Source organism: Bacillus sp. Xin1, assembly GCF_013314535.1.
Classification (GTDB): domain Bacteria; phylum Bacillota; class Bacilli; order Bacillales; family Bacillaceae_G; genus Bacillus_A.
On sequence record NZ_JABUAE010000030.1, the window covers coordinates 1 to 57,671 of the forward strand.

The window sequence follows — 57,671 nt, forward strand, 5'->3', positions numbered from 1 at the left end:
CAAAAAGACTCCGCCTTTTCAACGTACAATGAACTTCAACAATTACTAGCTACTTTCTAAACATCGTTCCTCATTTACCAATCTGTTTATGCTTTTTTCAAACTTTGCAACAGGACCCATTATGTAAACCGTATATAAATACGTTATACGATTTTTTTTAGGAAGGTTTTTTACTAAGTAGTTACGAACTACTTATAGTAAAAAATTCAATGTAAGGAGGGGCATAACTAAAAAGTTAAATGACAAGCATTTATATCACTTTACATATAAGTAAAAATGAACGAGGAATATCTTGTATTTTCTTATATGGAGAACCTCATCATTAGAGCTACTCTTTTGAACAGACAGGCGTTCTCTTTTAGAAAATTTTATGAGAATCAACAATTCGAATTTTAATCTTCATTTACGCAGCACTAGTAATTTAAAACCTTTAAATTTTCGCTCTTTTCTTAATTTACACACTTCAATTTCTCGCCAACATAATTTAAAAATGTCCTACAAGAATCTCCCTTAGCTTAGTCATAGAGTGAAAAAATAAAAACAAAAGTTCTATTTTGGACTGGAAAATTTTAATTGCACTATAATTATAAAAGGGGGACGAAAATGCGCAAAATAAATAATGATCATTTAATAAAAATGCAAACAAATGAAAAAAATAATGAATATATCAAAAGTATTGAGCATGAACTTAAAAAAGCTAAAGAAGCAGCTGTTAAAAAACCACTAGGTTTTTTCGAGTATATAGAGTTGAAAAAAGAAAACTAGTAATCCTAGTTTTCTTTTTCTTTAGAGGAATACTAAAAAGGTTCTAATGCAAAGTTCTTTTTCAAGAAAGTTTTGCGGTTTTTTCATGTTTCAAAACCCCGTGTTATCACATTGGATAAGAACCCAGCCTATCCTATTGCGATTGAAGAGTTAAAGAAAAAGAAAAAGATGCCCGTAGGCATCCAAATAAGGCAGGTAAAATATCTTAATAACATTGTGGAACAAGATCATTGTTTTATTAAAAAGAGAGTTCGTTCGATGTTAGGATTGAAATTTGTTCGTACAGCTAAATCTATTCTTTCGGGGATAGAAGCGATGCATATTATTAAAAAAGGACAACTTGCTTTACGGGGCAAGTCTGTCCAAAATCAATTGAAGTTCATTCATCAACTATTTGGAATTTCTGCATAAGAACAGATTACATTAGGAATCTATACATCTTATTCAATAAATGCAATCCTTGCACCAAAACCACTAAAACTGACTATATACATTATTATATTTTTATTTTGATAGGTCTAATAACCCACTGCCTTCAGCACTAGCATCCAATCCCAAAGAAACCGTACGTTTAATTATTTGTGCATAGATTTCAGCCCCGGTCATAGTTCTTTTAAATTCTTTTTCTGTAATGTTAATTATTAAAGCTGCTGCTCCAGCAACGTGAGGGGCGGCCATAGATGTACCTGAAAGAGTTTTATATCCACTCCCTGGAATAGATGATAAAACATCTCGACCTGGAGCAACCAAGTCAATTTGATTATTGGTATTAGAAAAATATTCAATCTCTTTTTTAGAATTTACCGCTCCCACTTGAACAACTTCCTTGTATGCACCTGGATATATCTTTTCTGTAGTATCAAAATTTCCATCCCCATAATTCCCCGCGGCACACACTATTAAAATCTGTTGGCTTATAGCAAATTTAACCGCATTGTATAAATTTACATCATCCTTTTTCCCCCCTAAGGACATCATCATAACTCTTACTCTCTTACCATCTTCCCCACGCCAATTAATAGCATAATGAATTGCATCAATAATTGATTGGTATTTTGTTTGTCCATCACCGTTAACAATTTTTAAAATAAGTAAACTTGCTTTAGGAGCTACTCCAATTACTCCTTTTCCATTTTTCGCTGCAGCAATGATTCCAGCAACATGAGTGCCATGCGAATTATTGTCTGAAAAATTTTTAATATCCCCTCCATAATCGGATGTGAAATTTCTCCCACCTATAATGTTTTCAGCTAGGTCTGGATGATCAATTTGACATCCAGTATCTAAAATAGCAATGACTACTCCTTTTCCATAATTAGCTTTCTCCCACATCATTGGGGCTTTAATCATATTCACACCAGTAGGAACTATATCATTTGTATTAGTAGATAAAACTAACCCTTCATTAACCAACCGCATCAACCCCATTCTAAATCTTTTATTATAAAAAGAGGATATTGTTCTTAGTAATCATAATTACTCCTCAAAAAGATATAATCCCATTTAATTCTTTTCTTTCTACTTTCCTCTTAAAATTGACATCTGAATACTTCATGTCATATTTGTATCTTTTAGATATTTATTAAGCATAAGTTTCTTTTTCACCTTAACTAAATTGATGCTTCTAAAAAAAATGTCATAACAATATAATAAAACCCCAAATTATGGACTTTAAAAAAATCCATAATTCGGGGTACAGTTTAAAATAGTAAATAGATCATATATCAATGAGGTGAAGATACAATATTAAATTTTTCCTCCACGCTTTATCCAAGTAACATATTCATCAAATATTAGCAGTTTCTCACTTAACTTTAGTGGGGCAAATAATAAAATAACATATAAAAAACCATAAACTAATAAGAATATTGAAAATCTAACGAAGATACTGTAATTTAGACTGATGCTAATAAAAAGACTTATAAAAAAAACTATAAACAATATAAAAAAGTATCTTTTATAGGTAAACATATTCTCCCTCCCTTTATAATAATGATTGTAACACTAAAATGTAGGAGGGAGTATGTTATTTTAGCAGTACCCTAAACGTTTACATGTAGGACCGCAGATCAAGTAATTATCAGAGAAACATTTTACTCCCCAAATCGCTCCACAAATAAGTATACATGCTGGTCCTCCAATAGCGGCACAAGCAACACTACATGCCATCGTACCAGTTAAACCACAAGACATACCTTGAATAAAGTTACATACTCCTGAACATACTGAGCATTTAGAAATTTGGATAGAAGCACCTTCTGTTTCTTGTGCAGCATCGATAAATTTAATATTTTTCAATTCTTCTGAGTCGTATAATGGGTTTTCATGCCAATCTACTTCATAACCATTTTCTTGAGCTTTAAGAGATAAAATAGGATATACTTTTTCCGCTATAGCCTGTAAGGAATGAGACAAACCATCAACAAAAATATTTCCAGTAACTTTCAGTTCTGTCCCTTCAATTGAAAAAGAAACATTAGTGTTAATTTCTTCAAACATTAAACTTAATACTTCAATAGGAGTTTCACCTCTTGTGTATTTAGAGCCTTGAGCTTCAGTAATTAGTTCTTTTAATTGCTTACCTTTTTTTTGTGGAAAGTAATTATCTACAGAATATGAAACTAAAGCTTGTACACTTTGATGAGACAAAGCCTTCTCTGTTAATTTTTCAAGACTGCTCCCTTCTAATTCTTGGAAACTAATTGTGTTTTTTTCTTCCATCATCTTTTCCCCCTATAAATAATATTTGGAGGCGACACTCGGATTCGAACCGAGGGTAAAGGTTTTGCAGACCTTCGCCTTACCACTTGGCTATGTCGCCATATGTTATCTTTCGTTACATAAAAGAGAAATACTTAATACGAAAATCAAAATTTCATCTTTAATTTGTTCTTGAAAGTTTAACTTTTTCGGAAAATTAAGATAATTAAATAGAGGCGACACTCGGATTCGAACCGAGGGTAAAGGTTTTGCAGACCTTCGCCTTACCACTTGGCTATGTCGCCATATGTTATCTTTCGTTACATAAAAGAGAAATACTTAATACGAAAATCAAAATTTCATCTTTAATTTGTTCTTGAAAGTTTAACTTTTTCGGAAAATTAAGATAATTAAATAGAGGCGACACTCGGATTCGAACCGAGAGTAAAGGTTTTGCAGACCTTCGCCTTACCACTTGGCTATGTCGCCATATGTTCCCTTTCATTACATAAAAGAGAACTCCTTAATATGCAAATCAAAATTTCATCTTTAATTTTTCAATCAATCTTTTATAATCTTATTTCTTTTTTGCATACAAAAGATGTTAACTCCATACTGTTTTTCAATAAAGTCAATGAAGCGATGTAACTCACTTGTATATACCATCGCTAAATCCTGATAAAAACACACATCATCTTCCTTACAACAATCTATACATTTCACAACAGTCATTAAATCTCTTTTTAATTCGTTGTATCTCTTCAGTTCATTCTCAATTTCGTTCATGTATGTCCCTCCTACTTTAAAAGCTATACACTTACTATAAGAGAAGCGATTAATCATAAATTCAAAGACAAAGTGAAAATAAATTATTTCATTCGAATTACATCTTTTAATGTTTCAATGACATCCGTTAACCTTTCAAGTTTTTTTTCAAATCTAATTAACAAATAAACAGCTAATGCAACTGGAAAGCCAAAATTACCAATTGCAGAAAACCACGGTTCTAAGTGGGTAGGATCCATATTACTCGTGCCACCTTTCTAAATTAATTGTATTAGTCCGCTACCTTCCTCAAGATATGAAAATCCTAATTTTTTTGCATATATCTTTAAATATGAGTATGCTAGGTACGATGAAACTACGGCATTGTCTGTTTGAGAAGAAACCATATTTAAGACCAAAGCGAACGCACCAGAAACAAATGGGGCAGCCATAGATGTTCCAGTCATTTTTGCATAATTCCCGCCTAGAAACGTTGAGACAATGCCATTTCCAGGAGCAAGGAAATCTAAATTAATAATTGTATTAGAATATAGTAAAGCCTTTCGAGACTGATTAATCGCACCTACTTGAATCACTTCCTGATATAATCCAGGATAATAGTCAACGACAGTATTTGAACTGACATTCCCTTCATTACCTGTAGCTATTACAAATAATACCCCCTTTTCTCTAGCTTCTCTTATTACCTTATATAAATATTCACTATGTACAGCACCAACTATAGACATGTTTATAATGGATACCTTTTCTCCACTTGGCCCTACCCAATCCACTGCGTATTTTATGGCGCGTATCACATTTTCACAATTTCCGGTACCATGAATGTCAAATGTTTTTAAAACGAGTAATTTACTTTTAGGAGCAATTCCATTACTTTTAGAAGCAATAATGCCTGCGACATGAGTGCCATGCCCGCGATAATCTTCAAAAACATACGTATCCCCGTAATCATCGTTTGTAAAGTTATATCCGCCGATAATGTTATCTTTTAAATCAGGATGGTTCGTGCAACAACCAGTATCTATAACTGCAATTACAATTCCTTCGCCTTTTTTACTAGCATCCCAAACTTCTTTTGCTTTAAGTAAATTAATTCCGTATGGTTCATCCTTTAGCTCATAAAATACTTCCTCAACTATTGCCGGACTTTCTTTGATAATGACCATAATTTCCCCCTCAAAAAAAGTATTGTAATTTACAAAGAGAAATCACATCACCTACACTAAAAAACAATATGAAAAAAAAAACATTCTATATATCTTCACGGACATAAAAAAGATGATTGCTATTTAAAATCACAATCACCTTTTATCCTAATGATATTTTAAAAATCTATACCCGTAACATATATTCTTATTTATTGAATAACTCTTATTTGTTCAAGACTGCTGCAATTTTACTTTCCTTAAAACCAATTACTTTTTCTTCAGTCTGCTTACCATTATCTTTAATAATAAATAATGGAATCCCTCCCGCATTGTGCATTTCGAACTCTTTTCTTATTTCCTCATTTGTCACGTCCTTGTTAATGTATTCAAAATTATTTTCCTCCAACCACCTTTTAGCTCTAACACAAAAAATACAACCATCATGACCATATAAAATGATTTGTTTAGTCAATTTAATCCCTCCTTATCTCTATTCCGTAATTAAAGAGCTAATCTTTAGAGAAAAATCAAAAACCTCTTATTTTATTATTTTTATATGTTCCTTCTATTTTTTCTTCTAGGCTTTTATATATCTGTATTTCTCTGACCTTCCCAACTTCGACAAAATGATAATATGGAATTGCATATGGGGTAAGAGCCCCCTTTTCTACTACATAAAATAATGGGATAATACAACAAAAAGAACTTATGTTCTATTTGTTGGTATTTTTTGTTATTTTTTGATTTTTTAGTTGTTTATTTCTCTTTTTAAATAGCGAGGAGGGTATTTATGAGTAATAAAATAATTCAGAATTTTATTAGTAAACACAAAAAAAAGATGGAGCAACCGATTGTTCGTAGCTTTTTGCAAAACAAATATAATTACAATCTCTTTGAAGAAGCAATTACTAATCCAACACCTGAAAACAAACAGATTTTAGATCAAGCCTTTAAATCACATTTTAAAAAAATAAAAGTGATAGATTATGTTAGTAAATTAATACATTACTATTCAATAGACCTCCAGAAAAAAATAACTCTCAATAAACAAAGAAATGTCTTGAACTTAGACTCTGCGATTGAAACGAAGGACGGTAGCACGATGTCCCAATATGACATTTTAACTTTAGACAATGAAGATAATACATATTATAAATTCATACAAAACGAAGACAATTTAAAAGATCACTTAAGTGATGAATTGTTAATCGAGAGTTTTTGTAAGCTATCAAAAAAACAAATAAAAATTCTAAACCTGTTTTATTTAGAAGAATACACAAATAGGGAAATTGCAAAAATACTAGGAGAATCTGAACAAACCATTTCTTATAATCATAAAAGTGCAATTAAAAAATTGAAACAATCCATGAAAGTAAAAAAGGAGAGAATTAATAATGAAAGATTGTACAGCTGTTGAATTTGAAGAAATAATAGAGATGTTTTCCCCAAAGATAAATAAATGCATACGAAATACCCCTAAACAAGAAAGAGACAATGTTGCACAAGAAATAAAAATTAAAATTTTAGAAAAAATACCCATACTACAATCTATGGCTGCACCCTCTTTTTTTGATTTTATAGAACAAAATGGAACCACTAAGCCAAAATAGATAAATCGTACTAAATAAAAATTACTCGTGATAACGGATGGTTTTCTAGCTTCTTCAGAAAGGATGATATTGAGGGACTTGTATGGTTCCCTAATAACTTACTTCTCCTTTAATTATGTTTATCTATATTTTGAAATTTGATATTAAAAAATATCTTTTATATAAACCTACTATTTTTCATTTTGTATACAGTCATTTTAGAAAGGGGAATGGAATAATGGGGAAAATTGTTGATTTTTCACATCATAATGGTGAAATTAACTGGGAGGCAGCTTCAAGAGAATTAGATTTAGCAATTATACGTGTACAATATGGTTCAACTAAGGAGGATAGTCATTATAAAGAGTACATAAAGGGGTGTAAGATGTATGAAATCCCCTTTGCTCACTATGCTTATGCCCTATTTGTCAGTATAAATGATGCAATTGTAGAAGCAAGAGACTTTATGAATCGGGTAGATCCTGAAGCAAAATTCTTAGTTGTTGATGTGGAAGAAGAGACAACACGAAATCCTAATAATATGGCTTTAGCCACACAAGCATTTATAGATGAATGCCGTAAAGAGGGATGGAAAATCGGGTTATATACTGGACATCATTTTTATCACCCATATAACATGGGATCCGTAGATGCTGACTTTCTTTGGATTCCACGATACGGTGAAAAAAAACCTTCTATTCCCTGCGATATTTGGCAATACACTGATAAAGGAACATTAGCAGGAGTGTCTGGAAACGTCGATTTAAATTATCTTAATGGAAATAAGGGGTTAAATTGGTTTATTGGTGATTCATCACTATAGATAGGGGGGGAAATTATCCCCTTATCTATAAGGGGTCACCATATCAAAAAAAGAAAATTGTACGTTTAGACACATTTTAGACACAAATTAACCGGTTCCCTGTACGTTAAGAAAATAGTTCGTATTATTTTAGAAATCTGACCAGCTACTGAGAAGTACAAAAAAGAACCAACTTATAGCTGGTTTAGTGTACCTTCATATTCTTTTATTATTTTATAAAAAGTATTTTTCTTCAGTTGGAGTAACTCCATAAATTTGACACCTGTTATTTCTCTATTTTTCCACTTTGGATAAGTTTCTTCTATTATAAATAATTGTTTTTGGTTTAATATTGAAAGGTTAAGTTGTGGACGTCCTAAATGCTTTCCTTGAGATTTAGCTACAGCAATCCCTTCCGCTTGTCTCTGATGAATTTTTTTTCGTTCTTGATCTGCAACATAGGAAAGCAAAGATAAAAATTGATCTTCCATTAATTGTCCCATATCTCCCATCTCACGAAATTTCCGACTATCAAACAGTGTTTCATTTTCTAAAACAACAATATCGGCTTGTAATTCTCTCGTGATGTACTTCCATTTTGAAATTACCTCATCATAATTACGCCCCATACGATCTAAAGCATCTATGTATACAATATCACCTGTACTCAATATCTTTCGTAATAATTGGTACTGAGGACGATCAAAATGTCGCCCACTTGCTTTATCGACAAAAATACGTCGAGCTTCCACTCCACGTTCCATCATCTTATGTAATTGACGTTGTTCATTTTGATCTTTTGTACTTACACGTATATATCCATAAATATTTGCCACGTTTTGTATTCTCCTTGTATTTGTTACCGCAATTATACCATTTTTGTTTATAAAGGTATTCATTAAAAATAAACGTTTATAAAATAATTCAATCCACCTTTATAAACTTGATACTTCAATGTTTCATAGATGTTCCTTAACCGTTTGTAAAGGTACACCTTTTTTAAACGCTCGTTCACTTTTTAGGACGGGTCATATGTAAAAAGTAAAACTAAGTTTACATCTTTTTATACTTTGTAAAACACGCCGTTAAATATCCAAATAAAAGCCCAGCGATATCATGCACGCTTACTGATATCACTGGGCTTTTATGAGGTTAACATTTTGTATGTTTTGTAAAACTTATTTTCTATTGATAAGTTTTGATGGTATGTATCAATCTCCTAAAATCCTAGATTATTATGAAAAAAATCATATAATAATGTTGTTTACCTTTATCATCCTTACCTATTCTAATTTTTATGTTAAATTAGAATTAACATAAATTATCTTTTAATATATTTTAAAAGGAGGATTTAAATGACAGAGACTATAAAGGCACAAAAATTTGACAACGGTGGAGCGGAAGCAATCAAAGGATTCAATTTCCAAAAGGCAAACTTAATATTACTCTCAATCAATAATTATCAAAAAAAAGATTTTAAAATATATATTGAGGCAGAAGATGATATTGTTGTTAGTTACGAAAATTATAGGGCGTTCATACAAGTAAAAAAACAAAAACATACATTAAATTCAATTAATAAACCAGATAAGAAAGTAAGAAAAGATTCTGATGGTAAAAATATCATAGAATTTTCACCATCTATTTTAGAAAAAAATCTAAAGTCTGGTACTGAAAAAGATACATTTAAAATTATTGTTAAGGAAATTGGTCCAACTGATAAAAAGCAATTAAATATTAAAAAACCAGGATCAATTTGTCCTGAACTTTATAAATTAAGTGATAAAGCAAAAAAAGAACTTATTAAATCATTACCAGCTGAATTAGTAAATAAAATTGAAAATTTTTACTTTTTTATCTCTCCTATTCATGAGGATCTAATTGAAGCAGAGAAGTATTTAATAGGATGTTTAAATGGAATTGAAATATCCGTTGATAATAATAGAGGAAGAGCAATCATAGCTGAGCTGTCTCTGACGATTGATCAAAAAGCACAAGAAGTTATTGTTGACGAGGTTCATAAGGAACTTAAATTGCTGGATAAGAATTATTTGTCAAAAGTCTTAGTTACTTGTAAATCATTAAATGAATTTGATAACATCCTAGAATCACTTGGTTATAGTACACTGGTAAAAAAACAAATAAAAAGTGAAAGATTGAAGATTGAGTTAAATGAAACAAATTTAAAAGAAAGTATGAAAGAAGCTATAACTGAGTATATTGAGCAGATTGAGGATTTAGAGGATATTTCAGATAAAGAAATTATTAATTATCTAGTTAAAAGGTTTACATCTACTGATTCTAAAAGAAATATATTAATATCGGTTGCTATTGAAAGTTTATGTGAATATGAAATAGTAGGAGATGGCGCATAAGTGATTATTGACAGTATTATTATTTACGATTATATAAATCAACGAATTAAAAAAATTTCTTTTAAACCTCAAGCAAATATATTTGCCAGCGAATCAAACACAGTTGGAAAATCTAGTTTAATTAAATCAATTTATCATTGTTTAGGATATAGTATAAAAATTTGGCCAAGTAATTGGAATATTAATAATATGGTATTTCAACTAAAGGTTAAAAATAATGATAGAGAACACTTAATTACTCGCCATAAAAATTTATTTTACATAGATGACAAACAAGAATCTCTTACAGAAAAGGAATATTCTATATGGCTTCAAGATTTTTTAAATATATTTATAAAAATTAAAGATAAAAAAAGCAAGCTCTTATCTGATGTGTATGCTAGTGAAATCCTTCTACCGTTTTACGTAGATCAAGATAAGTCTTGGAATGGATTTGTCTACACTAAGTCCTCGGATTCATTTGCCAGGTATAATAATACTGTAAAAAATGTGTTTGATTTTTATTTTGAAATTGCAAATAAAAAATTAATAGATTTAGAAATAGAAAAAAGTAGTATTGAGATAGAATTAAATAATACTCACAAAAAAATAGAAGCACTCAATCTTTTAGAAAGTGAACATTCAACATCACCAAAACCTGCAAATGTCATTAACTTTATATTCAATAATAAGAGAGATGAACCCCAAATTAACAACTACTTAAAGATGATTAGCTCATTAAATAAATTTGTTGCTGATATTGATAATAATATCATTGAATTAGAAACAAAAATTAACCAAGTCAGTAGGGAAATTACAGAATTAACTAAGTTAAAAAAATCCTATAATAATAAATTTAATGAAATAAAATATGCATGTATTCATTGTAATTCCAAATTGACTCATGAACAATCGTTAACGAGACTTAAAATTAGAAATAACCAATATGAAATAGTTGAACAAATCAATAAAAATAAGCGATTAAAAGAAGAATATGAATATACAAAAAAAGAAAAAACGGCTGAAAAGAATGATTTACTAAACAAAATATTAGAAACCGAAAAGATATTACAGAATAGTAATGAATACTTTGATTTAGATTCTTATATAGCAGATCGAGTTAACCAGGAAATAACAAATAATTATATTCAAGTTGAACAAAATCTTTTTAATGAAAAAGATTTTAGTCTTGATAGCATTAAAAAGATTAACAAAAAAATTTCAAGTGAGAAAAGATTGGGTAATCAGAAAAGGGCTGAAATAAAGAAAAAATACGACGAATTAATAAATGAATATGAATTATATTTCAAGGGTGTCAAGTTAGATGATATCAAATTTTATAGTTTTAAAGAGGTTACAGGAAGTGGAATGGATGCTAATAAAAAAATGTTAGCATTATATACTCTTTATGCTAACTTAATAGATAAATACTCAGACATCAGAGTACCTTTTGCGATGGACTCTTTTATCAAAAATGAAACCGCTACCGAATTGAAAGAGCAAATGTTCGGTTTTTTATCTAAGTATTATTTGGCCATCAAAAGGCAAACTTTCTTTTCTATAATAAACGAAAACATTAAATATTTAGACGAAAAAAATAAATACAACTTTATTAATTTAGAAAGACCGATTTTAGAAGAAATAAACGAAAATAACAAATTTTTAGTTAAGACATTTGAAGTAATTGATATATAACAAATATTTATATAAATATACTAGATTCTATTCTTGTGCTGGAATAACAGAAAATATTAAAAAGAGGTGGATTTAATTGTCTGAAGATAAAAGAGAAATTCAAGTTTCAAAATCTCATGAAGTATTACCATTTACTAACTTCGAACTTTATTTGCAAGATTTAGGATTGCCACATGAGGGAATTATAGCACCAGACGGTGAAAGAACAATGATGAGGATGATTTTACCTCAAACTATACAACAACTTTCTCCTCAAACTAAAAAAGATGCGATATATCTATCTAAATTTGTAGCTAGTTCAGCTATTGGTTTACATGATGCAGCTTTAAATTACTTATGGAATGAAGTTGTAGTCTCATTACGAGAAAAAGTAAAAATTTATGGATTAGACTTATTTTTCGATGCAGCAGTTGGTGGAGACTTAAGAGAAACATACAGTACAATTGAAGATTTAAGCTTAATAAAAGATAATACTTTGGTCGATACATGCCGAAAATTAGAACTTATATCAGATATTCTCCATGAAAAATTAAAACATATTCTATTCATGAGAAATAATATTGGTGCATCACACCCAAATGGAGAAACAATTAGAACGCTAGAGCTTTTAGGGTGGCTAGAGACTTGCGTAAAAGATGTTATTGATGATAGACCATCGGAAGCTGCATTATTTGTACAGCAATTGATTGTCAATCTAAAAAAAGACAATATAGTTTTAGATCAATCACGTTTAGAACAGATACACGAAAATTTACAGCAGCAAAACTCAAGAATTTCGGGTAATTTGTTGATTACTTTATTTAGCATTTTTACTAAACAGAATACATTACCAAATGTGAGAGATAACATACTTAAGCTAGCACCAATTGTATGGGATGTTAGTCCGGAAAATAAAAAATATGAAATAGGATTTAAATTAGATCAGTTTGCTGTTAATCTCGACGAGCCTACGTTGGCACTTGGAAACAGCTTTTTAGAAAAGTGTGATGGAATTAGTTATAAATCTGAAGGAACGAAAAGTAGAGAACTGAATGAATTATTAAACAGATTATTAGAAACACATAATAATCATGATAATTTTCATCATGAGGTACCTATTGCTAGACATATAAAGAAGTATATCAATGAAGAGACAGATATATTATCAAATGTAGAAGATAAATTAATAAAGACTATTCTTATTTGTAGGATTGGTAATGGTACATGGTATTGCGAAGGTGTTTCTCCAGGAGCTAAGCCTATATATAATGAAATAATAAGGCTATTTAATTCAAAACAAATAAATAAACTCATCAATTTTTTGAAAGAACCTGAAATAAGGAATATGCTATCAAATGATAATTGTATTTTACAAACAAAGGGATTACTTGGACTTATTAATTTAGACTTGCAATATGGAAGAACTAGGGAAGCTATAGAATTTATTTTTAATCATATAGATAATGCAAAATCTAAAGTTTTCTCAATAAAAGAATTAAAAGATCTGATGAGACATATTTAAAGTTTAATAAACATCCTACACAATTTTGAGAAACGTGTAGGGTGTTTCAAGTATTAATGAATATATTATCGATAAATATAAATATACAAATATCATCATGCTCATTTTGTATGATTTCACGTTTAAGTACATCCATTGACCTTTTACTTTAATATAAGTTTCATCGACTCTCCACGAATCATTTGTTAATTTAAGATGATGTCGTACTTTCTCTTCTAATTGAGGTCCATATTGATGAACCCAACGCATAATGGTGGTGTGAGCCATTGATAATCCTCTTTCCTCCATCATTTCTACCAGGTTACGGAAGCTCAAATTGTACCGTAGGTACCACCTTACCGTTAATAAGATTAGTTTCAGGCTGATAATGTTTCCATTTAAACAAATTTTCCTTTTCCATACTGATCATACCTTTTTTAGATTCATACTATCAGTATGTCCAAGTTTAGGAGATTACTTGCAAGAGCCTTGAATTTTTTGCACCAGAACCAAAAATATAGATATATTAGCCTCAACAAACAAAGATAGGCTTATATAACTAATTTATATAAACCTATTTTTGTGTTAGGTATTCTGCACAACTTCCTTACGCACATCAACAACAACCGTTACATAGATATGTCTAAGTTTTAGCTTCTTTGCAGCTTCATAGGCTGCATATCCAGATAATACTTGATATCGTTTAGAATTATCTGCTCGTTTAACAATAATTTTCTCTGAAAAAGTCTTCTTAGTCTCATAGTATTGAATTTGTTTTATAATTTCTTCCTCTTTGATACTCGCTTTCTGTGTATCTAATAATGCACGGATTCTATCCATTCGCATTTCTGTGGATGGATGGTACACTTGAAATACATTTTCTTTAATAGTAATTTGAAGTGGGAATTTTGTAGGAATACATCTTCCTCCGTCATTTAGTCTTACTTTATATATAGTGCCCTCGTTTGAAATATGAACTTCTCTACATACTTGTTTCTTATCCCATGACCAATACATGCGATATGTTTCTTGATGAGTTACAAGTGCAAATTGAGAACAAAATTCTTGAAAATAAGATAGCATTTCCTGTTCTGTAGAAAATAAATTATTTTGAAGTAGCTCTTGTTGCAACTCACCTTTCACTTCTCTAATTAAAAATGTTGTTCCATTCTTGCAATCTGGACAAACAATCCCCATTTTGGATTGTATTTTTTTGATAGATACTACTCGCTTATCACAACGTTGACCACATCTTTGACAAACTCCATCGTATTTTGCATGCAGTTGTTCTATACGCTTGAATACAGTGGATTTAGTTTTTGAAGCTATTCTTGTCGTTTTTTCCTCACGTATTTCAGCTTCTTTTTCTTCCTGCTTCTGTTGTAAATGAGAGCGATATTTAATATGGACAGGAGCGAAAGTATACACCTCTTCGGGAGTGTGGCCCATCGTTCCTTCCATTATAATTTCATTTGCATCAGCTAACGAATCTCCTGCCTCTGCGATCATCTGTAATAATTGGTTCCATTGTTCTGAACGAATTAGTGCTGTTACTTTAACTGACTGTTCTTCCTTATTAATAGATGTCATTTGCTTTGTAACATCATGGAATTCTATTGCAAATAGATATTCCGGATCATGAGCTAAATGACGAATATGAGAAGGTTGACCTTTCACTGTAAGTTGAATCATCCTGTTCCCCTCCTGTTATGTTTTATTCTGGTGATAGTCTGAATACTCTTAGTAGATTTTTACATTATTTTTGTACTCATAAAAGAATCTGGATGATTCGAGTCACCGTTTCATTATGAACCTGATACAATTTTTTAGCTTCTTTCCGCCTACTGCTCACGATATCCAAATTCTTTAATGTTGTTAAGTGTTGCGAAATCGTAGATTGAGGAACCTCAAGTATGTGACATAATTCTGAAACGGTACACTGTCTATTTTGTATGAGTACATGCAACAACCTAAGTCGAATTGGATGAGCAAGTACCTTTAAAAGTGCCGCTTCTTTTTTCAATTCTTCCACCTTACGTACACCTCCTTCTTTTCCTGTTAACAGAATTAGATATGTTACATGTGAACATACAATATATGTAGTATTCATTATATGGTGTATACAGTTATTTTAACATATACATGTTAGAAAATTTCGAATGCTAATCTTAAGAAAGTGGTTTTTATATAATTAGGCAACATCTGAAAGTGCATATTAGACAATCCGAACTGAATATTCTTTACCAATGTAATTATCAAAGTAAATATCAAGTTTATAACCAAAGAATCTATCATGGTAGCACTATCAAAAGAAATCACTCATTTCTGTATGTTTATAGGCGTTTTTGAGTTGTGTTTATAAAGGGAGGCAAGGTAATGAACAGCAAGATGGCAACAGAAGAAACATGTGAGTATTGCAAATGTCTTTTATCGGCTTGGTTGTATTGGGATTATCGCGGAAAGAAATATTGCTCTGAATCTTGCGCGCACTTTGATAAAAATTAAAGGAGCTAAGACTATGTTCTCTAAAAAAGAGGTAATCCCATTTCGTTCCTTCATGGATCAGTCTTATAAAAAGAAAAAATGCGTACAACTGTACAGTATAGGCCCAATCAGTCCATTTACCTTTTTTCATATGTCACAACCCATTATGAATACGTATATTGCACTTGGTATCTTAGGAGGCGTGACAATTGGCGCTGTATTGGTAGAAAAATACCTGGTACGAAATAATCATGTTTTTTCAGCAAAGCTCGTTTCAGAAGGCCTATATTATGGGATGAGACTGGGTGGAATTGGATTGATTGGTTATGTGTTGATACGTGTATTAATCATGTTATAGGGGGAGAGACAATGAAAGAGTGGTTAAAAAAGCGTAAATATAGATACCAACTTGAGGAGGTATTCAAGAAAGCAAAACTATATGAGGAACATGTCACAAGAGGCGGGAAAATACCCATATATCCTAAAATTCATGATGTGCTTGAAGAAAAAGAAAGTGTACGATACACGTTTACCTTGCCTAATGGTGTAGATCCAGCTCAAATTCAAAAGAAATGGTTTTGTTTTCAACAGATACTAGGAAAAAACCTTATGATTGAAGGCGATATTAAGAAGTTTGTACTCCATGTGTTTCATTCTAATGCTGGTTTCAAGCAATATAATTATCGTTATAAACAATGGTTACCATTATTGAAGAGCTGTCGTCTTCCAGTGGTAGTAGGAAAAGATCAGTTTGGTAAGCTTATTGTGTATGATATGGTAGATGCGAATACACCACACTTGCTTATCGCTGGTGAGACAGGGAGCGGAAAAAGTAGCATGGTACGTGTTGTTTTGTCTACATTGATACAATACATGTCACCAGAGCGGCTTCATTTATACTTAGGGGATCTTAAAAATTCAGAGTTTCATTTTTTACGAAGGGTGCAACATGTAAAAGAAGTCTGCATGGAAGAAGTTGAAATGGAAGCCATGTTAAAAAAGTTATGGAAAGAAGTATTGCGTAGAAGAAAGCTGATGGAAGAATATGAATTGGGCCATATTGATGAATACAATCAAATGACAATGAATGAACAGATACCTTATATTTTAATCGCAATTGATGAAGTTGCGATGCTACAAGACGAGCAAGAGTGTACCTCAATTATAGAAAAGATATCCGCTGTAGGACGTTCCCTTGGTATCTTTCTGATGCTCAGTATGCAACGTCCAGATGCAAAAGTATTAGATGGTAAGTTAAAGCTCAATATGACCGTAAGAATGGGCTTTAAATGCGCAGATTCTATTAACAGTAATATCATGGGAACACCTGGATCGGAGAACCTAGAACAATCGGGCCAAATGATTTTGAAATTAGATGGTTTACGCAAAGTGCAGGCTCCTTATTTGGCATTAGAGCAAGCGAAAGAGATTGTAGAACCTTATCGCTTATCCAAAGAACAAAACGCCGTAAATGAAGAGTTAGGGGGTCAAATACAAAAAGTATTTGGAGTGTTAGATGATGACAACGAATAGAGATAAGCAAATTATAAGGCATTTAGAGCAATTTCGATGTATGTCGCGGGATGATATTATTGATCTTCATTTTAAACACTTAAAAAATGCAGTCACTTGCTGTAACACTGTGATGAAACGGTTATGTCGTGAGGGATATATTGATGTTGACACGTCTCAACGTCCCTATGTGTATTTCCCCTATCCCAGTCCCATTCGTAAAAATAGCCAAAAAATTAGGCATTTTCTAGCTATCGTAGATGTATATAAGCAGTTAATACGGTTCGAAAAAACAAGGCTATTTCAAGTGGAGCCGAAGTATAAGAAGGAGTACATGGAACCAGATATATTTACGATTTGGCGAAAAAGTCCATTCTTTATAGAAGTACAAAAATCCGCTTATAGTAAGAATGTCATGCAAACAAAGATAAAACGTTATGAAGCCTATTTTCGTAGCATGGAATGGCAAAAAGAATCCTGGCAGCCTAAACATACCACTGTATTTCCGTCCCTTCTCATTCTCACAGACTCTCAATACTCAATCTCAAGTTCTAATTTCCGTATTTTCCAAGCATCTTCTATTCAGCATTTTCTTGAACAGGTACAACCAAAGGCAAAAAACATTTCTGTGAAAGTTGGATCATCAAGAAAACAATTGTAATAGTGAAGAAAAGCACAAGACCTTGTTTCTTGTGCTTTTTACATATCCCAGAAGTCATTTATTTTTGCATGAGGATCAACTTTCCTTATAGAATTTAATATTTTTTTCATAATCTCTGGTTTTGGTATATAAGAGGTGTCTCTACATGCTTTACTTATAGTTTTAGCAGATACTTTAGATTTTTTAGCCAACTCTTGTTGTTCAATGCCTTGTCGATCTAACCATTTTTTTAGATTAGTTCTTTTATGGCAAAAAAACATTTTTCTCACTCCCATATCCATAATTTTTTTATTTACAATTATGGACAAGAAAATGAACCTATATACACTTCAATTTACCCTGGGGTTAGTTGAGATATGAAAAAATGAGATTCATAGATTATTCACACGAACGATTTATTGATATTTTCTCTTGGAATGAGGTATACATACAATGCAAAGATTTGACTTACGCATCATACAACAAATCTTTGCAAAGCAGTTTCCCAAAAAATTCCGACACAATCCATTCATTGTTAATAGCGGCATTAGAACTTTATATTTTACTTGTATAAAGATAAGTCAGCAGAAAGTGGATGGAAAAATAAATAATGGTCATTCTAATTTTCGAAAGAAATCATATATAAATTCCCACTAGAAATTAGTAAAATGATACTATAGTACAAGTGTAGCAACACTATAGTGGAGGTGATGATATGGAGAAAAATGATGATGTTGTAAGTGAAGTGCATCTAAAAACAATAGATGTCTCCCGTATCACCAATTTAGCGGAAAGCACAATTAGAAAATATAGCTTAGAATTAGAAAAACAAGGTTATCACTTCAATAAAGATGGCGATACAAGACTGTATAACGCGGATGATGTGACGGTTTTTAATACTTTGAAGGAGATTAGAGAAAAAACGAAGGTTTCTTTAAGTCATGCTGTCACTGTGTTGATGACACAACAGAATCGCGCGACGCAAGGTGTAGCGTCTATGGAGGTTTCTGCAACAGGGGTTCGTAGTGAAGAAGAGCGACACGCGCTACAAGTTGTATCGCAGGAAATGCGAAGTTTTTTCGAAGATATAAGGACTGAATTTATAAGTTTTCGAAAAGAACTTGAGATAGAACGCCAAAGCAATGATCTTGTTCGAAAAGAGCTCGAAACAGAGCGCAAACGAAACGAGGATTTAGAGAAAAAACTGGATGGTATTATGGCAGAATTAGAAAAGCTTAATGCTAAAACAGATAGTTCTAATTCCGAACCCAAAAGGAAGAAGTTATTTGGGTTATTTTAAACTAATACAGTAAAAAAAGAGTTGCTTATATAAAAGTAACTCTTTTTTTACTGTATTATGCATATGGATCATCACCCCAATCATCTAGCCAACCCAGGATTTCTCCTCTAGTTCTTCATGGGCTTCCTCAGGCTTCGTTAAGTCATGCTGTCACTGTGTTGATGACACAGCAAAATCATGCGATATAAGGTGTGTCGTCTGTTGAGGTTGTTGTAATAAGGGTTTGTAACGAAGGTGAGCGACACGCGCTACAAGTTGTATCGTAAGAAGTGGAACGACAATGTAACGAATTTTTCCGAAAAGAATTCGAAGCAGAACGTAAAAGAAACCAAGAATTAGAAAAACTTAATGCTAAAATGGATAGTTCTAATTTGGAGGTATGTGGGCTATTTTAAACTAATATAGAAAAAAAGAGTCGCTTATATAAAAGTAACTCTTTTTTTCTATATTATGCATATGGATCATCGTCTAAATCATCTAGTGAACCCCAGGATTTCTCTTCTAGTTTTTCATGGGCTTCCCCAGGCTTCGTTATATCTTGCTTTGTTTCGACATGTGTTTGACCTAAGGTAGATGAATGAATAGGCTGTGACTCTTCATCTTGCTTTGTTGGTACTGTCGTTAAAGGTTTTGTTTCAGCATCTAATGAAAAAGTATATTTGCGCGGTAGAATTTCCGCTACGTCTGTATCGCCAATTTGTTTGTGAAGTTGTTGCGCCGCATACAAAAAGAACATTGTTAAATCGCTTTGTTTGTTAATAAAATCGATCATTTCTGGTGAAATGTCTTTCTTAATATAGACATTTGCTCTGTCTCCAGCTTTATATACTTTACGAGCCATTATTTTTCACCAGTAGCAGCAATTAACGCTTTTTCTTTTAACGCATCAAAGCGTGGTGAACAAGTGTATACAAGTAACCCGCGAGAGTTTACGAAAAGCGGATCTTTTAAGAAAACAACATTCGTTAAGCGTCCTTTTTGTTCTAAAATTTGCTGTAAGCTTTCTTTTACGATTGCGGCACCACCACCATAAATAAATACATATGGATCATCTTTCATATCGTCGATTTTGTTAATAATATCAGTTGCAATTCGATTCGCTAAACCTAATAATGCACCGCGTGATGCTTCTTTTAATCGAGTATGGCGAGGATGTTCTGAATCTAAATAAATAGCATTAAATTCAGCAATACTATCAATTGTTTTTTGTTTGTTGTTTAAGTTCCAAACCTTGATAATATCTAGTAAGGTTTCTTTGACACCATATGGTAAACCTCTACTCATTTTATGCTTAAAGCTGACACCTTGGGAAACTACTTCTTCTGTAGTGCCGGCACCAATATCAAAAGATAATAATGTTTTGTCAACAAAGTCGGTTTCTACAATTTTATCTTCTCTAACTTCTACTTTGCGTTTGATTGTTTTCCCTTTTTCATCATATACAATTCCCCATGCTCCAGCAGCACCCTCTGGCAAGCATTTGCAATATTCCACTTGGATATTAACTGTTACGTCACGTCCGCTTGGATGATGGAATGTTACTGTATGGTGGTTCATATAACGCTGTGCATACGCTTCCGCTGTTTGAGGTGTAATTGTTGCAACAGGTAATGCAACAGAAAGATCAAAAGTTACATCTATTTTATTTTTATTTGGTTGCTTTTTCATTGCACTAACTGCTAGACCAGCTAATGTTACCAGGACCACAAGATCATCCTTTGATTTATCGGATTTCTTTTCCATTTCAATTCCCTTGATGTTTTCATCAATCACCTTTTGACCAATAATATAACGCATATTATTTACTGATAGGGCTGGTGATGAAATAGTCACATCAATATTATTTTCTAATTCCTCAACTGAAATATCTTCTTCACTTAAAATGTTTGTAGCTTCTCCAATGTGATGAGAGTAAATGCTTGATATAAATAAAGGATCGTGCCCTAAAACTGCTAATTTTAAACCACTGTTCCCCGCGTCTGCACCAGCTTTTAAAATTGTCATATATAAAACCTCCCAAAAGATTTTTTATTATTTACTAAGTTAATTCCATTATATGCTAAATGATTTCAAAAAGTCAATACAATTTCATATAATTTGATACAAATAAATACAAGTAAATACAAAAAATATCGGCAAAAACCCATAAAAATCATTAAAATACAAGTATTTTTCGTATTGATACATATTTACTTGCATTAACTTGTATTAACTTGTATTGACTTTTGTTGAGTTTTTATAATTCACTTAAAACTTTGAAACCTCAATTGCTTTTAGGGCGTGGGGATTGCTGTTTTTTTGAAATGATCCACCTGTTGCCAATCTTTTTGGCCTTTACTTCTCCCGCAGCGCATAAATTTTTAATTGTTCCAGGCGGCATATCCCACTTTTCAGCAGCTTCCTCAACGCCCATAACTTCATCCAAAGGATCACTATCATTGTGAATGTAATTAGTCACCAGCTGACGTAGTGTTTCAGCTGGTGCGCTTGTTTTTTGTAGAAATTGCTCCCAGACATCGTCTGGAAGCCTAAATTTTCTTTGCATCAAAATCCCTTCCTCTCAATCTCGCAATTGTATTGTTTTGCGAGATCTTTCGCATATTTTAAAGCGAGGTGACGTTCCTTGCCTGTAAACATTTTCTCGTGCTTATATGGGCCATAAACCTTCTCATTCTCTATCCATTCCCTAGCAACAATTGGCCGCATTGCTAGTTGTACATGATACTTAACACGATTTGTATAATAATCCCTTCTTCTAACAAGCGTTACAACGTTTTGAAATTCAGTATTTACAACGGTTTGAGCATGTTCATAGATTTCCATTTGATACTGTTTTAGCTTTTCAATAACTTCTTCTAGTCCTTTAATATCTCTGTCACACCAGTTGCTATACTGTTTTAATTTTTCAATATCATATATGTGTTTGAATTTATCAAAATTAGCATTAATGTACATTGGGCATCCTCCTTTTTTTAAAACCTAAGGGGGATCCCCCTTAGGCTTCAAGTTTTGGCTTGTTTTTCTTGATTCGTTTTACTTCATGCATTGAACGAATTTCATCGAGTGAGAAGTCCTTTTTATGAAACTTCTTATACTCTCCTTCGTACCAATACCAAGCCTTTTTCTTGGATGCCCATTTGAAGCCAAGTTGTTTTAATTCTGTTTTTAGTGAGTAAGTATTACCTGTAATCCAGATCCAGGTTCCAATGATTTCAATTTCAAGATCGTATTTGATAAGTTCGTCAATGATGTTTTGGTATGCTCCAGTGTTTTGCTTTCCAGAGTTACTATGTAGTTGTTCAAAAAGTCTGTCATACTCTTTCTTTAATGCAATAAAATCTTCATGTTTCCCGCCACAATCGGGATGGTGTTTCTTTGCTAGTTTCTTGTATTGTTTCTTAAGTTCTTCTAAGGTAGTGACACTTTGGAAAAATTCCATGGTCATCATCTCCTTTTTTATTTTTTTGAATGCGCTAGCGCATTTCTTAATTATATTTTATCGTGCGCTAGCGCATGGAACAAGTATTTTTTTACTTATTTCCCATTATTTTGCATTAGTTTTTTTGAAAGTTGATTTATATCACAATAAAAGCCCAAGTACTAGAAGGGGTACCGCCAGCATTTCGGAAAAAAACCACGCTAAGAGCATGCAAGATTTTATACAATTTTTCGGATAATCCAGTAACAAATAAGAACCCTAAAACCGCGCCAGGATAGGAATGTATAAAAAAATAAATAGAGTCATAGAAAGGGAAAAAGGTGGATTCCTTGTGAGAGTAAGGATCCGCCTTGTCTTCACTACCAATAATAGGACGTTATGTTAACCGATCATGAATATTCTATTCATCTCAAAATGTAAAAATGTTTTGACATCTTAATTTTCACTAGATATAATTCAAATGTAAAAATGTTTTTACATTTTTGAGTAGAAGGGAAACATACAAAATGAATAAAAAGAAATTCATATTTTTAATTAATTGCATTTGTTTAGTTGCTATTATTGCTTATACTTTATATGTTTTTGTAACAGAAAAACGTATTAAAATGGGAGTATTTTTCTTTGCATGCTTAATTATTAGCTCTATCGTAAATCTAGTCACATGGGGCGATGCTGATGCTGTTTCAGAAGAAAGCCAGGATGAATTAGGAAAACATATTTCTTATCTGAGTTACAAGATTGGATATTTTGTCCTTATCATCGTTATGTTCATTATATTAGTTATAGGAGAAGGTAAAACTATTTGGAGTCTTGATAACGTGCAAAACTCCGCTCTTTATTTAGCCTTATGTGCTTCCCTTGTTATAGTTCCAATCACTGAATTTTTTGTATCAAAGAAGTTTAAGTAATATGAAAAACTCTATTTCAATATTCCGTAAAAAAAAATCTATGACACAAGAAGAATTGGCTAAGTATTGCAATGTATCACGCCAAACCATTAATGCAATTGAAAATGCTAAGTATGACCCAACATTGACATTAGCTTTTAAATTAGCCGAGGTACTATGTACAACAGTTGATGAACTGTTTAATCCGAATTAACCAATTGACTTCCTGTATCGATAATTATGTAAATGAGCTGTCCATATGGGCAGCTTATTGTATTTTTTTGCTTAGCGTGGGTTTTTTCCGAAATGCTGGCGGTACCCCTAGAATACCAGGGCTTTCACAGATTAATTCCGTTATTTTTGCTTTGTAGCTCGTTCCAAAATTGAATGTATCGATACAGTGCCTCAACACTTTTTAAGCCTAAAAAAGCTTTGATTTCAAGAGGTTTCATCCCGTTTTGTAGTGCGTTTAAAATAAAGCGGTTCCGCAACATAGTAGGCGTCACATGAATTTCGGCGCGTTTTATTTCTTTCTGCAGCATCCGTTGGATCGCGATTCTAGTTAGTGCCGCGGGCTGATCCTTTTCATAATCCCATCGAAATGTTTGTGGTCCAAAATCAAAAGCAACAAAGAACGGATCTCCAGTTTGTTGGCGTGGCCGTACAAGGTTAGGAATCTTTTTGTAATAGGATAGGGCAAGTTTTACATCGTCTTTTGACAAGGTGATAGAGCGTTTATAGGCGTGTAAGCCTCCTGGCGTAATGGTATTGGTGCCGAAATGTATATCATGCATAGAAAGAGTAATAATGTCCTGGATTGATAGCCCGTAGTTGAGCATGAAACGAACTAATAACAAATTGCGTTCCAGGATAAATTTTCTGCCAGATGCCTGGTATTCCGTTAAGCCGTCATAGCTTCGCATAACGCGTAACAGCATTTTAATTTCTTCATCGGATGCAAAGTGTTTAGAAGTAAGTGCAGGGGGCGTCATGTCGCTTTTAAGGCTGTCTGCCGCGCCGTGAAATTGCAAAAAGTTAATCAAAATACCGCGGACACGCTTCACGTTAGAAATTGACGCGCCACGTTCCTTTCTAAGAGATTTTAAATAGTTATCTAATATGTTTACATCAAAAGACTGTAAAGCGTCTTCTGGGGGCGATTTGACGTGTTTCTGTATCCAGAACGTAAAAAGCGAGATGTCATAGCGATATTGTTTAACGGTTGAAGGTTTACGGCCATGTTTTAACAAATCGGAAAGGAAAACATCAACAGCGAAATCCCAAGTCATGTTTATATACTCCTTTGTCCTAAAAATTGTGTACCGCAATTATATACGAAAACAATAAAAACAGGCAATAGGGGATTCTGAAACGCGTTGTTTTTTTGATGGGGAGGAGGCTGTTGATCCAGGCCAAGAGGGAAGACATGAGCCAGGACAGAGCGAGGCGAGATGGGAAGACGAAGTGCCGGGCTAGACAGAAGAAGGAAGCGAGAGACAGCGATACGCAACGATACAGACGATAGGGGAAAGGCGAATGATGTGTGGAAATGTGAAGGATGTGGAAGAGGATTGAAGAGCGAGGCATGGCGGGGCCGCCGCGCCGTTTACGTAGTTTTCTAAAAATCTGCCTGTCAACGGTATTTGATTCTAGTGGAATCAAGATACCCTTAACAGGAGAGCTTCAAGGTAAATCTAATTTTTAAAATATTCCGCGAAACCTAGTTCTATCAACAAGTTTAACATTAGAATAAGTTCAGAATAACCTAAGTATGTTGTCGCAACTTATTCCGTAAATTTTTCTAACGTTTTTCTGAATGAATTCGTAAGTTAATCTGTACAACTTTGTTTTTTTAATTTGCAAAGGTAATAGATATATTTTAGATCTTTATATAAAACATCGGATGTACATAATGCGAACATAATTGTGTTTATAACTAGAAATGTTTGTGTTTATAAAATTAATATGAATTTCCAGTTGTTTAGATGATGACTTTATTTATTAAATTTTTTTCATTTTTTTAAGTATAAAGAGCAAAAATAAGTATTAATTCTCAAATATATATATAAATAAGTCAAAAAAATATATAAAAGAATCAAATATATATATAGACGAGAAGAAAAACGTTGAATCCCTTATGTCCCAAGGAGTTTGAGAGTTTAGAAGGTTCATGAAATGTAAAACTCACAAATCCATAAGGGAAATACCGAAGAATTTACAATTCCACAAGTTCAAAAATCAATTATTCTATGTTCCCACAAGCTAATATTTGTACTATCTACAAATTCACAAGTGAAGTATCGTAACAGAGAAAAATAGAAAAACAGTAGATTTTGAGTTGAAAATCTACTGTTTTTTATTCTGGAATGGGAAGTACCAGAAGATATATGTTTTTCTACATGACAAAAAGCCTTGTTCCCTTCAAATTTTTTTGAACAAAGCTAAAAGGGCATGTTATTCGATTGTTTTGTAACTTATGCGGCCGCAACAGAATTTGGACTATAGTTGATATGCAACCATTCTGGTTGATCCCATCCTTTACGTCCAAATGCAACAAATAATTCATGACGATCGTGGTCACTTAAATATGTAAAACGCCAAGATGGAAGAGCTTCACGCAATTTTGTACGAATATAACCACCCATTGTTTTTATTTTTTTATTCGCTGTTTTTACATAATGTTCTAATGCATCTAACGCATAGCACATTGTATATGTCATTAATTGCACTCTAGCGGTCTTGTTTTCTAATAAATACGCAATCTTTGAAATTTCGTTTTGGAATGCAACAACAAGATCACGACGATCTTTATTAGAAAGTGGGTATCCCAGGGATTTTAAACGTGATACCGCTTCTTTTCTCATTTTTGCCTCGTTTTGTTTAATATCAGCATCTGTATTTTCCACTACACATGATGCAGCGATATGAATTTCAAATTTCGGAACCAAAATTTGGTTAACAGCTTTTCGAATACGAGTTAGACGAGACTCGCGTGCTTTCCGTACAGTTTTATGCGTAGGTACAAATGAGAAAATAGGCGATAATAAGGCCGTATATTCCCTTACTTTCTTTGCATTTTTCTTTAAATACGTTTTTAAAGTGTCCATGTTTCTTTCAACAGTATATTGTTCTACACTTTCGTAACTATATTTGTAGAGTTTGTGTGTAAAGTTATTGCAGAGATCTAATAACAAATAAATACCTTTACGATCACGATGTGTAACTAACTCACGTAAAATATTTGTATCCAATAAGGCTTTTGGAATGCGGAAATAGGATAATCCCTTACATTCTTGGTTTCCTTCACGTTTTGTACGATTATTTAATGCGTAATTACAAATCTCGTACACTGGTAATCCATTCTTCATAAATACTTCTTTTATGAGTTCACGTTGTACAAGAACGCAAAATCCTGAATAGGCAGATGTATAAGGAAGGCCAATTTTTTCAGCAAGTTGAGCAATCGTAAAATCACTTGGCAATAAACCAATATCATTTACCATATAGTGCATACCAATATATACAGCTAGGGCAGATGCTGGAAGTTCACATAGCTCATCTTCCCTTTTCAATTGCTTGAGGAGTCCGTTGAAGAATTTCGGACCATGCATGAGGAATTTTTGTTTTGTCATTTTTTTATCAAGATTCATATTTGTTTTTGATATTCGCGTATTTACTTGAACGCCGTTAGTTAGATCAGACGCTGTTACATTTTTTACCACAGAAAAAACCTCCTATTTTTCCCCTGTACACACTTACAGAAAAATCTTGGGAAAATAGAGGTTCTTATTCACACAGTATTCACTTTGTGTTATAATTTTTTATAGAAGTGAATATCTAGTTATGAGTTAAGACCCCTAATTCCTTGGGAGTTTTTAATTGGTTAGAGTCGCCAAACTGAAAGCCAATTAAAAACGGGTAAGGTATTTGGGGTTTTATTTTGTTTTTAATTAATGTGAAATCTATTCTTTTTCTATTTTACAAGTCAAAAGCATTAATATCAACACTAAAAATGTGAACTCTGTATAAGAAGTGTGAAATGATTTGTTCTAACTAAAATATTCTGAATATTCATTTAAAATTATTTCATAAATTCCTGAACCTCCACATGATAAAATTAATAAACATAGTTAAATTATAATAGAGGATTAAAAGGGTGAATTTCTATGTTTGATATACATAAAAGAATGCACTTGTATCTAGAGTCTTCTAAGTTGGAACATAAATTAGTTGCACAAGAATTAGGTATACCAGAAACTACATTCTCAAATTGGTATACAAAAGGGCAAAATATTTCGATATACTCACTACTAAAAATTTCAGTAAAACTGTCTCCTTTAGATCGGAATATTCAAGAAGATGATCTTATTCAACATTTAAAGAAACATAGTAGACAAAATCTAAATGTGAAAATAGCATTTCTAATTGCACATTTAAATGGTTTTGACAAATTATTAAATTACATAATTGATTTATGTGAAAATCATTCTGAATTAGAAGTGCAGAGATGTTTTAAGATTTTTCGTTTATTTAAATACCGCTTAAATGAATCTAAGGGATTGGAAGAAATCTTTTTAGAAATTGAAAGTTCGAGACCATTAAATAATAAAAAACATTTCCAAGTTGGTATGTTTTGTGACATATTAAGTATGTTAATCTTATGTGATTTAGGAAAAATCGATTTAATGGGAACGTATAAACAGAGGATAGAAAAAAATTTAAAATTAATAAAAAATAAAGAATTAAAGAAGTTATATAATTTTTGGATAGAAAGTATCTGGGGTTATGGGGTATTAAGAGGAAACGATATTGTTGGTTTTCAAAATGTTTATAAAGGTTTAATGGAGTTTGATGATTTGAACTTTTTTCCAGTAATGCAAGCTGTGATAGATAGTAGGGTGGGAGAGAGTAATTTATTTTCAAATGAAAAGGATGCATTTTATTATTTAGAAAAGGCCTGTAATGTTTTAGCGTCTCTAGGAGAAAAACATAAATATAAAATTGCATTAAACACTTTAAATTTCTTGAGAATAATAAAGTGGAAAGACATTGATAAAATTGATATGAATACATTAGATATTGCAGAAAAAAGCTTGTATTTCATCAAGGATAATCAAGAAGCTCAAGCTAATAAGTTACTAGATTACCTTGAACAAAAAAACAAATGCTTAAGTCCGATTCAGCGCGTCTATAGGGGGATGGCTAATAATGATTTAAATGAAATTTCAAGGGCTATTGATGCAATGAAGTCGAAAAATGATTTTTTTTATGCAGGATTTGCACAACAAATCTTTAATGAATATAGAGAGAAAAGTATTCAAAGTATCGGAAAGGGATTTTAAAAATGAAAAAAGCTATCTTTATGCTGATAATGTCGTTTTTAGTTCTAAACAGTAGCGTGAATTTAGGATTAACAAATAAATACAAACAAATAAAAAATGTACATTTTGAGTCGCAAGGATTGCAAAAAAACAATAACCTTATGATGATGACTGATCCCGGGGGCGGAATGTAGAGCAATAACAAAATGAAAATATATAAAATCACAAAAGACGTCGTAAATACGATGTCTTTTGTGATTTTATAAAGGATTTTATTAGTACGTAAGCAGGAATTTATGAAATTCAAAATTATAAAAGGTGGCGTTGTTTAATGATCTTAGACAAAGATTTACTAATAAAAATTCTTGAGAATATTGATTTAGAAGCATTAGGAGATTGGATAGATTTATGTGCAGATATCTCCAAAAAATAAATTTCTATGTCACTTTTTCAGTTGTTTTCCTTTTTCTTTTTCATCAACCTCTATTAACAGAAAATTCGCATATCTAAGTAATTCTTTTTCTATATATGGTTTATATTCATCTGGGACACTCATGTATTTATCATAAAGCAATTGTGATAAGCGATGGACAGGATCTTCTTCTCCTTCTACTCTTTGAAGAAGTTCATCATCGCTTATCATATGGTTTAATAAATATGCTTCACTAACATTAAAATAATTAGCAATTTCATGTATTTTATTTATTCGTGGTATTTTTTCTCCTGTTTCCCAGCTAGAAATAGTTCTGTAAGTCGTATTGAGATCCGCCGCTAACTCATACCTATCTAAACCTCTTATGGTTCTGAGCTTTTTTATATTTTTCCCCAGTATATTTTTTTTCATATCAATAATCACTCCTATACTTATTATAATAAATGTTAAAAAACTTAATGTAGGAAGTTTAGGTTCAAAATTTACACTTTAAGTGTTGACAGACACCTTTAAGGTGTTTATTATGTAGTTAAGGAGGTGAGAGAATGAATAAATACGAACAAAGAATTTCGATTATTAAAAAAATTAGAAATGAACAAGGTATGCTTCTTAAAAAAGTTGCAGTAGATTTAAATTTAAATAAAAGTGTACTACAGGCTATTGAATCTGGAAGAAAAAGCACAATTGCTGAACGTGCACATAGTATTGCAGCTTTTTATAATCGACCGATTGAAGAATTATTTATACCTACTTATTATCGAGCACGAATTGTATAAATCGAAATCCATAAAAAAATTGTGTTTTAACTGTTCTTTGAAAACTTAATGACTCTAAAGGAGCTGTAAAAAATGGTTTTGAAACGATCGTATCAAGCACTATTACTCGTCACGAGTGTACTTTTATTGGTTATGAGCTTCTTGATTCCAATGAATAAAGCAAGTGCGGAAGTAATCAATCGTGAAAGGTATTCGATGGATTGGGCGTATAGTCCACAGTATGGAAAAGATGTCCGTACAGAGCTTCTAAAAAACGCAAGTGGTCAAATTGCTTATTGTCTGGTTTACGGCTTAAAGTCTCCCAATGGCGATGACCTACCCGAGACAGGGAAAACAGACGATATTTCATATCGAGTACTGTTAAATGGTTATCCAGAAAAAAGCCCAGAGCAATTAGGAGTTTCTACGTGGCAAGAGGCACATTATGCCACGCAGCTGGCACTATGGAATGCACTGGGGCAAATTTCAGTGGGAGAGTTACAGTTCAAAAACAAAGCTGTAGAAAAAGCGGCAAAAGCAATCATTCATGCAGCGGATCAAAGTCAGGAGACACAGGATGTATACATGAATGTGGTTCCAACTGATAAACAAGAAGCGAAGTTGAACGGTGAATACTTTGAAACAACAACCTATACAGTTCAAACCAATGCGAAAAAGGGTACATTCAAAGTACAAATGAACAATGCACCAGAAGGTACAAAAGTTGTCACAGAACAAGGTGAGGTAAAAGAAACGTTCCAACTAGGAGAAAAGTTCCGTATTCAAGTACCAAAATCCTCCAAGAGTAGTGAACTATCTCTAAAAGTCGTTTCAAACCTAACGAATTACCAAGCTGTTGTATACAAAGGAACAAGTACGATTCAAGATGCAACTGTATTATTAGGGGTAGCACGCACATTTTAACGTTTTTATACTCTAAGAGATTCTCAAAACCCATTAACACAATTTGAATTAAGATTTTGATTTAAAGATGAGTTTTGAGACACTCTTGAAGCTATTTTCAACACTTTTTACATTGAAGCGCCTTTGTCTCAAATACCTACGTTTTTGAGATTGTTCATATCGCTTAGAGTAGTAACATCAATGGTTTTTCATGTCGAAATTTGCTTAGCGTATATTTTCGTTAAAATGTTGGCGGTACGCCTATTAGAGCGCAGTACAGAACAAGTAAGTAAAGATTTGAAAGTGTATTGGAAAGCAAACGGTGCCTTAAAAGTAATGAAAGTGGATGAAAATCAAAAAACACTTCCAGGTGCAGTATTTGAAGTCTTCGATAGCAATCAACAATCTATGGGAACGATTACAGCTAATAAAAATGGTGTAGCTGAACTTGGAAACTTAGAAATCGGCTCATATATTGTAAAAGAAGTGAAAGCACCAACAGGATATGTTTTAGATGCAGCTCCTAAAACTGTTGAAGTAAAAACAGGCGAAGTTGCTGTCATTGAAATGAAAAACGTACAAATCAAAGGAAATGTACAGCTTGTAAAAGTAGATCAAGACGGGAAAAAGAAATTAGAAGGTGCAGTATTTACACTTGCAGATGCAAAAGGAAATCCGATTAGTGAGCATACCACTGATAAAAATGGTGTCATCAAAGTTGATAATTTGCCATTTGGTAACTATCAATTTATCGAAAAAACTTCTCCATCTGGTTACATTCTTATGAAAGAGCCAATTCCTTTTAGCATCAAGGAAAACGGCAAGACAATTGAATTGGTTGCGAAGAATACCCAAGCAAAAGGCAGCTTAGAGATCACAAAGGTAGATGTAGCGGATGGAAACAACAAGTTACCAGGTGCAGAGTTTACAATTTACGATGAGCAAGGCGAGGAAGTAGTAAAAGGAAAAACAAACGAGCAAGGCATTGCGAAGTTTGAAAAACTTCCAGCAGGAAAGTACACATACAAAGAAACATTCGCACCAGAAGGCTATTTAATCAATGAAGAAATTTTCTCTTTTGAGATTAAAGAAGATGGCCAAATTATCAAACATACTGTACAAGATAAGAAAAAAGAAGTTCCACCAACACCAGAGACACCTCAACCAGAGCAACCGGAACAACCTCAACCACAACCAGAGAAACCACAAGTACCACAGGTGATTGAAAAACCTGTACCAACACCAGAGAAACCACACAACATTGTGAAACAGCCAGAACATCAACCAGAGCAACCAAAAGAACAGCCGAAAGAACAACCTAAGAAAACAGACAGTTATTTACCAACAACAGGTGGTAAAGCAGAAAATCCATATTGGATATGGATAGGCGCTACATGTGTAGCACTTGGTGGTATCGCAGCTGTTTATGCGTTTAGAAAGCGTAAAGAAGCAAAAGAAGAAATGTAAATTTACTCTCAACTAATATGGGAGGGCGGGATGTCATGTGCATATTTGATGTACATTATCAGATCGATGGAATCAAATACACAAAATCGTATTTGTTAGCATTGCCAGAAGATGGGTTTCAGTTGCGAAAAAACATTCAACATGTTCTATTTCAAGAGCACCAAAAAGAAGTAGCGATTCTCGCTACAGACTTAGAAGAATTAGATTTAATAGCATCATAAAGGAAAAATAAAAAAAGAAAGGTGCGATTTTCATGAACGGAACGTTTATCGGAAGAAGTGCACAACCTCCAGTGTTTTTAAAACCTAAATGGTACGATATGAGCAAGCAAAATTCATTTGTAATGGGCTCAAAAGGAATAAGTCATCAGTTTGTATTCGCAGGAGATAATCGAAATATCTTGGTACGAGGCGGCACAGGAACAGGGAAAACAAGGTTAATGAAACAACTTCTTAAAATGGTTGCAGAAGCCAATCAAAAAGCTGTTGTGTTAGATGGATATGATGAGTATTTCGAACATAAGAAAGAGTTTCAGATTATTTCATTGGCCGAAAAACCTTTTCTAAATCAGACAGAACAGGAGCGATGCAAACAATCTGATGTTGTCATTATAGATGAAGGCTTAAAGTGGTACTTTCAAGATCCAGAAAAATTTCTTGTATTCTTAGATGAACTAGAGCAAGCAGATACAAGAGTTTTTGCAAGCTTCCAAGCCATACCAGAAGCACTTGTAGAGAAATTTGATGTGTATTTAGAATTAGATCCACTCATCGCATAAGAATATAAAGTATTTCTATTTAACAATATAAAAAGATAAATGAATGAAAGGGGAATTTGTAGTGAAACCAATCAAACATATGCGTAGCAAACGTGGTTTTTATATCGGTAGAGTACGGGAAGTGAACAATCGTATCCATGCAACAAAAGTATCACCAGATTGGGCAGGAGTCCAAGGAAGAGGAATGGCATTTTCAAATCTGTTGATGACATTAGCCAGTGAGCATCACAAGGGAACAATAGTTGCAGATCCGAAAGCGAATTTTCATGAAAAAATTAAGAATGGAAACAAGTTTGGTTGATTAGAGAATGCTCTTTCTAAGGGCATTCTCCATACAAAATAAGCTAAGGAGATGTGAAAGATGTATGGCCAATTCAAACGAAAAGGTACTTGCAGATAAGGTGTTAGAACAATTAGAAATCAAGATTGATTTAGTAGCAACAAAATTGGTTAGAAAAAAGCGAAATGGTGAAACATCCTTCTTAGAAAATAGAAAGGAATTTGAAGTAGTAGAAGAGTTGAGTAAAAGCATAATGAATATTCTTCATCCTGTTGCACCAGAACAAACAATGGTTGTAAATAACATGCTTCACAAGACATCTCAACTATTGGATGCAATTGAGGCTGGTACATGCGATTTGAAATAGAAAGGAGGGAAAAAGATGTACATCAATCGTCATGAGTGTTGGGAAGCATTTTGGAAAGAACAAGTCACAATAGATGGTGAATTAGATATCGAACAAATTAAACAAGAACTCTTCGAATACAAATTATTTTTAGATCAAATCAAGAAACCTCAATTTGCAAATCAACAACCTCACATATGGATTCAATTAGCAGAACAACGAATACAAAAACATCAAGAAAAAGAACTAGAACTCGCGTAAGCCATGAAATTGCAAGATAGGAAGGAAGTGAAGGCGTGGCGCGCAGCAAATTTGACAAAGAACTAGAACACTTTGTTGAAAAGAACTGGAAAGTGCTCTTAGGAGTAGGAGCGATTGGATTTGTCTGGTTCTCAAAAGAAAGAATCCTAGCGGAACTCATGAAGCTGGTGCCAACCGTAGTTGGATTTGTAAGGCTCATTGCTTTGCTTGTACTGTTGTCCATTGTGTTCCGAATGATTTTGCATTATGTGCATCTGTATTTTGAAAAGAAACGATATCGATACGTGTTATTTATTCCTCATATTGAGGATGAAGTCACACCAGATAAACTAGGACAAATGATTCGGCATGTACATGGTTCGGGTCGTAAGCCGTTAGATCGTCTATTAAAAGGGCGTGATTGGTACCGCATGGTGATGTATCGTCCAGAAGGACCAAAAGAGCGTGTTCGCTACTATGTAGGTGGTCCAGAGGATGGATTAAAACAGATTGTGCAAGCAATGAAAAGTGCCTATACCAATAGTGAAGTGTATACAATCCCAAAAGAAGAAATGCCATTTCCCACAAGAAAAGCAGTGGGAGGACGGATGGTGTTAAAGAGAAAACGCCTAGATGCAACTTTATCATTAGCCCGTTATACACGTGATGTATTACCGATGTTAGGAAGTGCAATGGAGGAAAGAACATGGATAGACATTGCTTTTTCACCAGATAACGGATATCGGCTAACAAAAGGGATTCGGAAAGCAGAAAAAGCAATTCGAAAAAAGAAAAAACATGGTTTAGATGCTTTTGAAAAAGAAGAAATACGAGCATTAAATAAACGCTTTTCGAAGAATGAAGTGGCGTTCCAAGTATCTGTTTCATTTGCAAGTGATCATTATCCCGGCGTACCAGTTATCAAGAATTTAGGACATATGGTAGCAAGTATCATGGCAGATGTGAACGAACTCCGGTATAGGCGTTTTAGACGCTGTATGTCAGCTGTACCACATCCCGTATATGGGAAAATGGTATGGACGGGATCAGAGCTTTTAAACTTGTTCCATCTTCCTAATGTGACAGGTGACAAAAACAGCAAGACAGAGCGAAACATTTTGTATCTGGATAAAGGGGAAAACATGATACCAGACGATTTGTTGGCCGAAGGGATTTCAATTGGCCATGTGATGCATCCTTATATTAAAGATCGTTTAGTAAAAATTCGAGAAGAGTTTTTCAAGAATCATGGTTACATTACAGGGAAAGTTGGTTCTGGTAAAAGTACCATCGCGATGATGCTCATGCAAAGTGTCTTTGATCAGTGGATAGAAAACCCAAATGAAGCGGGCGGGATGTCTCTTTTTGATCCGACAGAAGACTTGGCATATGTAGCGCTTAATCGGCTGTTAAAGGCAGAAAAAGATGGAAAACAGGTTGATTGGAGTAAGGTTCACTTTATCCGTTTTCGCAATACGAATTATCCACCAGCTTTGAATTTGTTTCATCGTTTTCCAGGAGAAGATATTCAGACGGTTGTTGAGTCTATCATGGAAATGATTCGGTTAATGATTCAAGGGCAAGCGCAACAAACAGAACGATTATTACGAGCGATTATTGGTACCTTGCTTTGTGACGGAAGCCAAACACATACCATTTTAAGTGTCCCATTATTTATTAGTGATGAATTGTTTCGTGCAAACGTCATTGCCAACTTACAAGGACCAGAGAAAAAATATTATGATCATTTTTGGAAATATGAAGTAGGAAACGCGTTAGAAGATAGCACGCAAGCGATATTAAATCGATTAGATATCTTCCGTAATACGTTGTATTTAAAGCGGATGTATGGGCAAACAGGTTTTTCATTAGACATTCGAAAATGGATGGATGAGGGACATATCATTTTTTATGATTTAGCAGGAATGAGTAAAGAAGATATTCAGCTCACAGTTGGTTATATCAGTAATCAATATCACCGCATCGCACAGCAGCGGCCACATGGCTCTAAGCTTCATTTAGGAGTTATAGATGAAGCACATGATGTACAGGTACCTGTTCTGCCGAAAATCATTGCGAAAGATCGGAAACATGGTTTTGGACTTTGGGTCATTACACAGCAAGTAGCAGGGCAGCTAGATCGAGAATTGACAGATATGTTAACAGAAGCAGGTGGAAATTACTTTGTATGTAGGCAAGGATTCAATTCCGCTAAAACATTAGAAGGCATTATGCAAAAACAATTCCGTACAGAGTATTTGCAAAATCTTCCTAACTTAGTTGTGGCGATTCAAACACAAGATTACATTGACGGTGATGCGAAAAATGTGTGGTGCACAATACGAGTTCCGCCATTGGAACGATACTTGCCAAGTGGAGCAATTGCCAATTTCAAAAGGGAAAAAGAAATTCAAGCATCTAATGAATGGACGAAATCCAAAATTCAAGAGTTAGAACGTAGCAGCGGGAAATCTGGATCAGAAATTGACAAGGAAATTGATGAGTTCCTATATGGGAAAGGCAAGTATATGCAAGCCGAAAAAGTCAACTTAACCAAAGAAGAACCTGTTGTGACATCGGGTTTAGATGAGTTAGAAAAAAAGACATCTTCCAATGAAGAAGTAGAAGAAAACGTTTTGGAAAATCAGCCAGTCGAGTCCACGCATCAAGCGCAAATTATCCCATTTCGAAAACAAGTTACCGCAACAATAAAAGTCAAAACAGAAGAAAAACAAGAGGTCAAACACCAAGAAACACAAACCAAAGAATCGGAAATTGAACTTCAAAAAGAAGAGCCAATCACCAATCCACCAAAGGTTGAAGATGAAATGGAGGCAGTTATGAAAGGGGAAAAAAGCATTTTAGATATGTGGGAAAAGGAGTAGAGATTATGTGCAGTATGTTGCTATTGGAAGAAGATCAGAACTTACTCATGGATATACACAATCACATCTATGTCGATATGGAGTATATAACGGAAAAAGTATATCCGAATCATAAGAAAAAATCCGTATACTACCGTCTGAATCGTTTGGTACAAGAAAAGTATTTAAAAAATGAATTACTTCCGATACCTGTTTCAAGAACCCAAGTTCGTAAATCTGGACGACCACAAAATGTATATACGCTTGCGACCAAAGGAGTAGAAACGGTTCGTGGGTTGAGAGGGAGTGTTCATTGGAAAAACAGTTGGTCTCAACGTTCCGCATCATTTGTGTATCACAGCTTAATGTTAGCGAAAGTCGAATGTGCCATGGCATTAATTTCTAAGCAGGAAGAGCGTTTGGAATTAAAAGAATGGATTAACGAACCGCGGGCAACGTTTCAATATGCAAAAGGAAAAAGTCGAGTGATACGACCAGATGGGGTTGCGGTAATTGGATTAAAAGAAGCGATAGATAAAAACATCGGTATCTTCATGGAAATGGAACGTTCCTACGGATCAAAAGAAGTATTAGAAAAAAAGATTATCCGTTATAACGATTTCATGACACAAGAAGGAAAAAAGACAGAATATCAGACACATGCTGGTATGGGATACGAAATCTCAATATGGCGCCTAATATTTGTCGCAGGTAGTGAAAGTAGAGAAAAAGAATTGATTCGCTACTTGAAAGGGGTAAGTAGTCCAGAAATTCCAGTGTATATCACACTGTTTCAAGATATATTACAAGATCCATTCGGGAATATTTATCGGAATATTCAAAACCCTATCGAGAAAGTGAGGTTCTAAGAATGTGTTTCGGTTTATTTTATCGATAAGCGCTAGTATTTTTCTATTAGTTGTATTTTCAGATTGGGTGTTTGAAAGGGTACCAGGATCGCATGAGGCTTGGGAAGCTATTAAAAGTAAAGTCATAGAGATTTATCATACACAAGGATGGGAAGGGGTGTTAATTCTCGCACTTGTAGCGGTTGGCGTATATAAAATGATGGATCGATAAGGAGGGTGGATGGTGCCGATTATTGGTATTGAGTCTACGCTAGGAAATCCTGTATTTGCAAGTATCACACTCAGTGTTGTAATGATGGTATTCATTGTACTTTGCATTAGGCTGAAAAAATGGAGAGCCTGCATCTTAAGCTTGGTGGTATGGATGTATTTGCTTATTCTAATAAATTTTACAAAAGAGATTGCAGAGATTGCTCCTAAGATTGCGGGATTGGGATTTTAGAAGAAAAGGGGGATGTTCATGTGGCAAAAGAGCAAACAGTGGTTTCAAAAAACGTTTGAAAATAGGCAAGGAAAGGCGCGAAAATCCATTCAGATTCCTTCATATAGAGGGCGTTTAATTGGAAAATGGGCGTTTTGGATTCTTTTTAGTTGGATGCTCATTGTATCTGTAACAACTGTTATAAAAGGAAAAACGGATACGAAAGCAAATGCAAGTACAATTCCGAAACAAGTGACACAAAAACAAAACCTTGCGACACGCCCAGAAGCTATTGAATTTGCACGCGGATTCGTCAAAGAGTATTTTACCTGGCAAAGGGGAGAAGAAGGCCAGAAAAAGCGAGCGGAACGCTTAAAACCGTATATCGTTCAGACATTAGATTCCCAAGTTGGATTAGATACAGGAAGTTTACAGTGGGATTCCACTTTTTTATACGCAACCATTTTGAAAGTAGATGAAACAAAGGAAAAGGAAGCAAACATCATTTTCAAAGTGAGATATAAATTACATTGGATGAAACCAGATAATAGCGGGGAGGAAGTGAAAGAAGTTGTACAACAAGTATCCGTTCCTGTTCAATCCGATGAGAAAGCATTTGTTGTAAATGGGTTTCCACATATCGTGAAAGTCGCTGAAAAAGCAAAAATAAAAGAAGAAGAAAGCGAACGAGAAGAAATAAAAGATGTATCTACAAAAGAAGAGGTTCGCGAGTTTTTACCAACATTTTTTAAATCGTATACAACCTCAACACAAAAAGAATTAGCTTATGTCCTAGATAATCCTAGAATCAAAGGTTTAGAGGGGGCAATGAAGTTTGAAAAAGTCAATTCATCCAAAGTGTACCCAGGAAAAACAAAAGGCACGTATGAGGTGCATGCAGAAGTATTGCTGATCGATGCGCACTCTGAAACAAAAATGAGAGCCGTATACACATTGTTTGTGAAAAAAGATGGCAAACAATTTGTGGTAACAGATTTACAAAATTAAGGAAGAGAGAGGAGCATGTATATGTTAGAAATGATGAATAGCTTGGTGTTAGGGCTTGGGTTAGAAAAGGTTCTTGAGACGGTTAAAACGCAAGGGACTTACGCATTATATTGTGCCTTTATCATTGTGGCGCTGATTTTAGCGGCAAAACGTGCATGGGGATTGGTTGTGACATTGGTTGTAGGTGGCGGTATGATTGCCTTCTTCATTAACAAGCCAGACGCACTGAAAGCAATTGGTACTTGGTTGGGTGGATTAGCAGGCATGTAAGTGGATGACAAAAAGGAGGAAGCTGTATGAAAGAAAAAGAATCGTCTTCCATTTTCGTATATTGCTTTGGCAGTTATATGAATTACATGCGAAGACAATATGAAATTATGGGATATCGACTTCCACGAGCTGTGACATGGAGGGCACTCGGATATTTTGCAGCGGTAGAGGCGGGGCTAGTCGCGCTCCGCTTCCTCCCTCCTTTTAAATGGCTTCTGGGAGATCTAATCGATAGTGCTTGGCTTGTTTATTATGGGGTCATTCCCTTCTTCCTTGTATGGGGCGTTGATAAATACAAAACGGATGGGAAATCTTTTTTCGCCTTTATTCGCTCATGGGTCACATTTAAATTACGGAAGCATCAAAGTAACCGGCTTGTTGCGTTACCAAAGTTAAAAAAACATGTATTTCGTGGTCATGTATGCGTGCAATACAGTGCAGATGATGTAAAAGAAGAAAGAACAGTTTCTATTCCAATAGAAGAACAAGATATACACGCGTATACCCTTACATTTTTACCACCAAAGGAGGAGTTGGAATATGTTAAGAAGCATGAAGAGAAATCCACTGAAACACATTGAAGGAAATCTTGCGATTAGTACAGATGGAAAAGTATCTGGTGTCTATGAAGTAGATGGATTTGAATACGATCATCAAGATGAAAGTACAAAGAAAATGTATTATCGTAACCAACTCGCACTTTTTACCCATCAAGAATATGATGTCCACTTACTTGTTATTCCTCGTACAACAAATTCAGATGAAATTTTAGATGAACATATCGCAAATTTAAAAGGACCAATGGCACCGGCTGGGCGCTATCTGTTTACGAAAATGAAAGAGTATTTACGCAATGCATCCATTGCGAAAGAGAATATGGAATACCGCTTTTATATCCTTGTACAGTTAAATCCACAGCAAAAGGAAAGACAAATTCGAAACCCTGTCGTAGAAACTTGGAAATTTATGAAGAAGTTAAAAGAAGGTTTCTCTGAAACGGCTCACAATGTATCGGGCATGAACGTAACAGATATTTTGGAAGAAGAAATAGAAAAGTATCTGGATGTAGAGGAAGTGTTATATAACCAGGTGAGGGGGGCGTTTCGGAACACCCATCGTGCTACTCCAGCATCGATTCGATTTCTCTTCCAACATAATTTCACACGTGGCATGAAAGAGCCGAATGTAGAGAAAAACTGGAAAACAGGATCTACTCTTACCCTTAAAAATGAAGAAGGAAAACCAGTAAAAGTTCGCCGTCCAAATCTACAAGAAATGATTCACCTTACAGATTGTGTGATCGATGAAAGCCTAGGGCGATCTCTTACATTAGAGAGACAGAATGAAGAAGGCGAAATCGAAAACATGCATGTGGCTTTTTTAGCAGTTAAAAGCATGCCGGAAATCTCCAGTTTTCCAGGAGGGGAATGGATTTATCGCTTACAATCGCAATCACTTAAATTTCCAGTTGAGATGAGTGTGCGTGCATATCATTTAGAAAATCAGTTAGTCACACAAAAATTAACCAATAGTGAGTTAGAGTTAAATGATCAACGCCGCCAGGCAATGGTGGGAGGGCGTACAACGGATTTAACCATTGAGCGAAAAGCAAAGGGGGTCAAGATTGTAAAAGATCGCTTTGAAACCACAGGGGCACCCGGCTATGAGCTAAGTGTACTATTTTGCGTGTATGCCGAAGATGAGAAAACATTAAAATCACGTGTAAATACGCTCATTACAGAATACCGAAAAATGAAAATTGAATTAGTCAATCCATACGGGGAGCAGCTCGCTTACTTCTATGAGTTCTTACCAGGTTCTACGCGTTACAATACAGATTTCAAATTATTTGTAGAACCAGGCGTGTTAGCACAAGGAATGTTTGGGGCGACAACACAAATTGGTGATAACCAAGGCTTCTATATTGGGAAAACAACCAAATTGAACCGTCCGGTCTTTATTCGCCCAGATTTAGCCGCGAAAGCACTTGGGCATATTGTGACGGAATTTGATAGCTTATCGGTTATGTTTGCCGGACAAACGGGAAAAGGGAAGTCATTCTTAATGAACCTCTTAGTATTCTGGATTGTCATGAGTGGAGGAAGAGCATTCGTCATTGATCCGAAGGGCGACCGCACCAGATGGCCAGAGTTATTACCAGGATTTAATGAAGAAACATTGCAAGTTTGGACGCTTGGTAAAAGTAAAGAAGATGCGGGTTGTTTAGATCCATTCCGTATTAGCGCAACAAAAGAAGATGCGAAGAGTTTAGCACTTGAAATCTTAACGTTTTTATCCAATGTTGGCTTAGAAGATACAAGGTATGACTATTTATATTCTGCCATCGAAAAGGTAGCAGAGAAAAAAGAAGCATGTATGACGTTGGTTCGATTAGAGCTAGAGGAAATGAAATTACAACCGAATATATTAGCAAGTGAATTAGAAAAGTTAAATGCACTCACAAACCGTCTAGCAACATTAGAAGGGATACAGTTGGGAGACTTATTATTTGGAAGACCAGGTCAAAATTATCGCGTATTGAGCTTAGAACGTCCATTACAAGTCTTACAAATCCAGCACTTACGTATTCCAAAAACAGAAGAGAAAAATGAAAGTGTGACAGATAAATTGTCTCGAAGTATCTTAATTGCTTTGGCGGCATTTGGTAAGTCACTGATGCATTCAGACCGTAGTATTTTCAAAGTGTATGTACAAGATGAAGCATCAAGTATCTTGAAGAATAAAGAGGGAGCGGCTTCCTCCGATAAAATTATTCGGGAAGGTCGTTATCATAACACTGGCCTATATCTTGGAAGCCAAAATGCTTCTGACTATCAATCTGAAAATAAAGAAATTGCCAATGTGGGGATGAAGTTCTGTTTTGCACTGAAATATGATGATGAGGCAAAAGAAATGTTACGTTATTATAATTTGCCAGTCACAGAAGAAAATATTACGAGATTACGCGGATTACATCGCGGGCAAGCATTGTTCCAGGATATTTTTGGTCGAACAGCAGTCGTCGATATTGATCCGGTTTTCCAAGAATTATTGACAGCCTTTGATTCCTCCACCAAGACGGATGAAGAACGTGCGCAACAATTGGCGTAATTCGTATTACAATACAGATAAGAGTATTCTAAATTATCTGTATATGGAGGATGGGAAAATGAAAACTTTACGCAAATTATCTGGATTATGTGTCGCAGGAATGTTGATGATTACGGGTATAACGGGGTGTGGAAATGAAACGAAAAGTAACGCAACACAGCAAGAAAGTCAAAAGGAACGAGATATGAAAGAAGCGGATAAAGCCGCAGTAGAATATTTAAAAGCTTATATTGAAATGGATACGAAAAAGTTAAATGACTTGCAATATAAGAAATATGATTTTGGAGAAGAGGGAATAAATCATCCTGGAATTAGTAAAGAAATGAGAAAGCGATATGATGTAGATCGATATGATTTACAGGAGAAAGCGAGCGAATATTATTACAGAATTAAATATTATGATCCAGTGAAAGAAACACAAAGAGGGTTGTACCTTCGAATGGTAAAAGATGAGAAAGATGGGAAATGGAAAAATTATGAATGGGCATGGGACTTAAATAACAGTTTAAATTCCATTGTGGGAAGTGTGAAGCCAGTTCGTGTCCATAATTGGGGGCAAAAAGAATGAAGAAATTTCTTTCGATTTGTATGATTTTTGTCTTTTTCCTTCTTCCACTAGGGTCACAAGTGACCCTAGCGGAAGAGAAAAACAAAACAGGGACAGGTCGGATTTCGAACAATTTATTTCAAGGGTATACAGATGGAATTTACAAGGATAAGTATTATGAAATAGATACGTATCAGCCAAAAGAAGAGGATAAGGGTATTCTTGAAAAAGGTTGGGATTATTTATTTGGAGACGATAGTATAGGGAAAGATTTACAAAGAATGCTATATACCGTATGTCAATGGTTTGCGAATATGGCATTTCAATTGAATGTAATTTTAGGTCAATTGACAATTTTTCTAGTGGATCAAGCGTTGAAATTAGATATTGTAGATGCGGTGGCTGATAAACTTGCAGCGGCTATGCAAAATATCGCAGGTGTCGGAAAGAAAGGATTTTTAGAAAGTGGATTATTTCCAGCGATTATCGGAATCACATGTGCTTTGTCTGCCTGCTATGCAGGATATGTTTTCTTTATAAAACGTCAACCAACAGCTGGCTTAAACGAATTAGTCAAAACAGTTTTAGTCATTGCCTTTATTATAGTCTATATCGGGAATGCCAGCACGATACTGAAGAGTGCGAATACAATTAGTTCTGAAATTAGTACAACAGTATTAGCGAAAGCGACAGGAACAGTTGCGGGAGATCCAGGGCGTTCGAAATTAGATGCGATTTTTTCAGTAAAAAAACAAATTTGGGATTTATTAGTTGAAAGGCCGTACTTGTTCTTGCAGTATGGGGAAGATTCTAAGAAGAAAATTGGAGAAAAACGAGTTGATGAATTACTAGCAAAACCACCTGGAAAAGAGCGAAATGAATTAGTAGGGAAAGAAATTCAAAATGGAAATAAAATGATGGTGTTGTCGTCGGTGAGTGATCGATTGGTATTTACACTCATGTACTATATCGTCAATGCATTTGCAGGTATTCCAGTAATCGTCTTTTGTTTACTGATTGTAGCATTCCAACTATGGTTTATGGTGATGAGTATTATTGCACCTATAGTGATGGCAGTTGCTTTATTACCAGGGAATCGACGTGTGATGGAAAGCTGGGCAAAACAATGGGTAAAACCGTTAGCTCTAAAAATCTTTGCGTCTGCCTTGCTTATCATTATCTTTACTGTTGCGGAGCTGTTATACGTACTACCAGAAGCGGGAATTGCAGGTTATGTATCGACTATGGTTCTTCAAATTCTTGTATTCGTTTTATGTTATATCTTTAGAGATAGCCTTGTTGCTTCATTTAAAAAAGTAAGAGGTGTGTATCAAGTTGCAACAGATATTTCTCTTATGACAGAACGGTTTGTTGATAAAGGGAAGGAATTGACTGGAGATACGCTATCCAGTGTTGGAGATAAAATTGGAGGACACTTTAATTCAGCGGCTGAATTGGCAGCGGCAGGTGGAGGAGTAGTAGAGGCGTTAGATGATCAATCAGAAAAGGATAAAGAACAACAGCTAATAAAGGCCAATGTACCGAAGAATTTGTCAAAAGAAGAAATGGACAAAAAGAAATCAAATCTCATTTCCTTGCAAGATCAAGATAAGAAAGAAGAGCCAGAAAATGAAGAAGAAAAAGATGAAATTGAGGAAGAGTTAGACCAATCAGATGAAGATGCGGCATTACGACATAATTTAATTCGTTTAGATAAAGAAGCATTAGAAGAGCAACTGGAAGAGGACCAGGAGCAATTAGAAGATGAGCAAGAAACAACACCATTAGAAGATCACGATATGGTACCCAATCAAGAACTTGTATCTCTACAAGAAGAGGGAGAAATGGTTGGAGAGCCTACTACATTAGAAGATGATGTGCAAGATATACCACATGATGAACTAGACACAATTGAAATTGTGGAGCATCCTACAAATGAACTTGATACCAAAGAACTTGTAACAGAGGAGATTCCAACAAATTTATCGGAGCATGAACTGGCAACGGAGGAAATTCCAACAGATTTATTACCACAAGATATTCCAACAGAAGAAATCCCAACAGACATATCCGCTCAAGACATTACAACAGAGGAAATCCCAACAAATATTCCAACACAAGAAATTAGAACGGAAGAGGTCCCAACAGATATAATTCCAGGGGAAATTCGTGCAGATGTAACAGACGATGGTGTCATTGTTCCACGTACAGAAAAGACGACTTCATCGTTAGTAAGTGACACGATTCCAGGAGAGATTCCTGTAAAAGCAGACGAAACAGAGCGCATTCTTCCACAGAATACTCATATAGATGTCGAGTCAACTGAACAAGTGTTAGCATCAGACGAATCTAGTTTTTCTATTCCAACTCAATCCGTTCCCATTTCAAATTTGGCGCAAGCAAAGGAGAAAAAAGATAGTGAGCCTGTTTCAGAATGGGATATTGAACTATCAGATACACCAAATTTACAGTGGGATTCTTTAGCAGCCGGAAGTGAAAACTGGAATCCTCCTTCACAAGGTTTCAAGAATTTAGATAGCTTACAATCACCTGAAGATGAGTAAAGTCCTAGTGTCATAGGGCTTTACTTCCTTATAAGAAATGCAAGGTTACAAATATAGAAGAAAAAGAGTGTCATACACAATGAAACACAAAGGGTTAACGGTGATAAAGATGACGAGTGTTGGTCTATTTCTTTGTATTGGTTTTTTAGGTTGGATGAATCTGATCACACTCTTTTTAAAACAGGAATGGCAAGCGAGTACGATGTTTTGGATTGTTTCCATATTGCTGATTTGGTACATGTTGATCTTACTTCTGATCCAGGTCATACAAAAAACAACACGTTCTTACATGACACGAATTCCTCAACTTGCATTATTTGTTTGGTTTGTAGGAACCGGACATTTTGGGTTACTAGGTTTTGTTCAATCCCAACAATCTACTTTTTTAACAATCGGATTTCCTATATTTACATCGATTCCTGTCATTTTAGCCATTGTGTACATGGTGATATACAGACGATATGCCAACACATAACATTTTCATAGCGACAAAGGGGGAGAGATGATATGAAAACACAAATGAAAGAAGCTGTAGATAAAGTGATACAAGAAGAGATTGTCCAGAACTACAAAGAAAAAAAGAAAAAGAAGAAAAAGAAATCTTGGTTACTGGCTCTTTTCTTTAGTAGCTCGACTTTAATCATAGGAGTGCTGATATTTTTTGGATTCCTCTTATTTATCTTACTTGGGCAAGACATAGGAAAGCAGGAAGAAGCAACGCCTACTATACAGAGCAATGGCATGACGGTGTGTCGCCCAGGCGGGAAGACAGTGGCACCAGAGGAATTGCAACCACATCTAGGCGGTGTATTTACAGGGAAAGCACAGGCTTTTTTAAATGCTGGAACGCAAAATCAAATTGATCCGATTTTATTGGCCGCGATTGCGAAATTAGAAACGGGGAATGGTACTTCAAATGCGGTAAAGAATTATAACAATCCAGGGGGGATCATGGATCCTGGCAGTTCTCAAATGAAGGGATTTATGAAGTTTCCAACGCTTGACGAAGGCATTAATGCAATGGCAAAAAACTTGTATAAAAACTATATCGGAATGGGGATTACAACAATTGATGCTATTGGTGCGAAGTATGCACCACCTGGCGCAGCCAATGATCCACATGGCACAAATGGACTGTGGCCAACATTGGTGAAGAAGTTTGCTTCCGATATGGGAGGGCTTACCTTTAATTGTGAAGCAGGGAAGCCGGGCGGTGTCGTAGATACGGGCGCGGCAAGTTCACAAGGTTTCATTCGCCCCATTGCACAAACAACCATTACTAGCCCGTATGGTCCACGTTGGGGTACGATCCATAAAGGCATCGATTATTCTTGCCAAGACGGTGTCACTGCAATTGCCGCGTCGAAAAATGGCGTTGTGGAATTAGCGAAGTTTGGGGAATCCGGTTCGGGGTTCGGCGGCTATGTGCGCCCATAAGGGCATATAAGAATACGGGAACTGGGCAACCCGTAAGGAACTAGAGGTTAGTGTAACTCCTTATCATCAGCAAACTTATCCTAAGAGGAAACTCAAGGGGGAGTACAGCATGTTTGCAACGCGTTAAGTTGCTAAGTTACCCAAGCACAACTGAAACGCTAGATGAAAAGAATTGAATGAGGATGAATGCTGGATTGCGTGAACGATAACCAGAGGACGCCTAGCGAAGCGGTAGACGGAAGGTAACTATAAAACGTCTAGTAGTCATATGTTGTCTATCACCGTAGCCAATAGACAACTTTAACCTTAGTGACTATCCACTTGTAATTAACATGAAATGGTGAAAGTCGCATCCGACATCAATTCAAGCCTATGTTCTTATATGTCTAAATGGGGATTGCCTAAGTCAGAATGCTCAGAAGAGCTATAGCATGTAGATGTTCGAATATCTGATAAGGCAACGGAGAGTCCGTAGTAGTCTGAGCAAGGGAAAGCCTTGTACATGGCGAAGGGACCAAGTCATTCAGTCTTATTATAAATCGGAAAGGAGCGGAATGCTTCATGCAAATTCCAGAGGTCGTAATAGACAATTTAATGAAGAAATCTCAAAGCAATCAACAATATATATTTCAAAGGCTATATAGGAATCTATATAACCAACAATTTTTCCTAGAAGCGTATGGGAAGCTAAGTAAAAATCCGGGAAACATGACAAAAGGCTCAGATCAGAAAACAATAGACGGAATGAGTTTACAACGGATAGAACGGTTAATTGAACAATTGAAAAATCAAAGCTATGAACCAAATCCATCTAAAAGAATCTACATTGAGAAGAAAAATAGTGATAAAAAAAGACCATTAGGTTTACCATCTGTCGATGACAAGTTAGTACAAGAGGTCGTGAGAAGGATGTTAGAAGCGATTTATGAACCTGTTTTTAAAGAGACATCTCATGGATTTAGACCAAACAAAAGTTGTCACACTGCGCTAATTCAACTAAAAAAGAATTTCACTGGTGCTAAATGGTTCATAGAGGGTGACATCAAAGGATTCTTTGATAACATTGACCATCACATTCTAATAAAATTACTACGCAAACGAATCAAAGACGAAAAATTTATTCAGCTTATATGGAAATTTCTTAAAGCAGGTTACCTAGAAAACTGGCAGTATCATCGCACATATAGTGGAACACCGCAAGGTGGGATTATCAGTCCTATTCTTTCTAATATCTATTTACACGAACTTGATGTATTCATGGAGCAATTTATAGACACGTTTAATCAAGGAAAGACTAGACAGCGGTTAAAAGAATACAGAAGTTTCGAAAAGAGACTAAGTCAGTTGAAAAAATCAGAGAATGAATGGATAGAAATGACTGGTGAAGAAAGAGAAGCCCACCTACGAGAAAAAGCTGAAATATATAAAGAGCGAGAAAGTGTTCCAGCTCTAAATCCTATGGACAGCACCTTCAAGAGAATGAAATATGTTCGCTACGCAGATGACTTTATCATCGGGGTTATAGGAAGTAAAAACGATGCTGAAGAGATTAAAAGGGAAGTCAAAAAATTTCTCGACATAAATCTTCGGATAGAGTTATCAGAATCAAAGACATATATTACTAACGCCAATAAGAAAAAAGCCAGGTTCCTTGGATATGACATCACAACGCAAAATACCTACAAAAGAAAAACTAGTAGGGGGTTTTACCAAAGATTCCAAGGGAATATCCTGTTGTACGTTCCATACGAAAAATGGGTGCAAAAACTTGTAGAAAAGAAAATGGTAAAGATGGATGGTAAGCAATGGATATCACAATGTAGAACAGAACTTATTTCGATAGATGATTTGGAGATTATAAATGTGTACGACAGTGAATTAAGGGGTTTTTATGAATATTACAAAATAGCAAATAACGTGAGTGTACTAAACAAAATGGCTTACTTTGTGGAATATAGCATGTACAAAACATTTGCAAGTAAATATAGAAAATCCATGAAGAAAATCATCGCAAAGTACAGCAAAAACGGCGAATTCACTGTTGAATACCAAACGAAATCAGGTATGAAAGAAAAACGTTTGATTAAATCGTTCAAAAAAGTTACAAAATTATCCGATTCAAAAGAAATAGATACAATCCCTAATACGCTGAAATATTCAGGAAGAACCAGTTTGATTGAAAGATTACAAGCAGAGAAATGTGAATATTGTGGTGCTACTGGTGTGAAACTCGAGATTCACCACGTCCGAAAACTAAAAGATATCAAACGTAAGAAACAGCTCGAGAAATGGGAAGAAAGAATGATATCAAGAAACAGACGGACAATAGCACTTTGTGGACCAGGTCAAGGAAATGACTGTCACAAAAGATTACACAAGGGAACTCTTCATTAAAAGAATGATAGTGAGCCGTATACAGGGAGACTTGTAAGTACGGTTCTGGAGGAGGGGTGACGGTAAACCTAGCTAAGCAATTAGCCAAGGCGACCGCTCCCTATCCAAACGGGAATTTAGTTGTTATTAATCATCAAAATGGATATTGGAGTTTATATGGTCATATGTCGTCTATTACAGTCCAGGAAGGACAAAACATTGGTGCCGGCCAGCAAGTAGGTGTTTGCGGAAAGACAGGGCAGGTCACAGGGCCACATCTTCACTTTGAGATCAAAACATCATTTAAGTTTGGGCAAGTAGATCCGTCACCATTCTTGCCACAATAACAAAAGAAAAAGGGGGAATGGAAGTGAAACAAGGGATAACAGTTTTCATCATCATTGTATTGGTTGTAGTGAGCATATGGCTATGGAGGGATAACCATGCATTAGAAAAGAAAGTAGAACGAACAGAGAAGAAATGGACAGAAGAAGTAAAAGAACTGAAAGCAGAAAATACAACGCTGAATAAACGGATTACAGTGTTAAAAGAAAATACACAGGATAAAGGGCAAGAGGTTGCGAAACGGTTTGTCGAGCTTCTTATACAACATGATAGCAAAGAAAAGGAAAAGCCAGGTATAGAACAAATCAAGGGAATGGTAACCGGTGAAGCAAAGAGGAAACTGTTTGAGGTACCAACAGAAGATGCACATGGACATACGAATGATTCTTCGATGCATGTTCAATCAAAAGCTAAAATCACAGATATGTATTATATCAAGACAGCAGAGAACAAGGCAGATGTAACGGTTAAATATGATTATATTGTGAAAGTAGACGGAACAGAGCAACAAGAAAAACATTCGATGAAATTAAACTTAGTATTAGAGGGTGAGAAATGGTTTGTTGAGAATTATGAATTTCAAATTCACTCTGGAATGGAAGGGCCTTAATTCGTTCTGTTTCAGAATAAGAAGGTGGAGATGCAAAATGATTTCTACAGAAATTGGGCTATTGGTGTTACTAATAGCCTTTTTATGTATTCAAGTATATCCGTTTCAACAAACAAAATTAGAACAAGGAAAATATGATGAGTATGGTTTTTGGATTATTCTTTGGACTGTTATTTGTATGTATCTTGCGGATCACTATTTGCAAGAAAATCATTGGCAACGTTTGGTGAGAATCAGTGCAGCGTCTTTTGTAGCTGGATTTTCCATTGCATGTGTTGGAAAACAGTTCTTATATGATTACAGACAAAAAAAGTTTCCTTTTCAAAGAAAATGACTTCTCAGATTCGTTTGTAATAAATGTTACAGATTATCCTAATACATTTGGTATCGATTGATTAATCGTTCGTTATAAAGCTTTTAAACACGTTAAAGGGGATTCCTGAAAGAAATCTGGAAATACCACCTCACTTTTTAGTAAATGGGAATAAATTACTGATGAAAGGGTGAAACAATATGAAATTGCAAGAAACGAATCGTTTTTTACAGTTTGAAATGGAAAAATTACGTCCACGATGGAAAACAGAAGGAGGATTGGTCATTTTCTGTGGTGGTGGCGGGCTGTTTGTTTTAGAAAAATATGATCATTTTTATCGTTCTACAAGACAATCTATTGTCACTGGAGCAAAGATATATGAGTCTTTGGCTTTGTATCGTTCTAGTGATGGATATCGAGCTTTCCTTTGGTTGCAAGCTTATATACAGCTTGCTTTAACAAAAGAATGGATTCCTAATTTTATTGATGTGGTTTGCGAGAGAAATTATAAACAGGAACTAACAAATGCTTTTCGTTCATTCCATACGATATCAGCAGATGCCTGGTTATTAGAGACATTAGGAAAAGAACGTACTTCAAAAGATAATGCAGCATATATCGTTGAGGCGTTAGAGAAGCTTCATAAACTCATGTGTAAAAATAGAAAAATATTTAGAGAGATAACTAGGAACGATATGGATTGATAGCAGCTATACATTTCAAGGAGGATAAGATAAAAAAGTGATTTTGGTACAGGTTGTTGCATATGTTTTATTGAATACTGAATAGATACGGAACAAGGCATATTCACGAATGGTTTGTAAGTAAATCGAAAAGAAAGGGAGTGTGGACACCATGTTACATCGATATGAAATTGATTTTTCAGTGATGTATGGTGGCAAGGAGAGAGATTTACAATCCGCAATCATTCCAGCACGTTCTTTAGAGGAAGCAAATGAGAAATTGAAATCAGAAGTTAAACGACGATTTGGGAAATGCCATGTGAAAATTGATACGGCCAGTTTATGTGTTTTAGAGGATAGCAGATATACGATTGTGTGAAAAAGTTCTGTTTATATAACAGGGCTTTTTCTTATGTGTGACAATTATATTTCATTAAGTATGTCATACTATTCCGAGCGGTGATTTTCCATTACAATAAATAGGAGAAGAGTAGATTAATAAAAGGTGGGATTTCATGAAATCAACAGGGATTACTAGAAAAGTAGATGAATTAGGGCGTATTGTTATTCCCATGGAGCTTAGAAGAACATTAGAGATCGAAGAAAAAGATCCAATGGAAATTTTTGTGGAAGATGATAAGATCATTTTACAAAAATATCAATCTCACCAAGCATGTATGATAACAGGAGATGTTTCGAAAAGAAATTATTCTCTAGCTAACGGAAAGATTGTTCTTAGTCCAAAAGGTGCTGAACTGTTAATAAAAGAGTTGCAGCAATATCTTGTGAAATAGAAAAAATTAATACGAACACTGTACAATAAAAAAGGTCCCCTAGGACGGAAAGAGGGAACCTTTTTTTATAGCTACTCCACATAATACCATTATTTTTTAGAAATCAGTTTCCGGTTTACTACTTTTTTGTTTCATAAAGATAATGCAAATAATAGTTTAGTCAACATTATAGTGAAATTGTTTGTCTTATCCTGATAAGAATAGGGGGTAAGATTAGTTCATTTTGTTATGTTTTGGGTTGCAAAATGCTTACTAGTGTACCTAATTATTATGATCGGTATGTGAGGATTGTTCCATAGAAATAATAGTTTTTCCATGAATCATTAATAACAAGAGTATAAACACCCGGTTTTAGACCAGTCCACTCAACATAGGAACCATTTGAAAAACTCTTTACCGATGTACATCTTGTTGAACAAAGTTGTGCTGTAACAGCTTCTGGATGAGGGCTAGCTAACCGATTCCCAGCTAAATCATACCTTGTTAAGCTATTTAATTTTACTTTAAAATAACCCTTTTGAGAGCCTACCGGTATTTTAGTAGGTCCATATTTTGTAAAGAACCAAGGTGCTCCTGCTGCTTCGGTATTATTTGTCGGTCCTACAAACCATAAACCGATGGACATTAATATGATAATGCTACTTACAGAAACAAATCTTTTTAATACATTATGCTTCCCCATTCCTTTTCCTCCCTTTATTGTTTTTTGAAAATTGAGACATATTACCCCCTAGCTTTATTATAGTATTTAGATTTGTACTTTTACGCTTTAAATATTTTTTTCAACCTAAGGTACCATCAACGAAATGGTCCCCCATATTAAAGATTTTGAATCATTTTATGTTGAAATTTTCTTGGCGTGTTTTTTTCCGATTTGCAGTCTGTCCCCCATGAAGAAATGTTATTTTAAACGTTGTGCAATCGCAAAAATGACAGGGACACTGACAGAATTACCTGCTTGTCGGTACAATTGTGTATCTGAATTTACCTGCCTTGCTCGTTCAAAAGCCCAATCAGGGAAACCTTGAAGTCGCCAGGTTTCTTTTGGGGTAAGGCGTCTGATTCTAAAGTCTTTTGTTAATATTGCTTGGTTGCAAGATGTATCTAAAGTGTGAGCAATCTTTTTCCACACTCGTCCTCTTCTTGTCTTACTGCTTGGAACAGCGAAATTAATACTATCTCTGAATTCCGCTTCGGCAAATCCTTTTTGTGTCGCTTCTTTAATGTGAACTATACATGTTTTCAAGTGAAATAACCTCCTATTTTGTTATGATTTTTGGTGGTTCCCCACATACAAGGGTGGGAGATACATAATTCGGGTCATATACATGGCCGTTTAATCCACGCCCACTCGAATTGATGTTTCCTATTTTTTTAATACTAGTTTGTTGATGATGTTGGGAGAGAGGAAATACTTTTCTGGTACGGTGTCTTCGAGAATGTCCAATAATGAATACGCGTTCTCTGTTTTGCGGCACAGGTCTTGCTGCTGTTGAGAAGTCTTTTGTGTTAAGCAAAGCCCATTCTGCATCATACCCAGCTTCATCCAGGCTAATGAGAACCCTGGCAAAGTCCCATCCTCCATTGACTGAAAACAAATTTTTAACGTTTTCAATGAACAAGTATTTAGGTTTATTTTCTTCTTTTTGGCTGTTGAGGAGTTCAATCGTTTTGTAAAATAGTCCAGATCTTGCTCCTTGAAGTCCTGTTGCTTTACCAGATGCAATGGAGATGTCTTGGCATGGGAAGCCAAAACACCAGATGTCTGCTTTTGGTAGTTCTCCTGGTCTAACATCGTTAATGTCATGTTTGGTCCACTCCTTTTCTATATGATGAATAGCTTCATAGGAAGCCCTAGCGAATTTATCCCATTCAATATATCCAACGCAGTGGTGTCCCGCTTCCTCCATTCCGAATCGAAACCCACCTACTCCGGCAAAGATATCTAAAAAGGTTAATCCCATATTGTAGCTCCTTTCTTGTGACATTTAGAGAACAAAAAAAGGCTACAAGCTAAGAAGTATTTTCCTAGCTTGTAGCCTTCGATTTTTTCGTTTCGGCTAATCGTAATGTATGCAATTCCCTCAACATAATGGGGATAGAGTTGCAATATTGTATTTGAATTTCCCCATAACCAGAGCTCGGAGGAGAAAGAAAAGTAGAATGTCCTTTTTTATCGACTATGTAAATTCCTTCTTTTTTCATTCGCATATCCCCTTTCTTTCAAGAACATTTGTTCTATTTATAGAATAATATATATCTGAAAAATTTGTAATTTTTAGATGTATACCTTATCTGATATTCATTAGTACAAAATCTTTCTTTAAAATTGGATTTTCTTTTTTATTGTGTCTTGGTTTCATTTCAGTTATTTTGTATACTAGACGGGAGTTTTGCTTCGTATAGGTAACTTTTCATTCTATATGTCATTAAACTGTTAATATGTAAAATATGCAAACTGGTCCTTATATACTTTCATGTAAGGGCCTATTTGCATGTTTGATGGGCTTTTCTGTACAATAAGGAAAAAGGATATTAAAAGGCAGGAGAGGAAATCCATGTCCAATCAATTAGTAAATTTACGGGTTGATTTTGCGTTTAAGCAACTATTTGGAACAGCTGGTAGTGAGGAAATATTGATCACATTTTTAAACGCAATGTTAAAAGACTCGTTAGAATCCCCTATTCAATCACTTCAATTTGAAGATCCTCATTTGCATAGGGAACATGAAGAGGATAAATTATCTATTTTAGATGTATCGGCTACATTAGATACAGGAACAAAGATTAACATAGAAATACAGTTAAATAATACTCATGACATGATTAAGCGTAGTCTGTATTATTGGGGAAAACTGTACACATCACAGTTACAAAAAGGGATGCCTTACAGCTCGCTTCATAAAACCATTACCATTAACTTGTTAAATTTTGTAATGTTTTCGGAATATGAGGAGTTTCATACCACAGGCAAGCTGTGGAATATGCAACAACAAAACCTTTTAAGTGATGATATTGAAATTCATGTTGTAGAGATTCCAAAATTAATGAAGCAATGGCGTGAAGAGAAAGTCAATCCATGGAAGGATTCATTTGTTCGTTGGTTGCTATTATTGCCAGCGAATGAAGATGAACACTTAACACATACTTTGGAGGAGATTGCGATGAATCAAGATCCGATTTTGCAAAAGGCAATCGATAAATGGGAACATATGAGTCAAGATGCTTCTTTTCGAAAAGAGTATGAAGCAAGGGAAAAAGCATTGATGGATGAAGCTGCTGGTATTGCTCATGCATTGAATAAAGGGCGTGAACAAGGACTTCAAGAAGGAAAACTTGCTGAGCGCATACAATTGGTTCGTGGGATGCATAAAAATGGAATGCAAATAGAAGATATTGCAAAATTTACGGGGTTACGCATAGGAGAAATAAGAGGAATTTTACAGTCCTAAATAGATTAAAAAATAACACCTACAGATATCTGTAGGTGTTATTTTTTAATGATCGCCCCCGCCTGGAAGGTGATGGCCACCAGCATTTCCATGTGCATATTTCCAACCTACACCTGGTTCATCCATATATAAGTAATTCTCTTATTTATTGCATATATATTTGTTATTTCCTGTTTTCCTCCTTGTGTCACAAGGAGCCTTTTTTGTATAAAAGGAATTTACAAATGTTTTTCTACAAGCTGGATTTGAAAAATATCAGTTTCTTTAATTCCAAGTATCCTCATCTCATCTTTAAATGAACGCCAAGGCTCTACTTTGATGGATTTGGTACTCTGATCACGCAATGTGTAGACTCTCATGAAATATGATTTTTTCTTTTTATCTTTTTGCATTGTTTGTTCCTCCCAACATGTAAAAAAGAGATAAATCCACTTTGAATCAGTGCTTTATCTCTTTTGAAATTTACTTATACCTTCTCTTCGTAAATTTACGACATGTATGACCTACAGATTACCCTTCAAGATTTGAGTATATATCATTTCTTTATCCTATAAAATAAAAAGTTTATTTGGTTTAATAATTTAATTGTTACTGCTGAAATGAGCCAAAATTTATAGATAGAGAAGATATATTCTTGCGATTAGAAATAAATGGATAATTAAGGGTCTTTTGAGAAATGTTATCCCTAAAAGCAATAAGACATCCAACACCTAGAAAAAGTGAGGACAGGACATGATTATTACAAGAAAGATAAAACTTATAATTGTTGATGAGGAACGAGACAATCAGTATAAGTTTATTCGTGAAGAACGCTATAAACAGAATAAAGCGTTAAACGTTGCAATTAATCATTTATATTTTCTTCACGTGGCAAAAGAGAAGATTCGATTATTAGATCATAAATTTATACAAGATGAAAAAAAATTACAAGAAACGATTGATAAGCTATATGATGAAAAGCGAAAACAAAAAGATGAAAAGAAAAAAGTTACTATAGAACAAAAAATAGAAAAGAAAAGAAACAAATTAAAGGAATTGCGAGGTAAAGGCAATAGGGAAGCAACAAAAACTTTGCAAGATGCCATAAAAATCAATTTTACTACTACAACGCGTGAAATCATTAATAAACAATTTGACTTGATGAGTGATACAAAAGACCGAATTACACAAAAGGTAACACAAGATTTTAGTATAGACTTAAAAAATGGTTTATTAAGTGGTGAACGATCATTACGTACATATAAAAAGAATAATCCTTTACTCATTCGTGGTCGTACATTGTATTTTTACCAGGAAGGAAAAAGCATACTGATTAAATGGTGTAAAGGAATTGTGTTTAAATGCATACTTGGAAGGCATCAAAATAATAGTCATGAATTGTGGACCATATTAAAAAAGGTGTTAGAACAATCTTATAAAGTATGTGACAGTAGCATATCGGTAGGAAAAGATTTAATCCTAAATTTATCATTAGATATAGGAGAAAGTGATAATAGAACAGCTTTTGTTGAGGGAAGAGTGTTGGGGGTAGACTTAGGGATGAAAGTACCAGCTTATATGTCTATCAATGATAAACCATATATTCGTAAAGCCTTAGGAAGTTTAGAGGATTTTTTTAAAATTCGTGTACAAATGCAAAAAAGAAGAAAGAATTTACACAAAACTTTAGTCAGTGTAAAAGGCGGAAAAGGTAGAGAGAGAAAAGTAAAAGCTTTAGATCGATTTAAAGAAAAAGAGCAAAACTTTGCAACAACCTATAATCACTTTTTAAGTCATAACATTATCAAATTTGCAAAAAAGCATGGAGCTGGGCAAATTAACATGGAATTCTTAGCTTTAGCGGGTGAAGATAAGAATAAAATTTTACGCAATTGGTCATATTACCAATTGCAGGAGTTTATTGAAT

At 34.5% G+C, this 57,671-nt stretch carries 63 protein-coding genes, 3 tRNA genes and 6 pseudogenes (1 of these 72 running past the window's edge); 45 read left to right on the plus strand and 27 right to left on the minus strand.

The genetic code is table 11. The annotated features are described in order from the left end of the window. Positions 1–603 precede the first annotated feature (603 nt). Together HRG09_RS20685 and HRG09_RS20690 are read left to right on the plus strand one after the other, a co-directional pair. Positions 604–765 (plus strand): hypothetical protein, encoded by a 162-nt coding sequence (locus tag HRG09_RS20685; protein ID WP_174102739.1) that lies wholly within the window; start codon positions 604–606, stop codon positions 763–765. A 48-nt stretch (positions 766–813) separates the two neighbouring features. Further along, positions 814–1,176 (plus strand): annotated as a pseudogene (locus HRG09_RS20690) (DDE-type integrase/transposase/recombinase); the annotation flags it as partial. A 93-nt stretch (positions 1,177–1,269) separates the two neighbouring features. On the opposite strand, the gene HRG09_RS20695 reads toward HRG09_RS20690, so the two are convergent. From HRG09_RS20695 to HRG09_RS20735, 9 genes are all read right to left on the minus strand, one after another. Next, positions 1,270–2,223 carry a S8 family peptidase gene (locus HRG09_RS20695; RefSeq protein ID WP_174102796.1) on the minus strand — a complete coding sequence of 318 codons (954 nt, stop codon included), beginning with the start codon at positions 2,221–2,223 and terminating at the stop codon, positions 1,270–1,272. A 573-nt stretch (positions 2,224–2,796) separates the two neighbouring features. After that, complete coding sequence (locus HRG09_RS20700) at positions 2,797–3,486, minus strand: hypothetical protein (RefSeq protein ID WP_174102740.1); 690 nt, start codon at positions 3,484–3,486, stop codon at positions 2,797–2,799. 26 nt (positions 3,487–3,512) lie between these two features. Then, positions 3,513–3,586 (minus strand) — tRNA-Cys (locus tag HRG09_RS20705). Positions 3,587–3,699: 113 nt separating this feature from the next. Continuing rightward, positions 3,700–3,770, minus strand: a tRNA-Cys gene (locus HRG09_RS20710). Between the two features lie 113 nt (positions 3,771–3,883). After that, positions 3,884–3,954 (minus strand) — tRNA-Cys (locus tag HRG09_RS20715). A gap of 72 nt (positions 3,955–4,026) precedes the next feature. Next, positions 4,027–4,251, minus strand: coding sequence for a hypothetical protein (locus HRG09_RS20720; protein ID WP_174102741.1), 225 nt, complete (start codon positions 4,249–4,251; stop codon positions 4,027–4,029). Positions 4,252–4,334: 83 nt separating this feature from the next. Further along, positions 4,335–4,490, minus strand: coding sequence for a YvrJ family protein (locus HRG09_RS20725; RefSeq protein ID WP_016716676.1), 156 nt, complete (start codon positions 4,488–4,490; stop codon positions 4,335–4,337). An 18-nt stretch (positions 4,491–4,508) separates the two neighbouring features. Beyond that, the gene (locus tag HRG09_RS20730; RefSeq protein ID WP_174102742.1) at positions 4,509–5,417 is read right to left on the minus strand and encodes a S8 family peptidase; all 909 of its coding nucleotides are present in this window, start codon (positions 5,415–5,417) and stop codon (positions 4,509–4,511) included. A gap of 205 nt (positions 5,418–5,622) precedes the next feature. Beyond that, the gene (locus HRG09_RS20735) at positions 5,623–5,871 is read right to left on the minus strand and encodes a glutaredoxin family protein (RefSeq protein WP_174102743.1); all 249 of its coding nucleotides are present in this window, start codon (positions 5,869–5,871) and stop codon (positions 5,623–5,625) included. Positions 5,872–6,189: 318 nt separating this feature from the next. On the opposite strand from HRG09_RS20735, the gene HRG09_RS20740 reads away from it, so the two are divergent. The 3 genes from HRG09_RS20740 to HRG09_RS20750 all read left to right on the plus strand — a co-directional run bounded on the left by HRG09_RS20740 (position 6,190) and on the right by HRG09_RS20750 (position 7,811). Next, entirely contained in the window at positions 6,190–6,816 is a 627-nt protein-coding gene (locus tag HRG09_RS20740) for a sigma-70 family RNA polymerase sigma factor (RefSeq protein ID WP_174102744.1), read from the plus strand. After that, complete coding sequence (locus tag HRG09_RS20745; RefSeq protein ID WP_174102745.1) at positions 6,794–7,009, plus strand: hypothetical protein; 216 nt, start codon at positions 6,794–6,796, stop codon at positions 7,007–7,009. The genes HRG09_RS20740 and HRG09_RS20745 overlap by 23 nt, the downstream gene beginning before the upstream one ends. Before the next feature lie 217 nt (positions 7,010–7,226). Continuing rightward, the gene (locus HRG09_RS20750; protein ID WP_174102746.1) at positions 7,227–7,811 is read left to right on the plus strand and encodes a glycoside hydrolase family 25 protein; all 585 of its coding nucleotides are present in this window, start codon (positions 7,227–7,229) and stop codon (positions 7,809–7,811) included. Positions 7,812–7,984: 173 nt separating this feature from the next. Here HRG09_RS20750 and HRG09_RS20755 read toward each other — a convergent pair whose 3' ends face one another. After that, entirely contained in the window at positions 7,985–8,689 is a 705-nt protein-coding gene (locus HRG09_RS20755) for a recombinase family protein (protein ID WP_174102747.1), read from the minus strand. Between the two features lie 456 nt (positions 8,690–9,145). Between HRG09_RS20755 and HRG09_RS20760 the strand changes: the two genes are divergently transcribed. The 3 genes from HRG09_RS20760 to HRG09_RS20770 all read left to right on the plus strand — a co-directional run bounded on the left by HRG09_RS20760 (position 9,146) and on the right by HRG09_RS20770 (position 13,340). Next, on the plus strand, positions 9,146–10,165 hold the full coding sequence (locus HRG09_RS20760) for a dsDNA nuclease domain-containing protein (RefSeq protein WP_174102748.1): 1,020 nt from the start codon (positions 9,146–9,148) through the stop codon (positions 10,163–10,165). Continuing rightward, positions 10,166–11,839, plus strand: a complete 1,674-nt coding sequence (locus HRG09_RS20765; protein ID WP_174102749.1) for a hypothetical protein — start codon at positions 10,166–10,168, stop codon at positions 11,837–11,839. It begins immediately after the preceding gene. Positions 11,840–11,915: 76 nt separating this feature from the next. Next, complete coding sequence (locus HRG09_RS20770) at positions 11,916–13,340, plus strand: hypothetical protein (protein WP_174102750.1); 1,425 nt, start codon at positions 11,916–11,918, stop codon at positions 13,338–13,340. 123 nt (positions 13,341–13,463) lie between these two features. Here HRG09_RS20770 and HRG09_RS20775 read toward each other — a convergent pair. The 3 genes and pseudogenes from HRG09_RS20775 to HRG09_RS20785 form a co-directional block, all read right to left on the minus strand. Continuing rightward, positions 13,464–13,740 (minus strand): annotated as a pseudogene (locus HRG09_RS20775) (IS6 family transposase); the annotation flags it as partial. A gap of 164 nt (positions 13,741–13,904) precedes the next feature. Then, a complete protein-coding gene (locus HRG09_RS20780; RefSeq protein ID WP_174102751.1) occupies positions 13,905–15,011 on the minus strand; it encodes a hypothetical protein in 1,107 nt (368 codons plus the stop codon). A 76-nt stretch (positions 15,012–15,087) separates the two neighbouring features. Continuing rightward, positions 15,088–15,351, minus strand: coding sequence for an ArsR/SmtB family transcription factor (locus HRG09_RS20785; protein WP_174102752.1), 264 nt, complete (start codon positions 15,349–15,351; stop codon positions 15,088–15,090). A 344-nt stretch (positions 15,352–15,695) separates the two neighbouring features. Between HRG09_RS20785 and HRG09_RS29410 the strand changes: the two genes are divergently transcribed. Genes HRG09_RS29410 through HRG09_RS20800 form a run of 4 tightly spaced genes read left to right on the plus strand, consistent with a single transcriptional unit; the run spans position 15,696 to position 17,976 of the window. Then, the gene (locus HRG09_RS29410; protein WP_260632383.1) at positions 15,696–15,824 is read left to right on the plus strand and encodes a hypothetical protein; all 129 of its coding nucleotides are present in this window, start codon (positions 15,696–15,698) and stop codon (positions 15,822–15,824) included. A gap of 13 nt (positions 15,825–15,837) precedes the next feature. Then, positions 15,838–16,161, plus strand: coding sequence for a hypothetical protein (locus HRG09_RS20790; RefSeq protein WP_174102753.1), 324 nt, complete (start codon positions 15,838–15,840; stop codon positions 16,159–16,161). Positions 16,162–16,172: 11 nt separating this feature from the next. Continuing rightward, on the plus strand, positions 16,173–17,336 hold the full coding sequence (locus HRG09_RS20795; protein ID WP_174102754.1) for an FtsK/SpoIIIE domain-containing protein: 1,164 nt from the start codon (positions 16,173–16,175) through the stop codon (positions 17,334–17,336). Next, on the plus strand, positions 17,320–17,976 hold the full coding sequence (locus HRG09_RS20800) for a replication-relaxation family protein (protein ID WP_174102755.1): 657 nt from the start codon (positions 17,320–17,322) through the stop codon (positions 17,974–17,976). The genes HRG09_RS20795 and HRG09_RS20800 overlap by 17 nt, the downstream gene beginning before the upstream one ends. A 38-nt stretch (positions 17,977–18,014) precedes the next feature. On the opposite strand, the gene HRG09_RS20805 is transcribed toward HRG09_RS20800, so the two are convergent. Next, entirely contained in the window at positions 18,015–18,236 is a 222-nt protein-coding gene (locus tag HRG09_RS20805) for a helix-turn-helix domain-containing protein (RefSeq protein ID WP_174102797.1), read from the minus strand. Positions 18,237–18,670: 434 nt separating this feature from the next. On the opposite strand from HRG09_RS20805, the gene HRG09_RS20810 reads away from it, so the two are divergent. Continuing rightward, positions 18,671–19,255 carry a hypothetical protein gene (locus HRG09_RS20810; protein ID WP_174102756.1) on the plus strand — a complete coding sequence of 195 codons (585 nt, stop codon included), beginning with the start codon at positions 18,671–18,673 and terminating at the stop codon, positions 19,253–19,255. A 448-nt stretch (positions 19,256–19,703) separates the two neighbouring features. Here the strand turns inward: HRG09_RS20810 and HRG09_RS20815 are convergent, their stop codons facing one another. The 5 genes from HRG09_RS20815 to HRG09_RS20835 all read right to left on the minus strand — a co-directional run bounded on the left by HRG09_RS20815 (position 19,704) and on the right by HRG09_RS20835 (position 22,694). Then, the gene (locus tag HRG09_RS20815) at positions 19,704–20,096 is read right to left on the minus strand and encodes a hypothetical protein (RefSeq protein WP_174102757.1); all 393 of its coding nucleotides are present in this window, start codon (positions 20,094–20,096) and stop codon (positions 19,704–19,706) included. Then, positions 20,096–21,259, minus strand: a complete 1,164-nt coding sequence (locus HRG09_RS20820) for a ParM/StbA family protein (RefSeq protein WP_174102758.1) — start codon at positions 21,257–21,259, stop codon at positions 20,096–20,098. The genes HRG09_RS20815 and HRG09_RS20820 overlap by 1 nt, the downstream gene beginning before the upstream one ends. 259 nt (positions 21,260–21,518) lie before the next feature. Further along, a complete protein-coding gene (locus tag HRG09_RS20825) occupies positions 21,519–21,800 on the minus strand; it encodes a helix-turn-helix domain-containing protein (RefSeq protein WP_174102798.1) in 282 nt (93 codons plus the stop codon). Then, positions 21,800–22,210: a hypothetical protein gene (locus tag HRG09_RS20830; protein WP_174102759.1), complete on the minus strand. Its 411-nt coding sequence runs from the start codon at positions 22,208–22,210 to the stop codon at positions 21,800–21,802. The genes HRG09_RS20825 and HRG09_RS20830 overlap by 1 nt, the downstream gene beginning before the upstream one ends. A 40-nt stretch (positions 22,211–22,250) precedes the next feature. Next, positions 22,251–22,694 carry a molecular chaperone DnaJ gene (locus HRG09_RS20835; protein WP_174102760.1) on the minus strand — a complete coding sequence of 148 codons (444 nt, stop codon included), beginning with the start codon at positions 22,692–22,694 and terminating at the stop codon, positions 22,251–22,253. A gap of 506 nt (positions 22,695–23,200) precedes the next feature. On the opposite strand from HRG09_RS20835, the gene HRG09_RS20840 reads away from it, so the two are divergent. Then, positions 23,201–23,602, plus strand: coding sequence for a hypothetical protein (locus HRG09_RS20840; RefSeq protein ID WP_174102761.1), 402 nt, complete (start codon positions 23,201–23,203; stop codon positions 23,600–23,602). Position 23,603: 1 nt separating this feature from the next. Further along, the gene (locus HRG09_RS20845) at positions 23,604–23,795 is read left to right on the plus strand and encodes a helix-turn-helix transcriptional regulator (RefSeq protein ID WP_174102762.1); all 192 of its coding nucleotides are present in this window, start codon (positions 23,604–23,606) and stop codon (positions 23,793–23,795) included. 124 nt (positions 23,796–23,919) lie between these two features. Here the strand turns inward: HRG09_RS20845 and HRG09_RS20850 are convergent, their stop codons facing one another. Next, positions 23,920–24,870 (minus strand): tyrosine-type recombinase/integrase, encoded by a 951-nt coding sequence (locus tag HRG09_RS20850; protein WP_174102763.1) that lies wholly within the window; start codon positions 24,868–24,870, stop codon positions 23,920–23,922. A 1,185-nt stretch (positions 24,871–26,055) separates the two neighbouring features. Next, a complete protein-coding gene (locus HRG09_RS20855; protein WP_174102764.1) occupies positions 26,056–27,303 on the minus strand; it encodes a hypothetical protein in 1,248 nt (415 codons plus the stop codon). Positions 27,304–27,747: 444 nt separating this feature from the next. Here HRG09_RS20855 and HRG09_RS20860 point away from each other — a divergent pair, with 444 nt between their 5' ends. Further along, the gene (locus tag HRG09_RS20860) at positions 27,748–28,923 is read left to right on the plus strand and encodes an AimR family lysis-lysogeny pheromone receptor (RefSeq protein WP_174102765.1); all 1,176 of its coding nucleotides are present in this window, start codon (positions 27,748–27,750) and stop codon (positions 28,921–28,923) included. Positions 28,924–29,344: 421 nt separating this feature from the next. Here HRG09_RS20860 and HRG09_RS20865 read toward each other — a convergent pair whose 3' ends face one another. Continuing rightward, positions 29,345–29,752 (minus strand): helix-turn-helix domain-containing protein, encoded by a 408-nt coding sequence (locus HRG09_RS20865; protein WP_174102799.1) that lies wholly within the window; start codon positions 29,750–29,752, stop codon positions 29,345–29,347. Positions 29,753–29,880: 128 nt separating this feature from the next. On the opposite strand from HRG09_RS20865, the gene HRG09_RS20870 reads away from it, so the two are divergent. From HRG09_RS20870 to HRG09_RS20995, 27 genes and pseudogenes are all read left to right on the plus strand, one after another. Further along, on the plus strand, positions 29,881–30,111 hold the full coding sequence (locus HRG09_RS20870) for a helix-turn-helix domain-containing protein (RefSeq protein WP_174102766.1): 231 nt from the start codon (positions 29,881–29,883) through the stop codon (positions 30,109–30,111). A gap of 72 nt (positions 30,112–30,183) precedes the next feature. Then, positions 30,184–30,987, plus strand: a pseudogene (locus HRG09_RS29720) (thioester domain-containing protein); the annotation flags it as partial. Positions 30,988–31,254: 267 nt separating this feature from the next. Continuing rightward, a pseudogene (locus tag HRG09_RS29725) lies at positions 31,255–32,460 on the plus strand (MSCRAMM family protein); the annotation flags it as partial. Between the two features lie 35 nt (positions 32,461–32,495). Continuing rightward, positions 32,496–32,681 (plus strand): hypothetical protein, encoded by a 186-nt coding sequence (locus HRG09_RS20880; RefSeq protein WP_174102767.1) that lies wholly within the window; start codon positions 32,496–32,498, stop codon positions 32,679–32,681. A 32-nt stretch (positions 32,682–32,713) separates the two neighbouring features. Continuing rightward, entirely contained in the window at positions 32,714–33,238 is a 525-nt protein-coding gene (locus HRG09_RS20885; protein ID WP_174102768.1) for a type IV secretory system conjugative DNA transfer family protein, read from the plus strand. 61 nt (positions 33,239–33,299) lie between these two features. After that, a complete protein-coding gene (locus HRG09_RS20890; protein ID WP_174102769.1) occupies positions 33,300–33,539 on the plus strand; it encodes a hypothetical protein in 240 nt (79 codons plus the stop codon). A gap of 64 nt (positions 33,540–33,603) precedes the next feature. Next, on the plus strand, positions 33,604–33,885 hold the full coding sequence (locus tag HRG09_RS20895) for a hypothetical protein (RefSeq protein ID WP_174102770.1): 282 nt from the start codon (positions 33,604–33,606) through the stop codon (positions 33,883–33,885). Between the two features lie 15 nt (positions 33,886–33,900). After that, positions 33,901–34,125, plus strand: coding sequence for a hypothetical protein (locus HRG09_RS20900; protein WP_174102771.1), 225 nt, complete (start codon positions 33,901–33,903; stop codon positions 34,123–34,125). Positions 34,126–34,160: 35 nt separating this feature from the next. Further along, the gene (locus HRG09_RS20905; RefSeq protein ID WP_174102772.1) at positions 34,161–36,989 is read left to right on the plus strand and encodes a type IV secretory system conjugative DNA transfer family protein; all 2,829 of its coding nucleotides are present in this window, start codon (positions 34,161–34,163) and stop codon (positions 36,987–36,989) included. Between the two features lie 5 nt (positions 36,990–36,994). Continuing rightward, a complete protein-coding gene (locus tag HRG09_RS20910; RefSeq protein ID WP_174102773.1) occupies positions 36,995–37,837 on the plus strand; it encodes a replication-relaxation family protein in 843 nt (280 codons plus the stop codon). Between the two features lie 4 nt (positions 37,838–37,841). Then, the gene (locus tag HRG09_RS20915; RefSeq protein WP_174102774.1) at positions 37,842–38,048 is read left to right on the plus strand and encodes a hypothetical protein; all 207 of its coding nucleotides are present in this window, start codon (positions 37,842–37,844) and stop codon (positions 38,046–38,048) included. Positions 38,049–38,060: 12 nt separating this feature from the next. Further along, the gene (locus tag HRG09_RS20920; protein ID WP_174102775.1) at positions 38,061–38,279 is read left to right on the plus strand and encodes a hypothetical protein; all 219 of its coding nucleotides are present in this window, start codon (positions 38,061–38,063) and stop codon (positions 38,277–38,279) included. 18 nt (positions 38,280–38,297) lie between these two features. Next, on the plus strand, positions 38,298–39,266 hold the full coding sequence (locus HRG09_RS20925) for a conjugal transfer protein (RefSeq protein WP_174102776.1): 969 nt from the start codon (positions 38,298–38,300) through the stop codon (positions 39,264–39,266). Between the two features lie 15 nt (positions 39,267–39,281). Next, complete coding sequence (locus HRG09_RS20930; RefSeq protein WP_174102777.1) at positions 39,282–39,536, plus strand: TcpD family membrane protein; 255 nt, start codon at positions 39,282–39,284, stop codon at positions 39,534–39,536. A gap of 26 nt (positions 39,537–39,562) precedes the next feature. Next, on the plus strand, positions 39,563–40,117 hold the full coding sequence (locus HRG09_RS20935; RefSeq protein ID WP_174102778.1) for a TcpE family conjugal transfer membrane protein: 555 nt from the start codon (positions 39,563–39,565) through the stop codon (positions 40,115–40,117). Continuing rightward, positions 40,077–42,647 (plus strand): ATP-binding protein, encoded by a 2,571-nt coding sequence (locus HRG09_RS20940; protein ID WP_174102779.1) that lies wholly within the window; start codon positions 40,077–40,079, stop codon positions 42,645–42,647. The genes HRG09_RS20935 and HRG09_RS20940 overlap by 41 nt, the downstream gene beginning before the upstream one ends. Before the next feature lie 58 nt (positions 42,648–42,705). Beyond that, positions 42,706–43,215 (plus strand): hypothetical protein, encoded by a 510-nt coding sequence (locus tag HRG09_RS20945; RefSeq protein WP_174102780.1) that lies wholly within the window; start codon positions 42,706–42,708, stop codon positions 43,213–43,215. Beyond that, positions 43,212–45,758, plus strand: a complete 2,547-nt coding sequence (locus HRG09_RS20950; RefSeq protein WP_174102781.1) for a CD3337/EF1877 family mobilome membrane protein — start codon at positions 43,212–43,214, stop codon at positions 45,756–45,758. Before HRG09_RS20945 ends, HRG09_RS20950 begins: the two co-directional genes overlap by 4 nt. 79 nt (positions 45,759–45,837) lie before the next feature. Next, complete coding sequence (locus HRG09_RS20955) at positions 45,838–46,233, plus strand: hypothetical protein (protein ID WP_174102782.1); 396 nt, start codon at positions 45,838–45,840, stop codon at positions 46,231–46,233. Positions 46,234–46,277: 44 nt separating this feature from the next. Then, positions 46,278–47,183: pseudogene (locus HRG09_RS20960) on the plus strand (glucosaminidase domain-containing protein); the annotation flags it as partial. Between the two features lie 573 nt (positions 47,184–47,756). Next, positions 47,757–49,589 (plus strand): reverse transcriptase/maturase family protein, encoded by a 1,833-nt coding sequence (locus HRG09_RS20965; protein WP_174102783.1) that lies wholly within the window; start codon positions 47,757–47,759, stop codon positions 49,587–49,589. 110 nt (positions 49,590–49,699) lie between these two features. Then, positions 49,700–49,915 (plus strand): annotated as a pseudogene (locus tag HRG09_RS20970) (M23 family metallopeptidase); the annotation flags it as partial. 23 nt (positions 49,916–49,938) lie between these two features. Next, positions 49,939–50,523 (plus strand): hypothetical protein, encoded by a 585-nt coding sequence (locus HRG09_RS20975; RefSeq protein WP_174102784.1) that lies wholly within the window; start codon positions 49,939–49,941, stop codon positions 50,521–50,523. Between the two features lie 37 nt (positions 50,524–50,560). Beyond that, the gene (locus tag HRG09_RS20980; RefSeq protein ID WP_174102785.1) at positions 50,561–50,857 is read left to right on the plus strand and encodes a hypothetical protein; all 297 of its coding nucleotides are present in this window, start codon (positions 50,561–50,563) and stop codon (positions 50,855–50,857) included. 179 nt (positions 50,858–51,036) lie between these two features. Next, positions 51,037–51,540, plus strand: a complete 504-nt coding sequence (locus tag HRG09_RS20985) for a hypothetical protein (protein WP_174102786.1) — start codon at positions 51,037–51,039, stop codon at positions 51,538–51,540. Between the two features lie 151 nt (positions 51,541–51,691). Then, positions 51,692–51,898 (plus strand): hypothetical protein, encoded by a 207-nt coding sequence (locus HRG09_RS20990; protein WP_174102787.1) that lies wholly within the window; start codon positions 51,692–51,694, stop codon positions 51,896–51,898. 136 nt (positions 51,899–52,034) lie between these two features. Continuing rightward, on the plus strand, positions 52,035–52,313 hold the full coding sequence (locus tag HRG09_RS20995) for an AbrB/MazE/SpoVT family DNA-binding domain-containing protein (protein ID WP_174102788.1): 279 nt from the start codon (positions 52,035–52,037) through the stop codon (positions 52,311–52,313). A 268-nt stretch (positions 52,314–52,581) separates the two neighbouring features. On the opposite strand, the gene HRG09_RS21000 is transcribed toward HRG09_RS20995, so the two are convergent. The 4 genes from HRG09_RS21000 to HRG09_RS21015 form a co-directional block, all read right to left on the minus strand. Beyond that, positions 52,582–52,995, minus strand: a complete 414-nt coding sequence (locus tag HRG09_RS21000; protein ID WP_174102789.1) for a hypothetical protein — start codon at positions 52,993–52,995, stop codon at positions 52,582–52,584. A gap of 219 nt (positions 52,996–53,214) precedes the next feature. Next, on the minus strand, positions 53,215–53,559 hold the full coding sequence (locus HRG09_RS21005) for a DNA cytosine methyltransferase (RefSeq protein ID WP_174102790.1): 345 nt from the start codon (positions 53,557–53,559) through the stop codon (positions 53,215–53,217). 13 nt (positions 53,560–53,572) lie between these two features. Further along, entirely contained in the window at positions 53,573–54,277 is a 705-nt protein-coding gene (locus HRG09_RS21010; protein WP_174102791.1) for a DNA cytosine methyltransferase, read from the minus strand. Positions 54,278–54,341: 64 nt separating this feature from the next. Further along, positions 54,342–54,518 carry a hypothetical protein gene (locus HRG09_RS21015; protein ID WP_174102792.1) on the minus strand — a complete coding sequence of 59 codons (177 nt, stop codon included), beginning with the start codon at positions 54,516–54,518 and terminating at the stop codon, positions 54,342–54,344. Positions 54,519–54,871: 353 nt separating this feature from the next. On the opposite strand from HRG09_RS21015, the gene HRG09_RS21020 reads away from it, so the two are divergent. Continuing rightward, positions 54,872–55,765 carry an Rpn family recombination-promoting nuclease/putative transposase gene (locus HRG09_RS21020; RefSeq protein WP_174102793.1) on the plus strand — a complete coding sequence of 298 codons (894 nt, stop codon included), beginning with the start codon at positions 54,872–54,874 and terminating at the stop codon, positions 55,763–55,765. 218 nt (positions 55,766–55,983) lie between these two features. Here the strand turns inward: HRG09_RS21020 and HRG09_RS21025 are convergent, their stop codons facing one another. Continuing rightward, positions 55,984–56,157 carry a hypothetical protein gene (locus HRG09_RS21025; RefSeq protein ID WP_174102794.1) on the minus strand — a complete coding sequence of 58 codons (174 nt, stop codon included), beginning with the start codon at positions 56,155–56,157 and terminating at the stop codon, positions 55,984–55,986. A gap of 340 nt (positions 56,158–56,497) precedes the next feature. Here HRG09_RS21025 and HRG09_RS21030 point away from each other — a divergent pair, with 340 nt between their 5' ends. Continuing rightward, on the plus strand, positions 56,498–57,671 hold the 5' portion of the coding sequence (locus HRG09_RS21030; RefSeq protein ID WP_174102795.1) for an RNA-guided endonuclease TnpB family protein. Its footprint extends 263 nt past the window's final position; only the first 1,174 of its 1,437 coding nucleotides appear in the window; the start codon lies at positions 56,498–56,500; the stop codon falls past the right edge of the window.

Excerpts from the sequence above, each read along its gene's own strand:
- HRG09_RS20755 (WP_174102747.1), bottom strand. The coding sequence starts at position 8,689 with ATGAATACCTTTATAAACAAAAATGGTATAATTGCGGTAACAAATACA.
- HRG09_RS20805 (WP_174102797.1), bottom strand. The coding sequence starts at position 18,236 with ATGTTTTTTTGCCATAAAAGAACTAATCTAAAAAAATGGTTAGATCGA.
- HRG09_RS20895 (WP_174102770.1), top strand. The coding sequence starts at position 33,604 with ATGGCCAATTCAAACGAAAAGGTACTTGCAGATAAGGTGTTAGAACAA.
- HRG09_RS20900 (WP_174102771.1), top strand. The coding sequence starts at position 33,901 with ATGTACATCAATCGTCATGAGTGTTGGGAAGCATTTTGGAAAGAACAA.
- HRG09_RS20925 (WP_174102776.1), top strand. The coding sequence starts at position 38,298 with ATGTGGCAAAAGAGCAAACAGTGGTTTCAAAAAACGTTTGAAAATAGG.
- HRG09_RS20725 (WP_016716676.1), bottom strand. The coding sequence starts at position 4,490 with ATGGATCCTACCCACTTAGAACCGTGGTTTTCTGCAATTGGTAATTTT.
- HRG09_RS20935 (WP_174102778.1), top strand. The coding sequence starts at position 39,563 with ATGAAAGAAAAAGAATCGTCTTCCATTTTCGTATATTGCTTTGGCAGT.
- HRG09_RS20800 (WP_174102755.1), top strand. The coding sequence starts at position 17,320 with ATGATGACAACGAATAGAGATAAGCAAATTATAAGGCATTTAGAGCAA.
- HRG09_RS21015 (WP_174102792.1), bottom strand. The coding sequence starts at position 54,518 with ATGAAAAAAGAAGGAATTTACATAGTCGATAAAAAAGGACATTCTACT.
- HRG09_RS20850 (WP_174102763.1), bottom strand. The coding sequence starts at position 24,870 with ATGACTTGGGATTTCGCTGTTGATGTTTTCCTTTCCGATTTGTTAAAA.
- HRG09_RS20790 (WP_174102753.1), top strand. The coding sequence starts at position 15,838 with ATGTTCTCTAAAAAAGAGGTAATCCCATTTCGTTCCTTCATGGATCAG.
- HRG09_RS20965 (WP_174102783.1), top strand. The coding sequence starts at position 47,757 with ATGCAAATTCCAGAGGTCGTAATAGACAATTTAATGAAGAAATCTCAA.
- HRG09_RS20740 (WP_174102744.1), top strand. The coding sequence starts at position 6,190 with ATGAGTAATAAAATAATTCAGAATTTTATTAGTAAACACAAAAAAAAG.
- HRG09_RS20780 (WP_174102751.1), bottom strand. The coding sequence starts at position 15,011 with ATGATTCAACTTACAGTGAAAGGTCAACCTTCTCATATTCGTCATTTA.
- HRG09_RS20940 (WP_174102779.1), top strand. The coding sequence starts at position 40,077 with ATGTTAAGAAGCATGAAGAGAAATCCACTGAAACACATTGAAGGAAAT.
- HRG09_RS20930 (WP_174102777.1), top strand. The coding sequence starts at position 39,282 with ATGTATATGTTAGAAATGATGAATAGCTTGGTGTTAGGGCTTGGGTTA.
- HRG09_RS21010 (WP_174102791.1), bottom strand. The coding sequence starts at position 54,277 with ATGGGATTAACCTTTTTAGATATCTTTGCCGGAGTAGGTGGGTTTCGA.
- HRG09_RS20830 (WP_174102759.1), bottom strand. The coding sequence starts at position 22,210 with ATGTACATTAATGCTAATTTTGATAAATTCAAACACATATATGATATT.
- HRG09_RS20990 (WP_174102787.1), top strand. The coding sequence starts at position 51,692 with ATGTTACATCGATATGAAATTGATTTTTCAGTGATGTATGGTGGCAAG.
- HRG09_RS20955 (WP_174102782.1), top strand. The coding sequence starts at position 45,838 with ATGAAACACAAAGGGTTAACGGTGATAAAGATGACGAGTGTTGGTCTA.
- HRG09_RS20880 (WP_174102767.1), top strand. The coding sequence starts at position 32,496 with ATGTGCATATTTGATGTACATTATCAGATCGATGGAATCAAATACACA.
- HRG09_RS20910 (WP_174102773.1), top strand. The coding sequence starts at position 36,995 with ATGTGCAGTATGTTGCTATTGGAAGAAGATCAGAACTTACTCATGGAT.
- HRG09_RS20820 (WP_174102758.1), bottom strand. The coding sequence starts at position 21,259 with ATGACAATTTTAAAAGCTGGTGCAGACGCGGGGAACAGTGGTTTAAAA.
- HRG09_RS20745 (WP_174102745.1), top strand. The coding sequence starts at position 6,794 with ATGAAAGATTGTACAGCTGTTGAATTTGAAGAAATAATAGAGATGTTT.
- HRG09_RS20870 (WP_174102766.1), top strand. The coding sequence starts at position 29,881 with ATGAATAAATACGAACAAAGAATTTCGATTATTAAAAAAATTAGAAAT.
- HRG09_RS20860 (WP_174102765.1), top strand. The coding sequence starts at position 27,748 with ATGTTTGATATACATAAAAGAATGCACTTGTATCTAGAGTCTTCTAAG.
- HRG09_RS20810 (WP_174102756.1), top strand. The coding sequence starts at position 18,671 with ATGGAGAAAAATGATGATGTTGTAAGTGAAGTGCATCTAAAAACAATA.
- HRG09_RS20835 (WP_174102760.1), bottom strand. The coding sequence starts at position 22,694 with ATGGAATTTTTCCAAAGTGTCACTACCTTAGAAGAACTTAAGAAACAA.
- HRG09_RS29410 (WP_260632383.1), top strand. The coding sequence starts at position 15,696 with ATGAACAGCAAGATGGCAACAGAAGAAACATGTGAGTATTGCAAATGT.
- HRG09_RS20885 (WP_174102768.1), top strand. The coding sequence starts at position 32,714 with ATGAACGGAACGTTTATCGGAAGAAGTGCACAACCTCCAGTGTTTTTA.
- HRG09_RS20995 (WP_174102788.1), top strand. The coding sequence starts at position 52,035 with ATGAAATCAACAGGGATTACTAGAAAAGTAGATGAATTAGGGCGTATT.
- HRG09_RS20760 (WP_174102748.1), top strand. The coding sequence starts at position 9,146 with ATGACAGAGACTATAAAGGCACAAAAATTTGACAACGGTGGAGCGGAA.
- HRG09_RS20795 (WP_174102754.1), top strand. The coding sequence starts at position 16,173 with ATGAAAGAGTGGTTAAAAAAGCGTAAATATAGATACCAACTTGAGGAG.
- HRG09_RS21025 (WP_174102794.1), bottom strand. The coding sequence starts at position 56,157 with ATGCAAAAAGATAAAAAGAAAAAATCATATTTCATGAGAGTCTACACA.
- HRG09_RS20985 (WP_174102786.1), top strand. The coding sequence starts at position 51,037 with ATGAAATTGCAAGAAACGAATCGTTTTTTACAGTTTGAAATGGAAAAA.
- HRG09_RS20815 (WP_174102757.1), bottom strand. The coding sequence starts at position 20,096 with ATGGCTCGTAAAGTATATAAAGCTGGAGACAGAGCAAATGTCTATATT.
- HRG09_RS20825 (WP_174102798.1), bottom strand. The coding sequence starts at position 21,800 with ATGCAAAGAAAATTTAGGCTTCCAGACGATGTCTGGGAGCAATTTCTA.
- HRG09_RS21000 (WP_174102789.1), bottom strand. The coding sequence starts at position 52,995 with ATGGGGAAGCATAATGTATTAAAAAGATTTGTTTCTGTAAGTAGCATT.
- HRG09_RS20730 (WP_174102742.1), bottom strand. The coding sequence starts at position 5,417 with ATGGTCATTATCAAAGAAAGTCCGGCAATAGTTGAGGAAGTATTTTAT.
- HRG09_RS20750 (WP_174102746.1), top strand. The coding sequence starts at position 7,227 with ATGGGGAAAATTGTTGATTTTTCACATCATAATGGTGAAATTAACTGG.
- HRG09_RS20945 (WP_174102780.1), top strand. The coding sequence starts at position 42,706 with ATGAAAACTTTACGCAAATTATCTGGATTATGTGTCGCAGGAATGTTG.
- HRG09_RS20685 (WP_174102739.1), top strand. The coding sequence starts at position 604 with ATGCGCAAAATAAATAATGATCATTTAATAAAAATGCAAACAAATGAA.
- HRG09_RS20950 (WP_174102781.1), top strand. The coding sequence starts at position 43,212 with ATGAAGAAATTTCTTTCGATTTGTATGATTTTTGTCTTTTTCCTTCTT.
- HRG09_RS20840 (WP_174102761.1), top strand. The coding sequence starts at position 23,201 with ATGAATAAAAAGAAATTCATATTTTTAATTAATTGCATTTGTTTAGTT.
- HRG09_RS20980 (WP_174102785.1), top strand. The coding sequence starts at position 50,561 with ATGATTTCTACAGAAATTGGGCTATTGGTGTTACTAATAGCCTTTTTA.
- HRG09_RS20720 (WP_174102741.1), bottom strand. The coding sequence starts at position 4,251 with ATGAACGAAATTGAGAATGAACTGAAGAGATACAACGAATTAAAAAGA.
- HRG09_RS20700 (WP_174102740.1), bottom strand. The coding sequence starts at position 3,486 with ATGGAAGAAAAAAACACAATTAGTTTCCAAGAATTAGAAGGGAGCAGT.
- HRG09_RS20845 (WP_174102762.1), top strand. The coding sequence starts at position 23,604 with ATGAAAAACTCTATTTCAATATTCCGTAAAAAAAAATCTATGACACAA.
- HRG09_RS21020 (WP_174102793.1), top strand. The coding sequence starts at position 54,872 with ATGTCCAATCAATTAGTAAATTTACGGGTTGATTTTGCGTTTAAGCAA.